At 68.1% G+C, this 55,654-nt stretch carries 54 protein-coding genes and 2 pseudogenes (1 of these 56 cut by a window edge); 30 read left to right on the top strand and 26 right to left on the bottom strand.

Annotation, left to right across the window (positions count from 1 at the left end; translation table 11 throughout):
• From FZ033_RS12500 to FZ033_RS12445, 12 genes are all read right to left on the bottom strand, one after another.
• Positions 1-30, bottom strand: partial view of an aldo/keto reductase gene (locus tag FZ033_RS12500; protein WP_149576451.1) — the start only. The gene continues 987 nt to the left of window position 1, outside the view; only the first 30 of its 1,017 coding nucleotides appear in the window; its start codon is at positions 28-30; its stop codon lies beyond the left edge, outside the window.
• Between the two features lie 360 nt (positions 31-390).
• Complete coding sequence (locus tag FZ033_RS12495) at positions 391-651, bottom strand: DUF302 domain-containing protein (protein ID WP_269149863.1); 261 nt, start codon at positions 649-651, stop codon at positions 391-393.
• Positions 651-1,367, bottom strand: coding sequence for a flavin reductase family protein (locus FZ033_RS12490; protein WP_149576450.1), 717 nt, complete (start codon positions 1,365-1,367; stop codon positions 651-653). The genes FZ033_RS12495 and FZ033_RS12490 overlap by 1 nt, the downstream gene beginning before the upstream one ends.
• Entirely contained in the window at positions 1,364-3,043 is a 1,680-nt protein-coding gene (locus FZ033_RS12485) for a class I adenylate-forming enzyme family protein (RefSeq protein WP_149576449.1), read from the bottom strand. The genes FZ033_RS12490 and FZ033_RS12485 overlap by 4 nt, the downstream gene beginning before the upstream one ends.
• Positions 3,033-3,815 carry an alpha/beta fold hydrolase gene (locus FZ033_RS12480; RefSeq protein ID WP_149576448.1) on the bottom strand — a complete coding sequence of 261 codons (783 nt, stop codon included), beginning with the start codon at positions 3,813-3,815 and terminating at the stop codon, positions 3,033-3,035. Before FZ033_RS12480 ends, FZ033_RS12485 begins: the two co-directional genes overlap by 11 nt.
• Positions 3,816-3,818: 3 nt before the next feature.
• Positions 3,819-4,850: a 3-keto-5-aminohexanoate cleavage protein gene (locus FZ033_RS12475; RefSeq protein ID WP_149576447.1), complete on the bottom strand. Its 1,032-nt coding sequence runs from the start codon at positions 4,848-4,850 to the stop codon at positions 3,819-3,821.
• Positions 4,851-4,872: 22 nt separating this feature from the next.
• A complete protein-coding gene (locus FZ033_RS12470; RefSeq protein WP_149576446.1) occupies positions 4,873-6,090 on the bottom strand; it encodes an ABC transporter substrate-binding protein in 1,218 nt (405 codons plus the stop codon).
• Positions 6,091-6,289: 199 nt separating this feature from the next.
• Complete coding sequence (locus FZ033_RS12465) at positions 6,290-6,718, bottom strand: nuclear transport factor 2 family protein (protein WP_149576445.1); 429 nt, start codon at positions 6,716-6,718, stop codon at positions 6,290-6,292.
• 24 nt (positions 6,719-6,742) lie between these two features.
• Positions 6,743-7,345: a TetR/AcrR family transcriptional regulator gene (locus FZ033_RS12460; protein ID WP_149576444.1), complete on the bottom strand. Its 603-nt coding sequence runs from the start codon at positions 7,343-7,345 to the stop codon at positions 6,743-6,745.
• 78 nt (positions 7,346-7,423) lie between these two features.
• Positions 7,424-7,882, bottom strand: a complete 459-nt coding sequence (locus FZ033_RS12455; protein WP_149576443.1) for a tautomerase family protein — start codon at positions 7,880-7,882, stop codon at positions 7,424-7,426.
• A 96-nt stretch (positions 7,883-7,978) separates the two neighbouring features.
• Positions 7,979-8,335 (bottom strand): Fic family protein, encoded by a 357-nt coding sequence (locus tag FZ033_RS12450; RefSeq protein WP_210247887.1) that lies wholly within the window; start codon positions 8,333-8,335, stop codon positions 7,979-7,981.
• 52 nt (positions 8,336-8,387) lie between these two features.
• Positions 8,388-9,263, bottom strand: a complete 876-nt coding sequence (locus FZ033_RS12445) for a sulfurtransferase (RefSeq protein ID WP_149576442.1) — start codon at positions 9,261-9,263, stop codon at positions 8,388-8,390.
• Positions 9,264-9,469: 206 nt separating this feature from the next.
• Between FZ033_RS12445 and FZ033_RS12440 the strand changes: the two genes are divergently transcribed.
• The gene (locus tag FZ033_RS12440; RefSeq protein ID WP_149576441.1) at positions 9,470-9,814 is read left to right on the top strand and encodes a hypothetical protein; all 345 of its coding nucleotides are present in this window, start codon (positions 9,470-9,472) and stop codon (positions 9,812-9,814) included.
• Between the two features lie 36 nt (positions 9,815-9,850).
• On the opposite strand, the gene FZ033_RS12435 is transcribed toward FZ033_RS12440, so the two are convergent.
• From FZ033_RS12435 to FZ033_RS12420, 4 genes are all read right to left on the bottom strand, one after another.
• A complete protein-coding gene (locus FZ033_RS12435; RefSeq protein WP_149576440.1) occupies positions 9,851-10,780 on the bottom strand; it encodes an NAD(P)-dependent oxidoreductase in 930 nt (309 codons plus the stop codon).
• A gap of 17 nt (positions 10,781-10,797) precedes the next feature.
• Entirely contained in the window at positions 10,798-11,664 is an 867-nt protein-coding gene (locus FZ033_RS12430) for an ABC transporter substrate-binding protein (RefSeq protein WP_149576439.1), read from the bottom strand.
• Positions 11,665-11,743: 79 nt separating this feature from the next.
• Entirely contained in the window at positions 11,744-12,610 is an 867-nt protein-coding gene (locus tag FZ033_RS12425; RefSeq protein ID WP_149576438.1) for a sulfurtransferase, read from the bottom strand.
• A 68-nt stretch (positions 12,611-12,678) separates the two neighbouring features.
• Positions 12,679-14,106, bottom strand: a complete 1,428-nt coding sequence (locus FZ033_RS12420) for an MFS transporter (RefSeq protein ID WP_149576437.1) — start codon at positions 14,104-14,106, stop codon at positions 12,679-12,681.
• Between the two features lie 291 nt (positions 14,107-14,397).
• On the opposite strand from FZ033_RS12420, the gene FZ033_RS12415 reads away from it, so the two are divergent.
• The 9 genes from FZ033_RS12415 (at position 14,398) to FZ033_RS12375 (ending at position 23,032) form a co-directional block, all read left to right on the top strand.
• Complete coding sequence (locus FZ033_RS12415; protein WP_149576436.1) at positions 14,398-15,360, top strand: TauD/TfdA dioxygenase family protein; 963 nt, start codon at positions 14,398-14,400, stop codon at positions 15,358-15,360.
• 58 nt (positions 15,361-15,418) lie between these two features.
• Positions 15,419-16,387 (top strand): ABC transporter substrate-binding protein, encoded by a 969-nt coding sequence (locus tag FZ033_RS12410; RefSeq protein ID WP_149576435.1) that lies wholly within the window; start codon positions 15,419-15,421, stop codon positions 16,385-16,387.
• Between the two features lie 50 nt (positions 16,388-16,437).
• Positions 16,438-17,283: an ABC transporter permease gene (locus FZ033_RS12405; protein WP_149576434.1), complete on the top strand. Its 846-nt coding sequence runs from the start codon at positions 16,438-16,440 to the stop codon at positions 17,281-17,283.
• The gene (locus tag FZ033_RS12400; protein WP_149576433.1) at positions 17,276-18,034 is read left to right on the top strand and encodes an ABC transporter ATP-binding protein; all 759 of its coding nucleotides are present in this window, start codon (positions 17,276-17,278) and stop codon (positions 18,032-18,034) included. The genes FZ033_RS12405 and FZ033_RS12400 overlap by 8 nt, the downstream gene beginning before the upstream one ends.
• A 118-nt stretch (positions 18,035-18,152) precedes the next feature.
• Positions 18,153-19,160 (top strand): ABC transporter substrate-binding protein, encoded by a 1,008-nt coding sequence (locus FZ033_RS12395; protein ID WP_188079453.1) that lies wholly within the window; start codon positions 18,153-18,155, stop codon positions 19,158-19,160.
• Positions 19,157-20,032 (top strand): ABC transporter permease, encoded by an 876-nt coding sequence (locus FZ033_RS12390; RefSeq protein WP_210247886.1) that lies wholly within the window; start codon positions 19,157-19,159, stop codon positions 20,030-20,032. Before FZ033_RS12395 ends, FZ033_RS12390 begins: the two co-directional genes overlap by 4 nt.
• An 8-nt stretch (positions 20,033-20,040) precedes the next feature.
• Positions 20,041-20,874 carry an ABC transporter ATP-binding protein gene (locus tag FZ033_RS12385; protein WP_149576431.1) on the top strand — a complete coding sequence of 278 codons (834 nt, stop codon included), beginning with the start codon at positions 20,041-20,043 and terminating at the stop codon, positions 20,872-20,874.
• Positions 20,871-21,653 carry a class II aldolase/adducin family protein gene (locus tag FZ033_RS12380; protein WP_149576430.1) on the top strand — a complete coding sequence of 261 codons (783 nt, stop codon included), beginning with the start codon at positions 20,871-20,873 and terminating at the stop codon, positions 21,651-21,653. Before FZ033_RS12385 ends, FZ033_RS12380 begins: the two co-directional genes overlap by 4 nt.
• Positions 21,654-21,670: 17 nt before the next feature.
• Positions 21,671-23,032: an LLM class flavin-dependent oxidoreductase gene (locus tag FZ033_RS12375; protein WP_149576429.1), complete on the top strand. Its 1,362-nt coding sequence runs from the start codon at positions 21,671-21,673 to the stop codon at positions 23,030-23,032.
• 401 nt (positions 23,033-23,433) lie between these two features.
• Here FZ033_RS12375 and FZ033_RS12370 read toward each other — a convergent pair.
• The 3 genes and pseudogenes from FZ033_RS12370 to pcaB all read right to left on the bottom strand — a co-directional run.
• Positions 23,434-23,571: pseudogene (locus FZ033_RS12370) on the bottom strand (IS5/IS1182 family transposase); the annotation flags it as partial.
• Between the two features lie 253 nt (positions 23,572-23,824).
• Entirely contained in the window at positions 23,825-25,207 is a 1,383-nt protein-coding gene (locus FZ033_RS12365) for a cation:dicarboxylate symporter family transporter (protein WP_149576427.1), read from the bottom strand.
• Between the two features lie 68 nt (positions 25,208-25,275).
• On the bottom strand, positions 25,276-26,622 hold the full coding sequence (gene pcaB / locus FZ033_RS12360; protein WP_149576426.1) for a 3-carboxy-cis,cis-muconate cycloisomerase: 1,347 nt from the start codon (positions 26,620-26,622) through the stop codon (positions 25,276-25,278).
• 132 nt (positions 26,623-26,754) lie between these two features.
• On the opposite strand from pcaB, the gene FZ033_RS12355 reads away from it, so the two are divergent.
• Positions 26,755-27,492: a GntR family transcriptional regulator gene (locus FZ033_RS12355; protein ID WP_149576425.1), complete on the top strand. Its 738-nt coding sequence runs from the start codon at positions 26,755-26,757 to the stop codon at positions 27,490-27,492.
• Between the two features lie 162 nt (positions 27,493-27,654).
• A pseudogene (locus FZ033_RS12350) lies at positions 27,655-28,088 on the top strand (TolC family protein); the annotation flags it as partial.
• Between the two features lie 148 nt (positions 28,089-28,236).
• Here FZ033_RS12350 and FZ033_RS12345 read toward each other — a convergent pair.
• Positions 28,237-29,115 carry an IclR family transcriptional regulator gene (locus FZ033_RS12345; RefSeq protein ID WP_149576424.1) on the bottom strand — a complete coding sequence of 293 codons (879 nt, stop codon included), beginning with the start codon at positions 29,113-29,115 and terminating at the stop codon, positions 28,237-28,239.
• A gap of 396 nt (positions 29,116-29,511) precedes the next feature.
• On the opposite strand from FZ033_RS12345, the gene FZ033_RS12340 reads away from it, so the two are divergent.
• The 10 genes from FZ033_RS12340 (at position 29,512) to FZ033_RS12295 (ending at position 41,191) form a co-directional block, all read left to right on the top strand.
• A complete protein-coding gene (locus tag FZ033_RS12340; protein ID WP_149576423.1) occupies positions 29,512-30,765 on the top strand; it encodes an ABC transporter substrate-binding protein in 1,254 nt (417 codons plus the stop codon).
• 93 nt (positions 30,766-30,858) lie between these two features.
• On the top strand, positions 30,859-31,728 hold the full coding sequence (locus FZ033_RS12335) for a branched-chain amino acid ABC transporter permease (protein WP_188079452.1): 870 nt from the start codon (positions 30,859-30,861) through the stop codon (positions 31,726-31,728).
• Positions 31,725-34,253, top strand: a complete 2,529-nt coding sequence (locus FZ033_RS12330) for a branched-chain amino acid ABC transporter ATP-binding protein/permease (RefSeq protein WP_149576421.1) — start codon at positions 31,725-31,727, stop codon at positions 34,251-34,253. The genes FZ033_RS12335 and FZ033_RS12330 overlap by 4 nt, the downstream gene beginning before the upstream one ends.
• Before the next feature lie 26 nt (positions 34,254-34,279).
• Positions 34,280-35,086 carry a shikimate dehydrogenase family protein gene (locus FZ033_RS12325; RefSeq protein WP_149576420.1) on the top strand — a complete coding sequence of 269 codons (807 nt, stop codon included), beginning with the start codon at positions 34,280-34,282 and terminating at the stop codon, positions 35,084-35,086.
• Positions 35,087-35,095: 9 nt separating this feature from the next.
• Positions 35,096-36,817, top strand: coding sequence for an FAD-dependent oxidoreductase (locus tag FZ033_RS12320; RefSeq protein WP_149576419.1), 1,722 nt, complete (start codon positions 35,096-35,098; stop codon positions 36,815-36,817).
• Positions 36,814-38,610 (top strand): FAD-dependent oxidoreductase, encoded by a 1,797-nt coding sequence (locus FZ033_RS12315; protein WP_149576418.1) that lies wholly within the window; start codon positions 36,814-36,816, stop codon positions 38,608-38,610. The genes FZ033_RS12320 and FZ033_RS12315 overlap by 4 nt, the downstream gene beginning before the upstream one ends.
• The gene (locus tag FZ033_RS12310; protein WP_149576417.1) at positions 38,600-39,211 is read left to right on the top strand and encodes an NIPSNAP family protein; all 612 of its coding nucleotides are present in this window, start codon (positions 38,600-38,602) and stop codon (positions 39,209-39,211) included. Before FZ033_RS12315 ends, FZ033_RS12310 begins: the two co-directional genes overlap by 11 nt.
• An 11-nt stretch (positions 39,212-39,222) precedes the next feature.
• Entirely contained in the window at positions 39,223-40,056 is an 834-nt protein-coding gene (locus FZ033_RS12305; RefSeq protein ID WP_149576416.1) for a sugar phosphate isomerase/epimerase family protein, read from the top strand.
• 32 nt (positions 40,057-40,088) lie between these two features.
• On the top strand, positions 40,089-40,238 hold the full coding sequence (locus FZ033_RS12300; protein WP_210247885.1) for a hypothetical protein: 150 nt from the start codon (positions 40,089-40,091) through the stop codon (positions 40,236-40,238).
• A 44-nt stretch (positions 40,239-40,282) separates the two neighbouring features.
• Positions 40,283-41,191 (top strand): NAD-dependent epimerase/dehydratase family protein, encoded by a 909-nt coding sequence (locus tag FZ033_RS12295; protein WP_149576415.1) that lies wholly within the window; start codon positions 40,283-40,285, stop codon positions 41,189-41,191.
• 11 nt (positions 41,192-41,202) lie between these two features.
• Here the strand turns inward: FZ033_RS12295 and FZ033_RS12290 are convergent, their stop codons facing one another.
• Positions 41,203-42,027 carry a helix-turn-helix domain-containing protein gene (locus FZ033_RS12290; RefSeq protein ID WP_232847460.1) on the bottom strand — a complete coding sequence of 275 codons (825 nt, stop codon included), beginning with the start codon at positions 42,025-42,027 and terminating at the stop codon, positions 41,203-41,205.
• Positions 42,028-42,353: 326 nt separating this feature from the next.
• On the opposite strand from FZ033_RS12290, the gene FZ033_RS12285 reads away from it, so the two are divergent.
• The 5 genes from FZ033_RS12285 (at position 42,354) to FZ033_RS12265 (ending at position 47,379) form a co-directional block, all read left to right on the top strand.
• Complete coding sequence (locus FZ033_RS12285) at positions 42,354-44,066, top strand: FAD-dependent oxidoreductase (protein WP_149576413.1); 1,713 nt, start codon at positions 42,354-42,356, stop codon at positions 44,064-44,066.
• A 43-nt stretch (positions 44,067-44,109) separates the two neighbouring features.
• The gene (locus FZ033_RS12280; protein ID WP_149576412.1) at positions 44,110-45,354 is read left to right on the top strand and encodes an ABC transporter substrate-binding protein; all 1,245 of its coding nucleotides are present in this window, start codon (positions 44,110-44,112) and stop codon (positions 45,352-45,354) included.
• A gap of 83 nt (positions 45,355-45,437) precedes the next feature.
• A complete protein-coding gene (locus FZ033_RS12275) occupies positions 45,438-45,794 on the top strand; it encodes an NIPSNAP family protein (RefSeq protein ID WP_149576411.1) in 357 nt (118 codons plus the stop codon).
• Positions 45,791-46,609, top strand: a complete 819-nt coding sequence (locus FZ033_RS12270; protein WP_149576410.1) for an SDR family NAD(P)-dependent oxidoreductase — start codon at positions 45,791-45,793, stop codon at positions 46,607-46,609. Before FZ033_RS12275 ends, FZ033_RS12270 begins: the two co-directional genes overlap by 4 nt.
• Positions 46,606-47,379: an SDR family NAD(P)-dependent oxidoreductase gene (locus FZ033_RS12265; RefSeq protein WP_149576409.1), complete on the top strand. Its 774-nt coding sequence runs from the start codon at positions 46,606-46,608 to the stop codon at positions 47,377-47,379. The genes FZ033_RS12270 and FZ033_RS12265 overlap by 4 nt, the downstream gene beginning before the upstream one ends.
• 57 nt (positions 47,380-47,436) lie before the next feature.
• Here the strand turns inward: FZ033_RS12265 and FZ033_RS12260 are convergent, their stop codons facing one another.
• From FZ033_RS12260 to pcaC, 4 genes are read right to left on the bottom strand one after another with little or no spacing between them, the layout of a single operon-like run.
• A complete protein-coding gene (locus tag FZ033_RS12260; RefSeq protein ID WP_149576408.1) occupies positions 47,437-48,804 on the bottom strand; it encodes an MFS transporter in 1,368 nt (455 codons plus the stop codon).
• 56 nt (positions 48,805-48,860) lie between these two features.
• Entirely contained in the window at positions 48,861-49,451 is a 591-nt protein-coding gene (gene pcaG, locus FZ033_RS12255; RefSeq protein ID WP_149576407.1) for a protocatechuate 3,4-dioxygenase subunit alpha, read from the bottom strand.
• The gene (gene pcaH, locus FZ033_RS12250; protein ID WP_149576406.1) at positions 49,451-50,176 is read right to left on the bottom strand and encodes a protocatechuate 3,4-dioxygenase subunit beta; all 726 of its coding nucleotides are present in this window, start codon (positions 50,174-50,176) and stop codon (positions 49,451-49,453) included. The genes pcaG and pcaH overlap by 1 nt, the downstream gene beginning before the upstream one ends.
• A complete protein-coding gene (pcaC, locus tag FZ033_RS12245; RefSeq protein ID WP_269149861.1) occupies positions 50,169-50,591 on the bottom strand; it encodes a 4-carboxymuconolactone decarboxylase in 423 nt (140 codons plus the stop codon). Before pcaC ends, pcaH begins: the two co-directional genes overlap by 8 nt.
• Before the next feature lie 176 nt (positions 50,592-50,767).
• Here pcaC and pcaQ point away from each other — a divergent pair, with 176 nt between their 5' ends.
• Together pcaQ and FZ033_RS12235 are read left to right on the top strand one after the other, a co-directional pair.
• On the top strand, positions 50,768-51,679 hold the full coding sequence (gene pcaQ / locus FZ033_RS12240; protein WP_188079451.1) for a pca operon transcription factor PcaQ: 912 nt from the start codon (positions 50,768-50,770) through the stop codon (positions 51,677-51,679).
• Between the two features lie 85 nt (positions 51,680-51,764).
• Entirely contained in the window at positions 51,765-52,826 is a 1,062-nt protein-coding gene (locus FZ033_RS12235; RefSeq protein ID WP_149576403.1) for a 3-carboxy-cis,cis-muconate cycloisomerase, read from the top strand.
• Positions 52,827-52,859: 33 nt separating this feature from the next.
• Here FZ033_RS12235 and pobA read toward each other — a convergent pair whose 3' ends face one another.
• Positions 52,860-54,032, bottom strand: a complete 1,173-nt coding sequence (gene pobA / locus FZ033_RS12230) for a 4-hydroxybenzoate 3-monooxygenase (RefSeq protein ID WP_149576402.1) — start codon at positions 54,030-54,032, stop codon at positions 52,860-52,862.
• 253 nt (positions 54,033-54,285) lie between these two features.
• On the opposite strand from pobA, the gene FZ033_RS12225 reads away from it, so the two are divergent.
• Complete coding sequence (locus FZ033_RS12225; RefSeq protein ID WP_188079450.1) at positions 54,286-55,182, top strand: helix-turn-helix domain-containing protein; 897 nt, start codon at positions 54,286-54,288, stop codon at positions 55,180-55,182.
• Positions 55,183-55,654: the final 472 nt, after the last annotated feature.

The raw sequence follows: 55,654 nt of genomic DNA, 5'->3' as shown, positions 1-55,654 counted from the left end.
GCCTGTACGGCCGAGAAGTCGGTATTTCATTCCTTAAACTCCTGAGAGGCCGAATATGTCGTGTGGTCCGGCGGGAAAGGGCTCCATTGCGGCAAATGCGGGCATATGCCTGTATTTAGGTGAAATAATCGGACCGCGTCTTCGGTTCAGAGCAAAGCGAGGATCCCATGGCGCTGTTCCAGGCGATGGCACCCCAATCGGTCCTCAATCCTTTTCTGGTTCCGCACCACGCCTCGGCTACCGCATCGGTCCGGTCTGCGCCGCGCTTCGTCGGCACGACGCAGGCCTCACGCCGATCGTCCTTGCCGCGTCGCCTTTCTCAATCCGGCGCAGGGGCAGGACGAAATCATGATTTGATGCATATACCCGTAACTCGGCGCCGTCTAGTCCTCAGTGGGCCGCCGTCACGAGAACATCGAATATCTTCCTGTCCAGAGACCCGGCAATTTCGGTCACCTCCCGATTTCCGTATTGGCCAAACAGGTCCGACGGGCGATCGTACTCGAACACGGCTGTGCCCGCCGCGGTTTCGTAGAGCATGATGCGCAGGGGCGCGTAGAGCCCGGCCGCCGCATTGCGGCTCGTCATCTGGGTGGCGATGAGCACGTTGCCGATCACGAACTGGGCCGCATTCTGCTTCTGGCCGAGGATCAGCCTTTCAAGGCATTGCCGGAGCCGGTCCAGCCGGGCTGGGCGATCTGCGACCAGTCGGCAGGCTTGCCATCGAGCCGGGCCATGCGACGCCCTTGCCGCGAGACCACGACCTCGGGTTCAACCGGGCAGGTGAAGATGTTCTCGACCAGCGTGTATTCGGCTGCCAGGCGTCCGACGGGATGGAGGCCCACCGTGTCGATACGGCCGCTATCGAGGTAGATGTCGTCGCGGACGTGGAAGCGCACCACCTCCCCGAACACCACGTGGTCACCGACCTCGCCGATGGGGATGATGCGGTCCAGCCGGCATTCCATGCTGACCGGCGCCTCGCGCACGCGGGGTGCCGACACTAGGTCGCAGGCACTCTTCGTCAGGCCGGCCAGCTCGAATTCGTCGGCCTCCGGCGGATGCTCCATGGAAGAGTGGTGCATGGCGTCCGCGAGCGGCAGGGTCACAAGATTGGTGACGAACCCGCCGGTCTCGCGGATATTGACGAGGGTGTCCTTCAGCGTGACCCGGTCCGATTTCGGCTGGATGGTCAGCGAAACCATGGGCGGCTTGCGGCAGACCGCAGTGAAGAACGAGAAGGGCGCCAGATTGGCGACGCCGTCCGCCGACACGGTGCTCACCCAGCCGATGGCGCGCGGCACGATCGAACCGATGAGGATCTTGTAGCAGGCGGTTGCATCCATGGATGCGGGATCAAGGATCATCGGCGGCTCTCCAAAGCGGTGTGCGCGATGCGGCGCACCTCTGCCTTCTGGTGCTTGCCGTTCTGGTTGCGCGGGATTGGGACCTCGCCGACGCTCCAGAAGTCCGGCACCTTGTAGTCGGCGATGCGGGCCTTCAGGAATGCGCGCAGGGCTTCGGCGTCGATCGTACCGTCGCACCGCTGCACCAGGGCGAACGTCTTCTCGCCGAGCACGGGGTCCGGCACCCCCACCACGGCGCAGTCGGCCACGCTTTCGTGGCTCATGAGAGCGTTCTCGACCTCGGCGCTGAATACCTTGAATCCCCCCCGGTTGATCATGTCCTTCAGCCGGTCGTGGACATAGACGAGGCCGTCCGGGTCGCGGGTTGCCACATCGCCGCTGCGCCAGTAGCCGTCGCGGAAGGCGAGGGCCGTGGCCTCCGCATTCTGCCAATAGCCGGGACTGACGTTCGCGCCGCGGATGAACAGCTCGCCGGAGCCGCCCGGCTGAACCTCCTGCCCATCCTCGCCCACCACGATCAGGTCGTCGCATTGCAGCGGCAGACCGACGCTGGCAGGCGCACGCAGGGTCCACTCGGCAGGCATGATGGTGCAGACGGCGCAGGTCTCTGTCGCGCCGTAGGCGTTGATCAGGCGCAGCGCCGGCGCAAGCTCCGCCATGCGGGATATGACCGCCGGCGGCATGACGGCTCCGCCATAGACACCATAGCGCCATGTAGAGAGGTCGTGGTCGGCGAAGCCCGGCTCCATGAGGCAGAGCTGGTACATAGCCGGCACCAGGACGGCGAAGGTGATGTGTTCCCGCGCGATCGTCTCCAGCACCGCCTTCGCCTTGAACTCCCGCATCATGACGATGGCGCCGCCGCAGGCGAGGGCCACCGACATCACTGGGCCGAAGCCGGCGATGTGGGTGCCGGGGACGACGAGCAGGCTCCGCTGCGGCCGGTCGATGCCGAGGGCGTAGAGATAATGCAGGCAGGTATGGACGAAGTTGAAGTGCGTGAGGCAGGCGCCCTTGGGCTTTCCAGTGGTGCCCGAGGTGTAGACGATCAGCATCACGTCATGCTGATGGAGTTCCGGCAGGGGGCTGGCGTCAGCATCGGCGAGGGATGCGAAGGCATCGGGATGACCTTCCGGCGCGTCCGCCAGCAGAAGGCGGCGAATGCTGGAGCCCGCGGGAAAGCGGTCCACCCATGCCTGACCCGTGACGGCGAGGATGGGCAACGCATTGCCCACGATATGCGCCACATCGACCGGGCCCAGCCGCGTGCCCAGCGGAACGGCAATGCCGCCGGCGCGGACGGTCGCCAGTATGGCGACGAGATATTCGAGGCGATTGTCCAGCATCACCGCGACGCGGTCGCCGGGAGCAAGTCCCTCGGCAATCAGGCCGAAGGCGCTCGCATCCACCAGCCTGTCCAGCTCGGCATAGGTGAGGCGGCGGTCGCCGCAGACGATGGCTTCGCCATAAGGGTTGCGCGCGACCGAGGCGCGGAACATGGCATCGTAATTCGCCGGCCTGTGGCGAAAGGCACGGACCGTGCGCCCGCCCGGGACCTCGACCAGCGCCGCCTCGTTCACCGATGATGGCACCTGCCAGCGGCCGTCGGCGTGGACGCCGAGCGGGGCGTCCGCTTCTCCGAAGGCGCCGGGCGCCGGAATGCCGTCAGGATGCATGGCCGGCCCCCGTCAGCTCTGGCGTGTTGAGGATCGCCGCGGCATAGGCCGGCGTTTCGAGGCTGGGATAGTGGCCGGCTCCGGGGATGGTCCCGATCGTGGCGCCGGAAAAGAGCGGCCTGATCCGCTCCGCGGCCACCTCGGCGGTGAGAACGGGGTCGAAGGCGCCCACGAAGATGCGCACGGCGCCGGCGAAATCGCCGATCTCCTGCGAGATGTCCTCGGTGGTCCAGGCGCGCAGATAGCCGGCGATGGCCTGCCTTGTGGCGCTCTCCTGAGAAAGGCCTGCCATCCAGGCCGCGAAGGCCGGACCTAGCCGGCCGCCGGTGACGGCGCTCGCGCATTGCCCCCGGACATCCGCACTATCGGCGGCAGCTCCGAAGAAGGCCGCGCCCTGTTCATCTAGCGGAAAGCCCGAGGCCGGCACGGAGCACAGCAGCGTCAGGCTGTCGATGCGCCCCGCCGCAAGGGGGGAGCCGGCAAGCAATTGGGCCGCCTGCCCGCCCATGGAGTTGCCGACGAGGTCGAAATGCTCCCAGCCGAGATGGTCGGCCAGCGCAAGCATGTCCTCTCCCATCTCGCGGACGGAGAAGGCGCCGTCGCGGTCCCGGGACCGGCCGTAGCCCCGGAAATCCGGGAATACGAAAGTCGCCGCCGTGCCATCGAGGAATGCCATCATGGGAGCGTAGGTCCGGTGATCGGCGAGCCATGTATGGGCCGCCATCACCTTGCGGGGGCCGCTGCCCACCGTCGTGTAGCCGAGGGGTTCCATGCCTCACTCCGCAGCGGCGCGGGCGGCGGGCGCCTTGGCCAGAGCGAGATACTCGCTCGCCGGCATCAGCTCGCGGCCAAGATTTTCGGCGATGTCCCGCATCATGCGGAACAGGCCGGCATTGCTCTCGATGAGATCGTCCCGGTGCGGCCACTTCCACACCGTGTCCTCCATGCCGACGCGGATGTGGAGCCCGAGAAGCAGGCCGAGCGTGGCGAGATGGCTGCTGGCCCGCCCGCCGGCGCAGACCATGATGACCGCGCCGGGGTCCACGTGGCGGATGAGGCGCACCTGCCGCATCAGGCACTCGATCATGCTTTCCGGGCCGTACATGGGGCTGCATCCCGGCAGTCCGGCGAGCACGAGCCAGGTCAGGGGACCGGAGACGAGGCCGCTGTCGATCAGCAGGCGCCGGGCGTTGTCGATGTCGCCGTCGGTATAGACCGCGATCTGCGGCGTCAGGCCCGCCTCCAGAACCAGCCGCGTCTTCTCGATGATCGCGTGGGGCGGCTTCACGAAGAGATTGTCGCCGAGGATCAGCGCCGTGGTGTTGACAGGCACCGCATCGATGAGGCCGAGCTCAAGCATCTTCTCGAGGCCGTCGCACTCCGCGTCATCCACTGCGACGAGGCAGGCATCGAATGCGAGGGTCGGGTGCGACGCCCTGAGATGGCGCAGTACATCGCCGAACAGCTGCGGATCCAGCACGTTGTAGCCCTTGGCATCGCGCGCATGGACGTGGATGACCTGTGCGCCCTCGGCGATGCAGGCCTCCGCCGAGGCGATGATCTCCTCGGGGGTGGTGGGCTGGTTGGGGTTCTGCGCCTTGGTGAAGAAGGCGCCGTTGATGGCGGCGGAAATGATCGCCTTCGGTGGAGCCGCCCAGCGGGGCATCGGATCGGCGCCGGATACATGGCTCTTCGCCGTGTCCATGATGTCCGGCAGGCCGTAGGGGCGCCAATAAGTGCGGATGCGCTCGCGCTCAACGTTCTTGGCGACGCGGTCCCAGTTCACGGTGTTGGTGTTCAAGGTCATGGCAGTCTGTCCTGTCTCGGGGTCACAGGGAGGCAAGGGGGCATCCGCCCTTGTCGAGCGGGCGGAAGGCGTCGGGGCCGGGCACGGTGCGCAGGACGCGGTAGAGATCCCATTCGCTCTTGCTCTCCGCGGGCGTCTTCACCTGCGCGAACAGCATGTCGTGGACCATACGACCGTCGACGCGCAGGCGACCGCCGCGGGCGAACATGTCGTCCACCGGCATCTCGCGCATCTTCTCGACTACCTTTGTGGTGTCGTCCGTGCCCGCCGCCGCGATTGCCTTCAAATAGTGCCGCACGGCCGAATAGGTGCCCGCCTGGAAGGAGGTGGGCATGGCCTTGCGTCGGTCATAGAATTTCTTCGACCAGGCGCGGGTAGCGTCGTCATAGTCCCAGTAGAAGCCCTCGGTGAGGTAGAGGCCCTGCGCCGCCTTCGTGCCCAGCGACTTGGCCTCGCTGAGGGTAATGAGGAGGGCGGCGAGGCGCTGCTTCCCATCCGCGCCGACGCCGAACTCGTTCGCCTGCGTCAAAGCATTCGCGAAGTCCTTGCCGGCATTGGCAAAGGCGATGATCTTCGCACCTGACTGCTGGGCCTGAAGTAGGAAGCTTGAAAAGTCCTGCGTGCCGAGGGGGTGCCGTGCGGCGCCAAGCACCTTGCCGCCGTTGGCTTCGATCAGCGCGGTGGCGTCGGCCTGGAGGGCATGGCCGAAGGTATAGTCCGCCGTGATGAAGTACCAGGTGTCTCCACCTTGTCGCACCAGCTCCCGGGCGGTGGAGTTGGCCAGCGCATAGGTGTCATACACCCAGTGCATCCCGGTGGGCGAGCAGGCCTTGGCGGTGAGGGCTGAGGTGGCGGCGCCGGTCGCCACGGAGATGCGGTTCTTGTCCCGCGCAATATCCTGCACAGCGAGCGCCACGGCGGAGGAGACCATTTCGAAGATGGCGCCGACACCGTCCACGTCGAACCAGCGGCGGGCGATGCCGGCGCCGATGTCCGCCTTGTTCTGGTGGTCAGCCTGGAGCAGCTCGACAGGACGCCCGAGGACGGTTCCCCCGACTTCCTCGATGGCCATCCGCGCGGCCTCTACCGCGCCGAGGCCCGCCGGGTCCGAGTAATTGCCGGACAAGTCGGTGAGAACGCCGATGCGAATGGGCTTCTTGTCCTGGGCGCGGGCAGTGCCGGCCGCTGCGAGCGCCAGCACGGCCGCACCGCCGCGAATGAAGGCGGAACGTGAAATCATGGCTTCCTCCCGAGTTCCTGTTTTTTATTCTGGCTGCTGCCGTCCGATCGCGCGGACGGCAGCGTTTGGGCGCAACTGTGCCGGTCTGCGTTCAGGTTGCCGGCAGGGCGCGCCTCCGCGTTCCGCGCCCGTGACGAAGCGCGGTGGCCTGGCGGCAGACGCAATGCCGCCTTGGGTTTTTGATCTCAGGCGGGGATGATCACGCCGACGCGCGCGAGGGGTGCTGCACCATCCCCTCCATCACGTCGCGGCCCTTGGCCGTGTCCGCATAGATGCGTCCGTAGACGATGCGCCCGTTCTCGACCTTGAAGAGCATGCAATGCTCGTTTTCCATGAAACGGCCGTTCTTGGCCTTTGCGCGGGCGACGACGGGCACCACCACGTGAGTACCTGCATCGAGGATCGCGTGGGCGTCATAGTTGAAATAATCGTAGTAATTTTCGTAGAGGTCGGCCCAGAATGCCCTGAACTCGTTGATCCCCGTGTACTTGCCGCCGTAGGGAAGGGAAGTAGGGAACTCGAAAACCACGTCCGGCGATAGAATTTCGATGAGTTTTCGCTTGTCGTTCGCCTCAAACCCGGTGAATGCCGCCCGGCACGCCTCGACGATCCCGCTGTTGTCGGTCATGGCTGTCCTCCCAATTGATTTTTTTCACACGAGAATGGTCTCGAAGATGATCTTGGTTGCTTCTTCCAGCGGCCTTACGCTCTGCGCAGCCTTCATGCGCAGCAGCGCTCCTTCCCAGCTGTTCAGGATGAAGTCGGCGAGGACCGCCGGGTCGGTCTTCGACTTGATGTCGCCGCGGCTCTGGGCTTCCCCGATGGTTGCGGCGAACTGGCCGCTCCAGATGTTGAAGTTCTCGGCGAGCCGCTGACGCATCCGTTCGCTGTGATCGGCGGTTTCCAGGCTGAGGTTGCCCATCATGCAACCCTTTTTGAACCCGAGCCCGATGAAGAAGCCGATACGCTCGTGGAAATATCCGCGGAGCCGATCGAGGGGTGGCAGGTCGGCCTTGTCGAAGAACTCCGCGATCTTCCCCCGGTGCCGCTCGAAGTACAGGTCGATGATTTCGGCGGCGAATGCCTCCTTGCTTTCGAACAGGTTATAGAACGAGCCCTTCGGCACCTCGGCAGCCTTCGCGATGACATCCACGCCCGTAGCGTTGAAGCCACGTGCATGAAATTCGGAAAGTCCCGCGGCCAGCAGCTTGGCGCGGGTTTCCGCTCCTCGCCGATTTGGTGCGCGATTGGCCATCTCTAACGTCCTTCCCGCCGGTTGGATGGCTTGAATGGGATTTCAAGCCGACCGGTCTAATTTATCACTTTTCCCGGCTCATTTCACAAAATCTTCGGGCGACACGGCGATCTGGCCGACGCTGGAAAGATAGCCTGATGGCGGGAAGGGATAACCGGCGATGCCCCAGTTGGCGCGAGGGTACTCCCTGAGGATGCACCACACGCGGCCGGCATTGTCCGGGTCGTTCGGCACGCCTTCCGTCTCCAGAACCAGCCGCGTGAGATCCCGCATGACGCCCTGCTTGGCGCGGTCGTCCATCAGGCCCTCGATGGTGTGGACGCGGAACCGGTAGCGCGGGCGGCCGGGCGGCATGCCGCCGATGAACACGTGGTGCGGCTCGAGTTCGTTCACGAAGGCCCAGGCGATGTTGCGCGCTTCGGGCGTATCCGGAATTTTCTCCCACCACATCAGCGTCTTCACCGCCCGGTGCATCATCGCCTCGAGCTTGTCGGCCGGCAGCGCGCCCTTGGGCAGGGACAGGTCGATCATCGGCATCGCATATCCTCCGGCCCGGCGTTCTCGCGCCGGTGCCCTAGCTTTGTCTTCCGGCATGAGCGAATGCCGGAACGGGATTAAATTTGACCAGTCGTCTTATATAGTCAAGCGCCTTCTTTCGCAGGCCGATCGAGGCGAGGACGGAGGGTGGACATGGAAACGCACGGGTTCGGCGGGAGTGTGCAGCAACAGGCGGGAGGATCGAAGTTCGCACAGCTCGCACACGACGAAGGACGTGCGCTTGTTGTCGTCCACGAAGGGATGGTTCTTGGCGATGCCAAAGGCATAGGCGGCGGCCAGGGCGGCCACGTCGGAGGCGGACACCCGTGCTCCGGCAGCGTCATCCTGCTGCATGTAGTGGTAGCGGTTCTTCGGGCCATCCAGGGCCGTCTCCAGGAGCCCCTCGTCACGCACGCCCCTGCCGCCCCCATGCTCCTGCGAGCTGCGCGTCATGAACGGCGCACACGACGGCCTTGGTGACCCAGCGCGGCTCGCCCTGGCGGCCTCAGGCTTCGCCGATTTCGAGAGGACGCGCGCGATCCGCAGTCCATTCGGCGAGCGATCCGTCATATTCCAGTGTCGTGCCATAGTCGATCACGGCCAGCGCGAGAGCCCCCAGGGCCGAGGCGACGCCGCCACCGCAATAGGTCACCACCAACTCTCCCGCCAGCGCGGTGCGTGCCTTGAACAGGCTGCGCAGCTCCGCCGGCGGCCGCAGGGTGTTGTCCGCCTCGCTCAGGAGCTCGACGAAGGGAAGATTGGCGCTGCCGGGAATATGCCCCGGCCGCGACCGGCCGGGCACCCGGCCGGAGAAATCATCCCTCTGGAGAAGGCAGACCAGCCGTCCCGTTCGCCGCCCCTCCATGATGTCGAGAACGTCCTGCGTGGTGGCGACTGTGCCGGCCGGAAGCGGCAGGGTGTAGGTCGACTTCACATAGGGGGAGAGGCCGAATTCCAACGGGCGGCCCTCGGCCCGATACTTTCGCAGCCCGCCATCAAGCACGCTCACGCGCTGATGCCCGTAGGAGCGGAGCACCCACCACAGACGCGCGGCCCATTGGTTCGACAGGTCGTCATAGATGACCACATGGGACGTGCGCGTGATCCCGAGCCGGCTGGCGGCGGCGGCCAATTGCGAGGCCGTGGGGCGGGTGAAGGGGAAGGGCGCGCCCGGATCGGAAAATTGGGTGAACAGATCCGCGAAGCGGGCGCCGGGGATGTGGCCCCGGCGTTCATAATCGTCGAGCCCGCTGCGGAACTCGGCCGGCGTGCCGTCGCGCGGCGGGTCGAGATACACGCTGGCATCCAGAACGATTAGATCGTCATCGCCCAGATGTTCCCCGAGCCATTGCGTGGAGACGAGAGGAAAGGTCTTGGGCATACTGGAAATCCGGTCCGGGTCGGGCGGCAGGCACGCTGGGAGACAGGATCGCGGACTTGCGTCCGCGGCGCCGCCGATATAAATTCTAAACTAAATTTATATATGAAATGCAAGAAATGCGTGGCGCTTCACTTCAATCTGTCGCCTCCGCCGCCGATAGCGAGGATCGCGCACAGGCCGCGGGGGGTGAACTCCCTCCGCCAGGAGTGGCGCCGTCCTCCGCCCGCTACGGGGCCGCGGTCAAGGACTTGGCGGTGAGCGAGGTGGAGCGGCGCAGGCTGCTCAATCCGCGTGACCGCACCATCTATCGCGAGGTGGCCGGCCAGTTTGGCGTCGGCGAGCAGTCCCTCCGCCTGTGGATGAAGAAGCGGGACGCCGAGCGGCTGGAAGCCGCCGAGCCTGCGGCCGGGTCGGGCGAGGTCATCTCGCCGGAGCAGATGCAGAGCGAGCTTCAGGCCCTGCGGCGACAGATCCAAAAGCTGCGGACCGAGAATGACGTGCTGAAGCGGGCCTTCGTGGTGTTCTCGTCCGAATGGGCTCGCGACAAATAGAGAGGCCCGGCCGTGGCCGAGCCGCGTCGGCATCCGTCACGGCGGATCGAGCAGCCCCTGCCCCTGCCCGCGCCGCTTCAGGTTCGCCGCCACCTTCTCCACCAGCGCCAGCCGCGCGCCGCTTCCGATAGCCGCCGTATGCGGCGACACCCGCACCCGCGGATGGCTGTAGAAGGGATGGCCGGCCGCAAGCGGCTCGGGCGTCGTGGTGTCGAGGGTCGCGCGCCCCACCCTGCCATCCGCCAGGGCGTCGAGCAGGGCGTCGTCGTCGATCAGGCTGCCGCGCGCCACATTGATGATGTGGATGCCCGGCTTTGCCGCCCGCAGGCTGTGCGCGTTCAGGATGTGCCGCGTCTGCGGCGTGGCCGGCGCGGCGAGCACGAGGTGGTCGCTCACCGCGAGAAGCTCCTCCACCGATCGGACGAAGGCGACACCGTGCTCCGCCGCCGGCGCGGAGCGGCGCAGGGCGTGGACGCGCATGCCCAGCCCCAGCGCCCGGCACGCCACCGCCCGGCCGATGGCGCCATAACCCAAAAGGCCCAGCGTCGTGCCCTCGATGGGCTCGAACGGGCGGGTGCGCCACGCCTGCGGATCGTCGATCCACACCGTGTGCAGGGCCTTCACCGCCTCGAAGATGGTGCCGATGACGAACTCGGCGATGGGCCCCGCCGCCACCCCGCGCGCCGTGCTCGCCGGGAGCGAATTGAGGAACCAGCGCGGATAATGGTCCGTCCCCGAGGAGACGAGCTGGATCCACTCCAGCCCGAACGGCCAGCCTTCCGGCGGGTCCGGCGGCTCCGGCAGATGGGGCAGGTCCCACACCCCGAACATGGGCGCGGCCACGAGGATCCGCGCCTCGGCGGGCAGCGCCGCCGGCGCGCCGCGGGGCACGGGCAGCACCTCGGCTCCGAGGCGGTCCGCGAGCACTTTGTTGAAGAAGGGCTCGAGCTGGCTGGCGATGAGCATGGCGCCTCTCCTGCGGGTCAGATCACCACCAGTTCGTCGAACGCACCGTGCTCGGGCGCGAGGTTCCAGCTGCGCATCCACTCGGTGGTGTAGGCGAAGCGCTTGGGATCCAGCGGCTTGGCGTGGGCATAATGGACGAAGTGGTCGGCGATCTCGTGGGGCGCGATGCGGTCGCGGATCTGGTCCACGATCAGGTGATGCTTGAAGCTGCCGAAATCGGCGCGGATGAGGTCCGCCGCGGCGTTGACGGCGGCGAGGTAGCCCTGGCGCTGCGCCGGCGTGAGGTCCGGCGAGATCACCTCCGCGCCGCGATAGAAGTTGGCCGAGATGATGTGCGCGCCCTCCTTCAGGGCGAGGCTGACATAGGGCTCCATGAGCGAGGCGGCCCGCAGCGTGCCGGCCTTCAACTGCTGATAGCGCAGGAAGGGCTCGCCCACGTGCTGCAGCACGATGTCCTCCCGTGGCAGCGTGCCTTCCAGGAACTGCAGCGCGGTGTAATGCGAGCCGGTGAACTCGTTGATGCCCACAGGCACGCCGGCAAGGTCCCGGGGCTCCTGGATGTCGAGATCGAACGTGAGGATCACCTGGGCCGCCACCGCCGGCCGCAGGGCATGCACGCGGCTGCCGCGCCCGCTGCGGTCCGAGCGGTCGAGCCCGGCCCATTCGCACAGGTTGTAGGCGTCCGCCCGGCCGCTCTCGTAGAGCGATTCCTTCTGGCGCTTGAACGCATCCTGGTTGGACGTGACGGGATCGTGCCGCGCCACGAACTCGACCTCGATGCCGTGGGCGCGGAACAGGCCGCGCTCCAGCGCGACGATGATGGGCAGGTCGAACACCGGGACATTGGGGGCAAGGCGGATAACCTCAATTGTCGCGTCGGACATGGCTGGCTCTCCAGTGCTGTGTGGGAAAGGGGACGCTCCCGGCGCCCGCGGCGGGGCCGCGGCCGGGCGAAGGCGCGGCTCAGGCCTCCAGAGGACGCTGGGGGTCCTTCGACCATTCCGACAGCGAGCCGTCGTAGACACGGACCCTGTCGTGCCCCAGCGCCTTCAGGACGAAGCCGTCGAGGGTGGCGGCAATGCCGCTGCCGCAATAGGCGATGACGTCGGTCTCAGGAGAGATGCCCTTGGCGGCGAACTCCGCCTTCAGCACCTCCAGCGGCTTGAGGCTGTTGTCCGCCGCCGCCACCAGCGACCCCGCCGGCAGGGAGATGCTGCCGGGAATCCGCCCGCTGCGCCCGTGGGGCCCGGTGACCGCGCCGCTGAAGTGATCCGGGCTGAGGGCGTTCACCAGCGTGGCGCCTCCCGCCTCCACCACGGCTGCGACCTCCGGCAGGTCGGCGAACAGGCGCTGCGCCACGGGCTCGAAGGCGGGCGCGGGCGGATAGGCCGGCTGTGTGCCGTTCGCCGTGGGCCGGCCCTCCTTGACCCACTTGGCGAGGCCGCCGTCCAGCACAGCCACGCGGCGGAAGCCGAGGTCATTCAGCAGCCACCACACCCGGGTCGCCCAGCCGTAGGTCGAGGTGGAATAGACCACCACCACGGCATCCGGCCCGATACCCACGCTGGCGAAGGCCGCGGCGGCGGCCTCCGGCGGGAGGCGGGTGAAGTCGAGCGCGGCCGAGGTGTCGGAGAGGTCGTTCTTCAGGTCGAGATAACGGGCGCCGGGAATGTGGGCCTTCTCGAACACCGCGCGGGCGGGCTCGGCCTGCGCTGCACCGGGGGCGAGGGCGGCGCCCGCCGTGGCGTCGAACAGGCGCAGCTCCGGGTCAGCAAGGTGCTCGGCGAGCCATTGGGTGGAGACGAGGAGAGAGGGGGCGGGCTCGGTCATGATGTCTTTTCCCTAAGAGAGTGCCGGGATGCGGCGGAGAAGGTGCCCTCGCGCGACGCGCAGCCTCGTTACGCGCGGCCCGCCGGCGAGCCGGAGGCCCGGCGGTGCCCGCTGAGTTCATGCCCGGCACCGGGATGCAGGCGGAGGGCCACCGGCACGGCAGCCAGCACCAGGACCGCGAGCAGGAGGAAGGCGGCCGCATAGTCGCCGCCGCCGGGATGCGGGCGCTGTGCTGCCCAGGCGGAGAGGTTCACCACGGTGACGGACAGGGAGATGCCGATCATCACCGCGAACTGCTGGAAGGTGGTGTTGAGCGAGGTCGCTGGCGCCACCGAGCGGCGTGGCAGGTCGGCATAGGCGATGGCCGCCAGCGCATTGAGCTGGATGGCGCGGAAGAAGCCGCCCACCGAGGCGAGAAGGGCGATGAGCGCCACGCTCCAGGACGCCTGGAACGCCGCGCACAGGGCCAGCGCGAGGCCGCACAGCACGCCGTTCCAGATGATCACGCTGCGAAAGCCGAAATGCGCCAGGATCCGGGCGGTGAATGTCTTGGTGACGAAGGCGACGAGGCCGCTCGCCAGCAGCACCACGCCGCTCTCGATGGCAGTGAAGCCGAGGCCGAGCTGGAGCTGCAGCGGCAGCAGGAACGGCAGCGCGCCATAGCCCACGCGTACCAGGCAGCCACCCCAGAAGGAGACGCTGAAGGTCGGCACCTTCAGCAGCGCGAAATCCAGCAGTGGGGGATGCCCGCCGCCGCGCACGCGCCGCACATAGGCCGTGCCGGAGACGACCGCCACAGCGACAAGGCCGGCATACACGGCGGGTGAAATGCCGTGGTGACGCACCAGCCACAGCAAGCTCGCCCCGGCCACCAGCAGCAGCGCCAGCCATATCCACTGGCGCAGGTCGAAGGCCGGTGGCGCCTCGTCGGTCACCTGGGGCATGACGCGCGCGGCGAACAGATAGCCGGCGAGGCCGAGGGGCAGGTTGAGGAAGAAGATCCACCGCCAGTCGGAATAGGTGGCGATGACGCCGCCCAGCAGTGGGCCGACGAGCGGACCCAGCATGGCCGGCGTGATCATCCAGGCGAGCGCGGCCACGAGGTCGGCCTTGCTGGTGGCGTGGATGATGGCCATACGCCCCACCGGCATCATCAGGGCCGCGCTCGCGCCCTGCAGCACGCGGGCCGCCACCAGCGCGGGAAGGGATTGCGCGAAGCCGCACAGGGCCGAGCTCACGGCGAACAGGATGAGCGAGGCCTGGAACACCGTGCGGGTGCCAAAGCGGGCGGCGAGCAGGCCGCTCAGGGGAATGATGGCGACGTTGGCCAGCAGATAGACCGTCATGGTCAGGTCGAGGTTCAGCGGGCTGACCCCGAAGGCCACGGCGATCTGCGGCAGGGCGGGAGCGATGATGGTCGAGTCCAGCTGGTCCATGAAATAGGCCAGCCCCACCAGGACGGAGAGGGGACGATAGCTGGTGGTCCGGGGCGGCATGGCAGGGGGTCTTCGGCCGTTGCGACGTATTTTATTTAGTCCATCAATTTAATAAAATAAAGATTGAACTTAGAATTTTAAGTGGGTAGCGTCGAGATGTGCCGACGCTGCACCCCTCGGGGGGCCGTCGGCACCGCCTCGGAAGCATGGGACCACGTCCTGACCCGCCCACAGGGCGCCGCCATTTCGCCCGGCCCCGCGCCAGCGGGCCTGCCGACCTTCGGGCCGGCGACCTGGCCGCGCGCATGCTCCGAAGCGCAACAAAAATCGAACGCCGTTTTGGAGCGACACATGACTGCTCTGCCGCAAGCTTCCGCCGGGTCCGACATCCAGGCCGCACGGGTTCTGCACATCCCCGAGGAGCGGCTCGACAGCGCCCAGGCCAAGATCCTGTCCATCGCCGATTACCGGGGCGAGCGGGAAGCCCTCGACGCCGTGGTGGTCGAGCCCTATTCGCCGGTGGTTGGCGCCCACGTGCGCGGCCTCGACTTCAGCGCCTCCGCGCCGGAACTGGATGCGGCGCTCGCCCAGTTTCTCCATGACCGCCTGGTGCGCTACGGCTTCCTGTTCTTTGCGCCGGGCACGGTTCAGGCCGAGGATTTCGGCCGCCTCGTCAGCCTGTTCGGCCAGGCCCGCTACGCCGGCACGCCCTACACCCCCGCCCCGGCGGAGAACACCAACGTCAACACCATCGATTCCTCGGTGAAGAAGACGCGCATGAACCTGATCTGGCACATCGACCAGGCGTTCGTGCCCGAGCCACCGCGCTTCACCGCCCTGTTCGGCAAGGCCGCGCCGCCCACCGGCGGCGACACCCTGTTCGCCAACGCCACCGCTGCCTACGACCTGCTGGACCCTGATTTCGCGCGCTACCTCGAAACCTTGACGGCGGTGCACGACGTGGAGACGCAGGGCTTCCTGACCCTCGCCTACCAGGACCCCGGCGCGCTCGCCGCCCAGCGCGCCAAGTATCCGCCCATCGAGGCGCCGGTGATCCGCGTGCACCCCGACACCGGCCGCAAGCAGATCTTCGTCAGCGAGCTGTACACCCAGCGCATCCTGGGCGTTCCCCGCACGGTGAGCGACCACCTGCTCCAGATCCTGTTCGACTACGTCAAGTCTCCAGACGTGCAGACCCGCGTCGCCTGGCAGGAAGGCGCGGCGGTGATCTGGGACAACCGTGTGGTCCAGCATCGCGGCGTCGCCGATTACGGCGACGGCCTGCGCGTGCTCCATCGCGCCATCGTCCAGTAAACCCGCCCGACAGGCCGCCCCAGCCCCCGAGTGCCCGGCCCCGGGCGGAGACGTGAAGATGAACAGAAGAGAAAACCTGAAGCTGCTCGCGGGCGCCGCGTCCGCCGCGCTGCTGCCGGCGGGGCGGGTGTCCGCTGCCGCCGCGCCGGTGCGCATCACCCTGCCCTCGCCCGGGAGCGCCGGCTCGGTGTGGCAGCCGCTGGTGTCGCGGCTCGGCATCGCCGAGGCGCTGGGGCTGAACCTGGAATGGATCGTCGCCGACCCCGGCAAGATGCAGACGCAGTTGACCGCTGGCGCGCTGGACGTGGGCGTCTACGGCTCGGTGGGGCTCAGCACCATCGTCAACAAGGGCAGCGACATCGTGCTGTTCGGCCCGGCGCTGGACAACAACACCCGCTGGGTGGTGCGCGGCGACAGCCCCTACAAAACCCCCAAGGACCTCGCCGGCAAGACGGTGGCCTCCACCCCCGAGACCAGCGAAACCTACCAGCAGGCCAAGATCACTGCCTCCCTCGCCGGTCTTGACTTCAACGACCTCAGGATTGTGTTCGGCTCACCTCTCGCAAACCTCGCCTTGTTCGAGCGCGGCGACGTGGAGGCCATCCTCACCCTGGAGCCCACCGCCACGCGCCTCGTCGCCCGCGGCGCCCGCGACCTCGCCCGGGTGGCGGACGAATGGGAGCGCGGCACCGGCCTCAAGGGCGCGCCCATCCTCGTCGGCCTCGCCGCAAGCCGCACCTGGCTCGACGCCAACCGCGAGACCGCCTCGAAGGTCTCCAGGCTGTTCGTGAAGGTCAACTCCGCCATCCGCGAGAACCCGCGGCTGCTGGTGGACGTGGCCCGCGACATCGGCATCAAGCCGGATGAGACCGAAGCCCTCGCGCTGCTGCCCGGACGGGCGCAGGGCTCCTATGCCACGGCGTGGGACGAGGAGGTGTTCAAGGTCATCGACAAGCAGATCGAAGTCGCGGTGAAACTCGGCCTGCTGAAGCAGGCGCCCGCCGGCAAGATCTACGTGAAGGTCTGAAGGCGGGCCCGGCCGGCTTCGGCCCGCCGGGCATGCGTGAAAGAGGAACCATGTCAGTCGTGGATAAAGCCGATGCAGCCGCCCGCGCCCGCCTGCGGGGGCAGCGCCCCGCCGCCCGGTGGGCGCCGGCGCTGCGCACCGCTGCGGGCGAGGCGCTACCCTTCATCGCCTCCTTCGTGCTGCTCGCGGCGGCGTGGGAGGCGATGGCCCTGTGGCTGCACTCGCCGCTGGTGCCGGACCTCTCCGCCATCCTGCGCGAATTCCTGGTCATCGGCGAGAGCGGCAAGGCGTTCCGGGAGATCTGGGTCACCTTCTACCGCATGGGGCTCGGCTTCCTGCTCGCGGTGGTGCTGGCGTTTCCCATCGGCATCGCCTCGGCGGTGTCGCGCAAGGCGGAGCGCTTCTTCGAGCCCGGGGTCATTCTCGGCCTCACCGTGCCCGGACTGGTATGGGCGCTTTTGTGCGTGATCTGGTTCGGGGTGAGCATCGTGTCCCCGGTGATCGCGGTGGCGCTGGGGGTGCTGCCCTCCATGGTCATCACGGTGCAGCAGGGCGTGCGCTCGCTCTCCGCCGACATCGTGGAGATGACGCGCGTGTTCCGGCTGAAGCGCACCACCGTGCTGCGGCGGATCTGGATTCCCCTGCTCTACGCCTCCACCATCTCCGGCGCGCGGGTGGGCTTTTCCATCGCCTGGAAGGTCATCGTGCTGGTGGAGATCTTCGGCATGTCGAACGGGGTGGGCTACCAGCTCAATTCCCAGTTCAGCCTGCAGAGCGTGGAGGGCGTGATCGCCTGGACCCTCGCTTTCTGGCTCGCAATGATGGCGGTGGAATACCTCGTGTTCCGGCCGATCGAAAAGAACGCCAGCCACTGGAAGAAATCGGCCTATGAGTAGCGACATCGTCATCGAGGGGCTGGGCAAGGCCTATGCCCCGCGCGGCGGGCGGCGCCCCGCCGTGATCTTCGATGGTCTCGACATGCGGGTCGAGGCCGGCCAGTTGGTGGCGCTCGTGGGTCCCTCGGGCTGCGGCAAGTCCACCCTGCTCAACCTCATCGCCGGGCTCGACGCGCCGGACGCAGGCGCCATCCGCTTCGACGGACGGGCCCGCGACAGCCGCCTCGCCATGGTGTTCCAGCAGCCGCGCCTGGTGGACTGGCTGACGGCGGAGGAGAACATCGCCCTCGCCTTCGAGCGCGAGGGCAGCCGGCCGCCCGGCGACGCCCGCGAGACGGTGCGCGCCCTCTTGCGCAAGGTGGGCCTTGTGGACCACGCCGGCGCCTATCCGCAGTTCCTCTCCGGCGGCCAGCGCCAGCGCGTGGCCATCGCACGCGCCTTCGCCGTGGACCCCGACATCCTGCTGCTGGACGAGCCCTTCAGCGCGCTCGACGAGCTGACCGCCCGCCGCCTGCGCCTTTTGCTGCAGAGCCTGTGGGGCGAGGCGGACGGCCCGCGGCCCACCGGGGTTCTGGTGACCCACAACATGCTGGAGGCGGCCCTGCTCGCCGACCGCATCTTCGTGCTCAACGGCCATCCCGGCCGCTTCGCCGCCGTGATGGACATCGACCTGCCGCACCCGCGCGACCCGGAGGACCCGGCCTTGTTCGCCATCCACCGGCAGGTGCTGCACGCCCTCGGCGAGGCCTGACACGGCCTCGCCGACCCGCGCAATCCCCATGAAACGGACCGGCCGGACCTCCCGGCCGGGCGGACCAACGCGGCCGGAGCCGGACGGCTGCCGCGCCCACAGCCGAGGACCCAAGCCCATGCCCCACGATGGACTGCGACGGCGCACCCTCCTCACAGCCGGCTTCGCCGCGCTCGGGCTCGCCGCGCTTTCCGGCCGCGCCCGGGCCGAGGCGGGAAAGCCCTTTTCCATCAACCTGATGGCGCCGAACAAGGGCAGCACCTCCGCCATCTATCCCGCCCTCATGGCCTCCGACCTCGTGGACCTGTCGGGGCTCGACATCTCCTGGGTCGGCACCGCGCCGGGCCAGATGCAGGTGCAACTGCTTTCGGGGGCGCTGAACGTGGGTGGCTACGGCGCGCTCGGCGTGGCGGAAGCCCAGCTGAAGGGCGCGGACGTGACCCTGTTCGCCCCGCTCAGCCTCAACCACGGCAGCTTCATCGTCCCCGCCGGCAGCCCGGCCCGCAAGCTGGAGGACCTGAAAGGCAAGCGCATTGCCACCGTGCCGGTGAACACCGACACCTTCCGCCAGGCGGAGGTGGCGGCCGCCCTTTATGGCCTGAACCTGCGCAAGGATTTCCAGGTGAGCCACAGCCCCGGCCTCGCCAGCCTCGCCCTGTTCGAGCGCGGCGACGTGGACGCCATCCTCGCCATCGAGCCCAACTCCACCCGCCTCGTGGCCCGCGGCGCGCGGGAGATCGCCCGCGTGGAGGACCTGTGGAACGCCGCCACCGGCAACAAGGAGCCGCTGTTCCTGGTGGGCTGGGCGGCGCGCAGGTCGTGGATCGACGCCAATCCGGAGGTGGCCGCCAAGGTCGCGAGGGCCTACCTCCACATCAACCGCGTGCTGCGCAAGGATCCCTCCATCCTCAAGCGGCCCGAGCTCTACACCGCCCTCGGCCTGCGCGAGGAGGAGACCGACGCCATCGCGCTCCTGCCCGAGCGCATCGCCCGCGTGACCCCGGTGGAGTGGAACCAGACGGTGTTCGACAATATCGGCCAGCAGATCGACCTGGCGCTGAAGTACGGCACGCTGGACTCCCGTCCGACCGAGCCGCTCTACACCGTGCTGCCGGGCGTATCATGAGCATGGAGGCCTCCTCCGGCGGCCGCCTCGCGCCCGGCGCGGCCGAGGCACCGCGTGCGGCGCCCTCCCGCGCCGGAACCCTGTTCCACCCCGGAACGTGGCGGCGCGCGGCGAGCCGCGTCGCGCCGGTGGCCCTGCCCCTGCTGCTGCTCGGCCTTACGGCCGGCGCATGGGAGGCCATGGCGGTGGCGCTCCACTCTCCGCTCGTGCCGCACCTGCCGGAGATCGGCAAGGAGCTGGCGCGCATCTTCAGGGGCGGGCACTTTTTCGGCGAGATGGCGGTGACGTTGCTGCGGGTGGGGGCGGGCTTCACCATCGCCTTCGCCGTCGCGGTGGCCGCCGGCATCGCCATGGGCCGGCAGAAGGCGGTGGCGCATTTCCTGGAGCCGGCGATCATCGTCGGGCTCACGGTGCCGGGGCTGGTGTGGGCGCTCCTGTGCATCATCTGGTTCGGCATCGGGCTCACCGGCGCGGCGGTGGCGGTGGCGCTCTCCATCGCCCCGGCGCTGCTGCTCAACATCCTGCAGGGCGTGCGCGCGGTGGATGCCGAGCTGCTGGAGGTGGCCGCCATGCTGCGCCTGCCGCTGCGCACGCGCCTCGCCTGCCTGTGGCTGCCGAGCCTGATGCCCGCGCTGCTGGGCGGTGCGCGGCTCGGCCTGTCGCTGGCGTGGAAGGTGGTGGTGCTGGTGGAGCTCTTCGGCCTGTCGAGCGGCATCGGCTACCAGCTCAACAGCGAGTTCGGTGCCCAGAACGTGGCTGGCGTCATCGCCTGGACCCTGGGCTTCGCCGCAGTGATGGGCGTGCTCGAATATGGCGTGCTCGCCCAGCTGGAGCATCACCTGATGCGCTGGCGCCGCACGGCGCAGGTGTGAGGCCGGCCATGGACAGCGCGCCTCGCGGGTTGCCACTTCTCATCAGCCGGCTGGATAAGGACTATGCGGGCAAGGCCGGGCCCCGGCCGGTGCTCCGCGGCATCGACCTTCAGGTGGAGGCCGGCGCCTTCATCACGCTCATCGGCCCCTCGGGCTGCGGCAAGTCCACCATCCTGCGCCTCGTGGCCGGGCTCGACCGCGACTATTCCGGTTCCATCCGCGTCGGCGAAGCGCCGATCCGCGGCCCGGACCTGTCGCGGGGCATGCTGTTCCAGGAGCACCGGCTGTTCCCCTGGCTCACCGTGCGCCAGAACGTGGCGCTCGGTGCCTTCCACTCCGGGCTTGCGCCGGCGGCGCTCGACGCCCTTGTCCGCGAGTTGCTGGAGCGGGTGGGTCTCGCCCATGCCGCCGACCTGTTCCCAAGCCAGCTGTCGGGCGGCATGGCGCAGCGCGCCTCCATCGCCCGGACCCTCGCCGGGCAGCCGCGCCTGCTGCTGCTTGACGAGCCGTTCAGCGCGCTGGATGCCTTCAATCGCCTCGCGCTCCAGCTGGAGCTGGAGCGGCTGTGGCAGCGCACCGGCATCACCATGATCCTGGTCAGCCACGACATCGAGGAAGCCGCCTACCTCTCCGACCACATCGTGGTGCTGGAGGCCGATCCCGGCCGCATCCGCACCGTGGTGGAGAACCCCTTGCCGCGCCCGCGCGACCGCGTCTCGCCGGCCTTCAACGCCATCAAGGCGCGCCTGTTCGAGGCGCTCCACGTGGACACCGGCGCACCGTCCGCCGTCCCCACCGACCCCGTGCCCACCGATCCCGCGCCCGAGGAGGCCATCCCATGACCGCTGCCGTCGAAGCCTTGAGGACCCCATCCGTCCGCGACCAGGTGAGCGCGGAGGAGTGGCAGGCCCGCCTCGACCTTGCCGCCTGCTACCGGCTCGCCGCCCGGTGGGGGTGGACCGACCACATCTACACCCACTTCTCCGCCCGCGTGCCCGGCACGGAGGAGCACTTCCTCATCAACGCCTTCGGCCTCACCTTTCCGGAGGTGACGGCATCCAACCTGGTGAAGGTGGACCTTGCCGGCACCGTGCTGCTGGACATCACCGGCCGCGGCCACAACCAGGCCGGCTATGTCATCCACAGCGCGGTCCACGCGGCCCGGCCGGACCTGAAGGCCGTGCTCCACACCCACACCACCACCGGGGCCGCAGTCTCCGCCCAGCGCGATGGCCTGCTGATGATCTCGCAGCACGCCGCCCGCTATTACGGCCGCATCGCCTATCACGACTACGAGGGCTTCGCCCTGAACCTCGACGAGCAGCATCGCCTGGTGCGTGATCTCGGCGACAGGCGGGTGATGATCCTGCGCAACCACGGCCTGCTGGCCGCCGGGCGCAGCGTGGGCGAGGCGCTGCAGGAGCTCTATTTCCTCGAACGCGCCTGCGCCATCCAGATCGCCGCCCTCGCCGGCGGCGCGCCCCTGGTGGTGCCGGATGAAGCCGCGCTGAGGCAGGCATCCGAGACCTACGCGCGCGCCTCCGGCGGCAGCTACACCACCCGCAACTGGGAGGCGTTCGTGCGCGAGCTGGACGCCGTCGACACCTCCTATCGCCAATAGCCGAAAGGACCGCAGCCATGGGCCACGACGCGGGCAGAAGGCAGATCAGGCTGGGCCTGTTCGTGCTCCATGCGGGCTATCACCTCGCCGGCTGGCGCCATCCCGATGCGCGCTCCGGCGGCGCGGATTTCGGCTTCATGCGCGAGACCGCGCTGATCGCCGAGCGCGGGCTGTTCGACTTGTTCTTCCTGCCGGACACACCCACCGCCTCGCGCGGGGCCTCGCCCTCGGCGGCGGCGCGGCTGGAGCCGCTGACGCTGCTCAGCGCCCTCGCCGCGGTGACGACCGACATCGGCCTCGTCGCCACCGCCTCGACCACCTACAACGAGCCGTTCAACCTCGCCCGCCAGATCGCCTCTCTCGACCACCTCAGCGGCGGGCGGGCGGCGTGGAACATCGTCACCACCCTCTCGGCGGAGGTGGCCGCGAGCTTCGGCCGCGCCGGCCACCTGCCCCACGCCCAGCGCTACGCCCGGGCCGCCGAATTCATCGACGTCGCCAAGGGCCTGTGGGACAGCTGGGACGATGACGCCTTCGTGCGCGACAAGGCGAGCGGGGTCTATTTCGACAAGGCCAAGCTGCATTATCTCGACCACGAGGGCGCGCACTTTTCCGTCCGCGGCCCCCTGTCCCTCGCCCGGCCGCCGCAGGGCCATCCGCTGCTGGTGCTGGCGGGCGCCTCCGATGAGGGGCAGGCGCTGGCGGCGCAGGTGGCGGACATCGTCTTCAGCGCCCAGAATGACCGCGCCGAGGCGCAGGCCTTCTATGCCGGGGTGAAGCGCCGGGCCGCCGCGGCGGGGCGCGACGCCTCCCGCCTGCTGGTGTTTCCCGGCGTGCTGCCCATCCTCGGCGCCACCGAGGCGCAGTCGCGGGCGAAATTCGACCACCTGCAGAGCCTCGTGGACATGGAGCAGGCACTGCCGCTGCTGTCCTTCTTCCTTGGGCACGACGTGTCCGGCCTGCCGCTGGATGAGCCGCTGCCCGAGCTGAGCACGTCGGACGCCATGAAGAGCCGCACCGAGCTCCTCACCGGCCTCGCGCGCAACGAAAAGCTCACCGTGCGCGAGCTGGCGCGGATCGTCGCCGCCGGGCGCGGCCACCTGGTGGTGGTGGGCAGCCCCGTGCAGGTGGCCGACACGCTGGAGCGCTGGTTCCTCGACGGCGCCGCCGACGGCTTCAACGTCATGGTGCCCTATCTGCCGGGCGGTCTCGAGGACTTCGTCGACGGCGTGGTGCCGATCCTCCAGGCACGGGGCCTCTACAAGACCGCCTACGCCCCCGGTACACTGCGCGACCGCCTCGGCCTCCCCCGCCCCCCGAGCCGATACGCCACCCCGTCGAGCCCCCCGCAGCCTGTTCCCATCCCCGCCGAGCGGTAGCGCGCCGCCAAGACGGATGGGGTGCCAGGGGCGGATGTTGCGGTCCTGACCGGAATCGGATCTTCATAAAAGATGGCGGTGAGCAGTGCGTGGCCGGCCGTACCACCAAAGTGGCCACGGGAGATATCCGGAGGTGATGCGCGCCGGTTCCGGTACCGGCTCAGGCTCGGAACTCACTCATCAGAGCCAGAAGATGAGGGCCGCGGCGATGCGGCGCCAGTCCTTGAGCCTGGCGAAGAGGTTTTCGACCTTGTGCCGCTGCCGGCAGAGAGCCTTGTCGTAGGCGAAGGGCTCGTTCCCCTTTGCAACAAGGGCATCCCGGAACGAGGCGCAGTCGTAGCCGCGATCGGCGATCAGGTTTCGGGCCGATCCGCTGCGATGATCTGCAGCTGCACCTTGGGAAAGCGAGCGAGGAAGGCCGGGATGCCGGCGAGGTCCACAAGCCGGTGGAGAGCCCGCACGAGGCAGCCAGCGGGAACGTGGCGTTCGAGGCTGAACGCGTAAAAAAGCGCCCGCTGCATCACCGTCCGCTCACCCATCGCCGGCCGGCCCTCCCATCACAAGGACGACTGAATCGGGACGTCGTCCCGGCAGCAACGCCGACTTTTTCAACGGAATCGGCGCGAAGCTGAATGCCGACTTAGCGCCATTGCCCGGTGGCGAGTTGGCGGCGAAAGGCAGCCCCTCTGTCAGGGCTCGCCCGTCTGCCACGGACGCGATGGTCGTTCGCCATCGCGTCCGTGCGTTGTGATGCTTCAACTCGACGCTTGAGGCCGAGCGGCGCGGCTGGGATCAGGTGGTGGCCATTGCCGGCCGCTCCCCCTCGGCAGGAGCCGCAAGCTCGAACTCGGAGACGATCGCGCGTTCCGCTGCCTGCGGATCACGGTTGGCGAGGGCAGCCTTGGCGGGATCGAACTCGCCGCAAAGCTTGGCGGTGACGATGGTGGCGACGCAGTTGCCGACCACGTTGCAGGTGGCCACCGCCATGGACATGAAGCGGTAGACGCCGAACAGGAGCGCCAGCCCTTCCACGGGGATGAAGCCCGAGGCCGTTACGGTGGCCGCGAACACCACGAAGGTGCCTCCGGACACCGTCGCCGCGCCCTTGGAGGTGAGCAGCATGATGGCCATCAGCGTGCCGAGCTGCGTCCAGGTGATGTCGATGCCGTAGGCATGGCTCAGGAACACGACGCCCATGCCCATGTAGATGGAGGTGCCGTCGAGGTTGAAGGCGTAGCCCGTGGGCATCACCAGGCCGACCGCCTGCCGCGAGGCGCCATAGCCGGGCAGCTTCTCCAGCAGCTTCGGCAGGACGCTCTCCGAGGAGGCGGTGCCCAGCACCACGATGATCTCGTCCTTGATGTAGCGCAGAAGCCCGAAAAGGTTGATGCGGAAGATCAGGCAGATCGCCCCGAGCACGATGGCGATGAAGCCGATGATGGTGAGGTAGAAGCTCAGCACCAGCCAGGCGAGGGCGATGAGCACGTCGGTCCCGTTCGCTCCCACCGCATAGGCCACCGCGCCGAACGTGCCCACGGGGGCGAGCTTCATGATGAGGTGGATGAACTCGAAGAAGGCGTTGGAGATGGAGGCGAGCCCGCTCTCGATGGGCGCGCGCTTGTCCGGCTTCAGCGAGAGCAATGCCGCGCCGAAGATGATGGCGATGACCAGGACCTGGAGCAGTTCGCCCTTCGCGAAAGCGCCGACGAAATTGTCGGGGAAGACGTTGAGCAGGAACTGGTCGAAGGTGGTGTGGGATTGGGAGGCGAGCTTCGCCGCGTTCGCCGCTCCCTTTTCCGCCTGCTGGGAAGCAGCGACATGGCCCATGCCGCGGCCGACATTGAAGAGATAGGCCGCGGCAAGGCCATAGACGATGGCGATGGTGGAGACGATTTCGAAATAGATGGTGGCGGTGAGCCCCACCTTGCCCACGCGCTTGAAATCCCCCGCAGCGGCGATGCCGGCCACGACGGTGAGGAACACGAGCGGGGCCACTGCAGTCTTGATGAGACGCAGGAAGATATCGCCGAGAAGCTTCAGCGACGCGCCGAATTCCGGCCAGATGAGCCCGACCACGACGCCGAGGACCATGGAGACGCCGACCTGGAAGCCAAGCCCCTTCCACATGGGCTTCTTCTTTGGCGGCGAGGCCGACGAATGCGAAATGCTGGACATGGAGCATCCTCCCTCTGGATGACCTGCCGGGCTCCCGCCGGCAGGCCCCGTTGCATTTTTGTGTTGTGTCAGGCGCGGCCGGCCACGACGCGGTCGGTCATCTCGGCGGAGAGGCCGAGATAGTTCACCGGGTCGCAGGCATGGTCGACCGCCTCGGGGCTTCCGAGGGCGGCGACCACGTCCGGGTTCGCCTTGAGCACATCGGCCAGCTTCTTCGCGCCTTCGATGGCGACACGGCAGGCTTCGTAGACAACGTCATGGGCATGCTGGCGGCCCAGCTTCGGGGCGGCGGCCATCATCACGGCCTCCGCGACGATCAGGCCGCCGGTCAGATCGAGATTGGCGCGCATGCGCGCCTCGTGGACCACCAGCCCGTCCAGCATGTAGCGGGCGTTCGCCAGGGCGGATGCGGTCAGGATGAAGCTCTCGGGGATTGCGATCCATTCGAGGTGCCAGGGGCCGGTGGCCCGCTCGAAGTCGTGGATCATGCCGTCGAGAGCGGTGGCCACCTGCTGGCGCACCGATTTCGCCGCGGCAAGGATCAGCTCGCAGGAGATGGGATTGCGCTTCTGCGGCATGGTGGAGGAGGCGCCGCGGCCGTGGACGAAGGGTTCGGAGACCTCGCCGAACTCGGTCGCCATCATCAGCATCACGTCGGTGGCGATCTTGGCGAGCGATCCGGTGACGAGGCCGAGATAGCAGATCACCTCGGCGATGCCGTCGCGCGCCACATGCCAGGTGATGGGCGGCTGGGCGAGGCCCAGCTCCGCGCAATAGGCCGCCTGCACATCGAGCCCGCCCTCGCCGATGGAGGCGAGGGTTCCGGCCGCGCCGGAGAACTCGCCGAACAGCACGCGCTCGCGGATACCGGCAAGGCGCGCGGCGTGGCGGTCGATGGAGGAAAGCCAGACCGCCACCTTGTAGCCGAACGTGACTGGCAGGGCCTGCTGGAGATGGGTGCGGCCGGCCATGGGCGTGTCGCGGTGCCGCTTGGCGAGGCGGGCGAGGATGTCCTGCAGGGCCTTGATATCGGCTTCGACGAGATCGAGTGCGGCGCGGATCTGGAGCACGTTGGCCGTGTCCATGATGTCCTGCGTGGTCGCGCCCCAGTGCACGAAGCCTCCCGCATCGCCGGCCGCCTCGGCGAGCTGGTGCACCAGCGGCAGGATGGGATAGCCGACGATCTCGGTCTCGCGGCGCAGGCGTTCAAAGTCGATCTCGATGCTGCGGCAGGCGGCATCGATCTTCTCTCCCGCGGCGGCGGGGATCAGCCCCAGCTTCGCCTCGGCGCGGGCCAGCGCCGCTTCCGCCTCGAGATAACGGTCGACAAGGGCCTCGTCGGTGAAGACCGCGCGCATGGCGGGGGTACCGAACATGTCGCGGAACAGGAGTGAATCGAAAACGGTGCTGGACATGTGACCTCCCAGGTCATGGGGACTTGATTTGATTTTGTACGAACAAAACACATTGTCCGTACAAATATCAAGCGTTTTGTTCGGACAATGGCGCGTGCTATCCATTTTCGAGTTGCCAGGGAGAGCCGAGCGTTGAGCAAGAGGTATGCGGAGGTCGCCCGCCAACTGGTTGGAGAGATCGGCCAGGGGGTGCATCCGGTGGGCTCAACCCTGCCGAGTGAGCCGGCCCTGGCCCTGGCCCTGGGGGTCAGCCGCTCCACCGTGCGCGCCGCCCTCGACGAACTTCAGAAGCTCGGAATGGTCTCCCGCCGCCCCAGCCTTGGCACGCGGGTGGAAGCGGCGGAGCCTCAGCGGGCAGGCCAGGGCTTCTCGCAGACCCTCGGCTCGGTCGAGGCGATCTCGCAGTACGCCGCCGACACCAGGCGCGAAGGTCTCACCCTCGCCGACATGGTGGCCGATCGGGAAAAGGCCAAGCGCCTCGGCCTCCAGCCGGGTTCTCGCTGGCTGCGCATTTCCTACTGTCGTGTCGACCGGAAGGATCCCGAGGCCCCGCCCATCTGCTGGACCGACGTCTATGTGGATGCGCAATACGCCGACCACGTGCGCGCCCGCATGGCAACGCATGTGGGCGCGGTTTCCGAACTGGTGGAGGAAGCGGCCGGCCGCCGCATCGCCGAGGTGGAGCAGACGTTGCGCGCCTCAGGCGTGCCCGAGCGGATGGCCGCGGCGCTCCAGGCACCGGTGAACGGCCATGCGCTGGAAATCACGCGCTCCTATTTCCTGGGTGCCGGCGAACTGGCGCTTCTTTCCGTCAGCATCCACCCGGGCGACCGCTTCGCCTATGTCTCCCGGCTGGTCCGGGCGGAATGACGGCGGCGAGGTTGGGCGTATGATGCCGATCACACGTGATGACACATCGTTGGAAAGTGTGGCCTCGCGCGCAATGGCTCCCATTGCGGCGGCATCGCAGCCCTCTCCGGAAACACCTGCAGGCCGGCGACAGCCGACTGTAACGCTCCAAGATAAGCGACGCAGGGCCAGAGCGGCAGCAGCAGCCCCTACAACCTCTACAATGCGACCGTAAGCGTGTCCTATGCGCTGGACGGGGCGGCACCCGCCGGCAAGTGGAAGCCATCGAGGCCCAGGCGGACGACCAGCGCTACCAGCTGGAGGCGACCTATCTCAGCCTCACCGCCAACGTCGTCACCTCCGCCATCGCCGATGCCTCCCCGCTCGCCCAGATCGAGGCCACCAACGACATCATCAAGTCGGAGCAGGAGCAGCTCACGCTGATCCAGCGCCAGTTCGAGCTGGGCGCGGTGGCGCAGTCCGACGTGCTGTCGCAGCAGTCGAACCTTGCCCAGACGCAGGCCACCCTGCCGCCGCTGCAGAAGCAGCTCGCCCAGCAGCGCAACCAGCTGATGGCCTATCTCGGACGCCTGCCCGGCGAGGATCGCGGCGAGCATCGGCACGCTGTTCACGCTCTACGTGGTGCCGGCGGCTTACGTGTTCATCGGCCAAAGTCATCGCCGCGCGACCGAAAAAGCCCAGAGACCGAAGCAAGTACGTGCTCTTGCTAAGGCGATTTCGGAGGGGTGAGCACCCCCTCCCCGCTCAGGCTTCGCCCGGTCCCGCAAAGAAACTCGACCGCTCACTCCCACGCCGCGCGGCAAGGCCGGGAGAGGCGCTCACCGCCATGGACAGTTCGCGCGCCGCCTCCATCAGCAGCGTCCCGAGCCCCAGCATGCGCGCCTCGGTGAGGCGCACATTGGGACCGGCAATCACCACCGTTCCCGTCACTTCGCCGGTGGCGATACTGCGCACGGGGGCGGCACAGGCATTCATCCACGGCGTATAGGTCTGCACGGTCACGGCGAAGCCGCGCTTGCGGGCGACGCGCAGATATTTCAGCAGCGCGGTCCGGGTCTCCGGTGCCCGCGGGCCGAAGTCGCGACGCGCCCCATAGCCCTGAGTCTCCACCAGAGCGATCGCCTCCTCTTCCGGCAGGCACGACAGCCAGGCGTGGCCCGAGGCCGAGCAGGACAGGCGACCCACCTGCCCCATGTCCGGGTCATAGCGCAGCCCGAAGGGCGAGCCTTGGGATTTCGCCACCCAGATCAATTCGCGACCGTCGATCATGGCGAGGCGCACCAGCTCCCCGGACTCGTGAGCGAGACGGTCGAGAATGGGCTGGGCAAAGTCGGTGATGCCGCTGGCGGCGAGGAAGGTGAAGGCCAGCGAGGTCAACTTGGCCGTGAGCAGATAGGCGCCGAGCTGACGCTCCTGGCGCACGTATCCATGCTCCACAAGGCTGGTCAGGATGCGATGGGTGGCGCTGCGCGGAATGTGGAGATGGTCGGCCACCTCGTAGAGCGGCAGGCCGTGAGCATGGACCGCCAGCAGCTCCAGCACCGCAAGGGTGCGCTCCAGAAGGCCGCTGGGGCCGGCCTCGGCATCGCTCTCGACAGGGCTTTGCGGGAGTTTCTTGTCCATGGCCTCGTCACGCTGTCCATTCTGCACGGTGACCGGCCGGCCGCCTTTGGTGGGATCCGCACCCACGCCAGAGGGCAGCGACGTCCTGGCAGAAGGGGCCATTGCACCGGGCATTGCTGCCTCCACTGATAGGTCTGGCGCCGATCGACTGCAACCGGCGCCTTTGCCCCTTCCGCGCGCGGCGGCCGGGCACCGGCAGACGGCGCAGCCTTTCACAGGAGCGGAGCCGCGGTCAATAAAACTGGAATCCAGTTCCAAAATTAAAATTGGAATCCAATTCCAGTCGTGCTACCGAATGAGCCGTCCAGTGACGGGCTCCATGGCGAGCCCGCGGACCACCACCAAAAAATCCGCAAAGCGGACATTCCGGGAAAAACGCCTTCCAGGGAGGACAGGATGGGCGACGAAACGAGTCCGCGCTCCGGCGCATTCGCCATCAATCGACGCAACCTGCTGCTCGGCGCGACCGCCGGTGCCGTCGCCATGCCGTGGGTCGGCCGCGCCCATGCAGCCGAGCCGATCCGCATCGGCATGCTCTACGGCAAGACCGGTCCTATCGTCGGCCAATCCGAGCATCTCGCCCAGGGCAGCTTCCTTGCGCTGGAGCAGCGCGGCGGAACCCTGCTTGGGCGGCCGACGGAGATTGTCTGGCTCGATGAGCCCAATCCGCAGGGCGCCCAGCAGAATGCCGAGCGCCTGGTCGGCGAGCACAAGGTGGCGGGCCTTGTCGGCGGGGCGCTCTCGTCCCACGCCTTCGCCATCTCGGCGGTGGCCAAGAAGGCAAAAGTGCCCTTCATCGCCACCAATGCGGCGGCCGACGCCCTGACCGGCGCATCCTGCAATCGCTACACCTTCCGCACCCAGGCCCCGGTGGAGGTGCAGGCACGGGTGCTGGCCCCTCAGGCCGCCGCCATCGGCAAGAAATGGTACCTGCTGACGGCCGCCTATGCCTTCGGCCAGGACATCAAGCGCTTCTTCGGCCAGTACGCCAAAGAGATCGGCGGAACCATCGTGGGTGCCGATGACGTGCCCGTGGGCACGCAGGACTTCTCCTCCTTCATCCTGAAGATTCGCGCCGCCAAGCCCGACGTCGTCATCGGCGGCATCGCCGGCAGCGACCTCATGGGTTTCCTGAAGCAATGGAACGAACTGGGCATGCGTGGTCGCATCCCGTTCGCGGAAATTGCGGTGGGCAACACCGACCTGTGGGGCGTGGGGCCCGAGGCCGCCGACGGCCTCTACACGAGCACCTGGTACTATAAGAACCCCGCCAATCCGCCAGATGAACAGGCCATGACGGCGGCATACGAGAAGAAATACAATCGCCCTCCAGCTGACAAAGCCTGGATGGGATGGTTCGGCACCAACATCCTTCTCGACTCCATCGAGGCCGCGGGCTCCACGGATTCGACGGCGGTCGTCAACGCCCTCGAGCGCTGGCAGACCCGACGCGGCGGGACGCGCGAAATCTCCTTCCGGCCCTTCGACCACCAGCTGACGAGCACCGTGGTCGTGCTCGGCGTGAAGCCCAAGATTACCGACAAGTGGGACTTCTTCGACGTCAAGGCGGAGGTGCCGAAGACCGAGGCCGAGGCGGACGCCCTCTACGGCCCCGAGACCGCCTCGGCCTGCAAGATGGACAGCATCTGAGCATCCGCTGCTTCGCGGCGCACGAAGTCCTGGACGCGGCCCCACACGGGACCGCGACCGGTCGCGCGCGACTGCCCCCACGAGGACATGGTAATGCTCGACATGATCTTATCACAGGCCGTAAATGGCCTGGTACTTGGATTTCTCTACGTTCTGATTGCTGTCGGCCTGTCGATCATCTTCGGCATGCTGGGCATCGTGAACTTTGCGCACGGCGCCTTCTTCGCCATCGGCGCCTATCTTGCTCTGGTGCTGACGCAACAGTTCGGATGGGGCGCGGCGCTGCTCGCACCGCTGCTCACCGGCCTCATCGGCATGGTCGTGGAGATGGTTCTGATCCGGCGGCTCTATGACAAGGAGCCCCTCATCAGCCTGATCCTCACCTTCGCCCTGGCCCTGCTGGTGGAGGCGCTGCTGCGGCTCATCTTCGGCGGCGCACCCCAGCCCTTCAGTCCGCCGAGGCCGCTGGCCGGCTTCGTGGAATGGGGCGCGATCCTGATCACCACCTACCGCGTTGCGGTTTTGTGCGTGACCATCGCAGCGCTGGTCGCCTTCTGGGCGTTCCTAGCCTACACGCCGTTCGGCCGCATCATCCGGGCCGGCTCGCGCGATCCCGAGATGGTGGGCCTGCTCGGCATAAACCTGCCCATCGTGCTTTCGGGCGTGTTCGGCATCGGCTGCCTGCTCGCCGGCCTCGCCGGCATGCTGGCCGGGCCACTCTGGACCGTGAGCCCCGCCATCGGCGCGGCGGCGATCATGCCGGCCTTCGTCATCGTCACCATCGGCGGCCTCGGTTCCTACCGCGGCGCCATCGTCGCCGGCCTCATGGTGGGCCTCGTCACCGCCCTGACAGTTCAATTCTATCCCGATTGGTCCGGCGTCGCGATGTACGTGCTCATGGCCGTCGTCCTCATCGCGCGCCCTCGCGGCCTCTTCGGCGAGAAGTGGGAGCGCTTCGAATGACCCTCCGCGCCGTACTCCTCCATCCCGTCCTGTGGACCGCCCTGGTGCTGGGCGCGCTCAGCGCGTTGTGGCTCGCCCTCGGCGCCCCGATCCAGCTCGTCACCCAGATCGCCATCTACGCGCTCTACGGCGCCGGGGTGAACCTGCTGATCGGTTATACCGGCCTTGTGCCCTTCGGCGCATCGGTCTTCTTCGGCTGTACAAGTTATGCCGCGGCCTATTTCATCCTCGGGCTCGGCGGCAACGAGATCGGCGCGCTGGGGCTGTCGATGGTGTTCGCCGCCCTGCTGGGCCTTGGCATCGGCGCCGTCATCCTGAGGCGCAAGGGGCTCTATTTTTCCCTTTTGACGCTCGCCTGCTCGCAGATCGCGTTCGAAGTCGCCTTCAAATGGACCTCCGTCACCGGCGGCGAGAACGGCATCCAGGGCGTTCCGCGACCGCTCATGGAGAGCCCGCTGACCTTCCATGTCTTCGTGGTGACGACCGTGGTCGGGGTGATGTGGCTGCTGTGGCGGCTCGCCCACGCTCCGTTCGGACGCGTGCTCCAGGCAGTGCGCGACAATGACGTGCGGGCGGCGAGCCTCGGCTATGACGTCTACCGGGTGCGGCTCGTGGGCTTCATCCTGTGCGCGGTCGTGGTCGGCTATGCCGGCGCGCTGCTGACCTTCCTGCTGCAGGGCGTCTATGCCAACAATCTCGGCTGGCAGCATGCGGGCGACAGCCTGCTGATGACGGTGCTCGGCGGCGTGCACCACTTCCTCGGGCCGCTGTGGGGCGCCATCACCTTCATCGTGCTCGAAAACCGCCTCTCCGCCATCACCGAGAACTGGTGGCTGATCTTTGCCCCGCTGCTCATTGCCTTCGCGCTGTTCTCCCCGGAAGGGATCCAGGGCCTCGTCCAGCGGCTGTTCCGCTGCGAGCGCTGGACCCTGACACGCAATACCATCCCACAGCGCCCGGGGCTGATCGTGCCTTATTCCAGCGCGTTGCAGGCGCTCGACTCGCGCAAGCCGATCCTCGAGACGCGAGGGCTCAACAAGAGCTTCGGCAGCCTCGTCACGGCCAGGAGCATCGACTTCACCGTCTATCCCAACACGCTGCACACCATCATCGGGCCGAACGGCGCCGGCAAGACCACCTTCTTCAACATGCTCACGGGCGTGCTGCCACCGACGGCCGGACAGGTCCTGTTCGAGGGAGCCGACGTCACCCGCCTGCCGCTTCACGCCCGCGCGAGGCTGGGCATGGGGCGCTCGTTCCAGATCCTGTCGATCTTCCCGCACCTTACCGTGTTCGAGAACGTGCGCATCGCGGTACAGGCGCAGCGGCGCGGAGCGCGGGGCCTGTTCGTGGACGCCCATCGCCTGGATGCGATCAACGCCCGGGCCTGGTCGCTGCTCGACGCCGTCGGCCTGGCCGACAAGGCGGCCGCGCGCAGCGCCGATCTGCCCCACGGCGCCAAGCGTCTGCTGGAGATCGCCGTCACGCTCTCCATCGACTCCAAGCTGCTGCTCCTGGACGAACCGCTGGCCGGTCTCGCCGAGGCGGACCGCGTGGTGGTGGCCGATCTCATCAAGCGATTGTCGCGCAGCCATGCGGTGCTGCTCATCGAGCACGACATCGACCGGGTCCTTGCCATCTCCGATCGCATCTCGGTGCTGCACCAGGGCCGCATCGTCGCCGACGGACCGCCGCTGGAGGTGGCCGCCCATCCGGAGGTGATCGCCGCCTATCTCGGCGCAGCCAAGGACGGCGAACGCGCGGCCCCTCCGGCAGTGGAGCGCCAAGCCCATGCCGCAGCGCCGATCCTCCTCGAGGCCAAAGGCATGGTCGCCGGCTACAACGGCTCCAGCGTCCTCACCGGCATCGATCTCGTGGTGCATGAGGGCGAGGCGGTGGCGCTGCTCGGCCGCAACGGCGTGGGCAAGACCACCACCTTGCGCGCCCTCACCGGCAGCCTGCCCCTCGCGGCCGGCGAGTTGAAGCTGAAGGGCGAGGCGCTGACCGGCCTGCGCCCCTACGAGATCAACCGCCGCGGCATCTCCCTGGTGCCAGAAGGCCGGCGCCTGTTCCCCAACCTGACGGTGGTGGAAAATCTCCAGCTGGCGGCCCGGCCCGGCGGCATCAGCCTGGACGAGGTGTTCGAGCTGTTCCCGCGGCTCAAGACCCGCCAGTCGGCGCGGGCAGAGAACCTCTCCGGCGGCGAGCGCCAGATGGTGGCCATTGCCCGCGCCCTGGTGATGCCGTCCAAGCTGATCCTGCTCGACGAGCCGTTCGAGGGCCTCGCGCCCGCCGTGGTCAACGAGGTCATGGAAGCCCTCGTGAAGCTGCGCGGCAAGGTGGCCATGGTGATCGTCGAGCACCACACCGAAACCGTCCTGCCCATCGTCGACCGCGCCTATGTCCTGGTGAACGGACAGGTGGCCTTCGCCGGTGACGCCGGGCGGCTGGAAGCCGATCACGCCTTGCAGGCCCGCCTCCTCGGCGTGGTGCAGGGCGAAGACCTCATCGCCGCGGCCAGCTGACGCGCGCCCTCTCCACGGAGCCCCCCATGAACATCGACCTGTCCGGCGCAACCCGCCTCTACATCATCGTCGGCGATCCGATCGCCCAGGTGAAATCCCCCGCCGGCATGACGGCAGCCTTTCTCTCCCGCAATCATGACGGCATCCTTGTGCCGGTGCAGGTGGGAACCGGGGATCTCGGCGACCTGCTCGCCGTCTCGGGCAAGCTGAAAAATCTCGGCGGCGTCGTCGTCACCGTGCCCCACAAGTTCGGCTGCTTTTCCCACTGCGCCGAAGCCTCCGACCGCGCCGCCTTCATCGGCTCGGTGAACATCATGCGCCAGCGGCCCGAGGGTGGCTGGTACGGCGACATCGTGGACGGCCTCGGCTTCGTCGGCGCCGCGGTCAATGCGGGCTTCGATCCTGCCGGCAAGCGGGCGCTGCTGGTGGGGGCGGGCGGCGCGGGCTCCGCCATCGCTCTCGCCCTGATCGATGCGGGCGTCGCCGAGCTCGCCATCCATGACGCCGACGGGGCGCGACGCGATGCCATCGTCGCCCGCCTCAACACGCTCGGCAAGGGCCGGGCGGTGGTGGGCTCCACCGATCCCGCCGGCTTCGACCTCGTCGCCAATGCCACGCCCATGGGCATGAAGGAGGGCGATCCGCTGCCCGTGGATGTGACGAGGCTCGCGCCTGCCACCCATGTGGGCTGTGTCATCACCCAGCCGGCGGTATCGCCGCTGATCGCCGCCGCCCGCGCCGCCGGCTGCCCCACCTCCACCGGCACCGAAATGTACTTCGCCCTGCAGGAAAAGATGGTGGATTTTCTGCTGCACACCGACTCCAACGCTTGAGCCGGCGCCATGATCACCACCCTGGACGCCCTCCCCCCAAACGACGTCTATGACCTCGTCGTCGTCGGCTCCGGAGCCGGCGGCATGGCGACGGCGCTGTTCGCCGCCATCGCCGATCTGAAGGTGCTGCTGGTGGAGCGCACCGAATACATCGGCGGCACCACCGCCTTGTCCGCGGCCACCACCTGGATCCCCATGAACCGGCACTCCACCGAGGTGGCCGCGGACGACAGCCTCGAGAACGCCGAGCGCTTCCTGGACGGCGTGGTGGGCAACCGTTCCCCGGCGGTGCTGCGGCGCGCCTTCCTGGAGAGCGGACCCGAGGCCATCGCCACCCTCGAAGACCAATCGCAGGTGCGCTTTCGCCCCTACGCCACCCATCCGGACTATGAGCAGGACCATGAGGGCGCCACCTTGCGCGGGCGGGCACTGGAGCCGGTGCCCTTTGACGGTCGCAGCCTCGGTGCGGACCTCGCGCGCATCCGGCCGCCAATCCCGGAATTCACCATCCTCGGCGGCATGATGATCGACCGCACCGACATCGGGCACCTGCTGGGACTGACGAAGTCCTGGCGTTCGTTCCGGCATGCCGCCGCGATCCTCGCCTGGTACGGCCGGGACCGGCTGGCGCAGAGGCGCGGCAGCCGGCTGGTGATGGGAAATGCCCTGGTCGGGCGCATGCTCGCCTCTCTCAAGGCGCGCAACGTCCCCATTCTGCTGGAAGCCACCGTCCGCGACGTCGACGCGGGGCGCGGTGGCGTTGAAGGCGTCACGGTGGCGCAGAACGGTACGGAGCGGCTAATCCGCGTCCGTCGTGGGATGGTGATCGCGGCGGGCGGCTTCAACCGCCACCCCACCCGCCGGGCCGAGCTTCTGCCCCGGCCGACACCCGCCTACAGCCCTGCCGCGCCCGGACATACCGGCTCCATGCAGGACCTCGCCATGAAGCTCGGGGCCCGCTTCGGCACGGGGGGCGACCAGCCGGCCTTCTGGGCGCCCGTCTCGGTGCGCAGCCGCGCCGATGGCTCCACCGCCGTCTTCCCCCATTTCGTGATGGACCGCTCCAAGCCCGGCACCGTGTGCGTGGATCAGACGGGGCGGCGCTTCGTGAACGAATCCACCTCCTACCACCAGTTCGGCAAGGCCATGTTCGCGGCGAACCGGGATCGGCCGACCATCCCCTGCTTCATCATCACCGATGCGGTGGGCCTGAGGAGATTTGGCCTCGGCATGGTGCGCATGGGCACGCGCAACCTGAAGCCCTTCCTCGACGACGGCTATCTGGTGGAGGCACCCACCATCGCCGCCCTCGCGGCGAAGCTGAACATGGATGCCGGTGTATTGGAAGAAACCGTCGGCGCCATGAACGCCTACTCCAAGACCGGAGTTGATACGCAGTTCGGCCGCGGCACCACCGCCTATCACCGGATCAACGGCGATGCGGCGCACGGCCCCAATCCGACCCTCGGCCCGATCAAAGCCGCGCCCTTCTACGCCGTGCGGCTTTATCCCGGCGACATCGGTGCCGCCACCGGCCTCGTTATCGACGAATGGGCGCGGGTGCTGAAGGAGGACGGCACTCCGGTTCCCGGCCTCTATGCCTGCGGCAACGAGGCCCAGTCCATCATGGGCGGCACCTATCCCGGCCCCGGCATCACCATCGGCCCTGCCATCACCTTCGCCTATCGCGCCGTGCGCCATGCCTGCGAAGCCGGGGAGCAGCGGCCATGAACCAGCATCCCGGCCCCATTGCGCCCTCCGGCGCCGCACACCAAAACGCGACGCGAACCTGCGACCTCGTGGTGGTGGGCTCGGGAGCGGGCGGCCTCGCCACCGCCGTCACCGCCGCCTTCCTCGGCCTCGAGGTGGTCGTGGTGGAGAAGGATGGCAAGATCGGCGGCACCACCGCCTGGTCGGGCGGATGGATGTGGATCCCGCGCAATCCGCTGGCGGTGGAGGCCGGGATCGTCGAGGACATCGAGGCACCGCGTACCTATCTGAAGGCCGAACTGGGCAACGCCTATGACGAGGCCCTCGCCACCATGCTGCTGGAGCAGGGTCCGCGCATGGTGGATTTCTTCCGCCGCAACACCAGCCTCGCCTTCGTGGACGGCAACGCCGTTCCCGATTTTCACGACACCTCGCCCGGCTCGGCCAAGGGCGGGCGCTCGCTGTGCGCGGCGCCGTTCGACGGACGGTTGCTCGGCGCGCGCATTTCCGATCTGCGCGCCCCCCTCGACCTCATCTCCCCATTCGGCATGGGCATCGCCGCAGGGCGCGACATGCACCATTTCCTGGAGGCCACGCGCAACCCCTCCTCCTTCTCCCATGCCGCCGGGCGCATCCTGCGCCATTTCATCGACGTGGCGCGCCACGGCCGCGGCATGAAGCTGGTCAACGGCAACGCCCTCATCGCCCGCCTGCTGAAATCGGCCGACGATCTCGGCGTCACCATCCTCGCCTCCTCTCCAGCCCATGAAATGCTGGTGGAAGGCGGCCGGGTCTGCGGCATCGTCGCCGGCTCCGGAGCCACGGTGCAGGAGATCCACGCGCGGCGCGGCGTGGTGCTGGCGAGCGGCGGCTTTCCCCATGACCTCGCCCGCAAGGCGGCGCTGTTTCCCCACGCACCGACCGGCCGCGAGCACTGGTCGGCGGCGCCGCAGACCAATGGCGGCGACGGCATTCGTCTGGGGGAGGCCGCGGGGGGCCGCCTGCGTACGGACCTCTCCGACGCCGGCGCCTGGGCACCGGTGTCGCAGGTTCCTCAGGCCGATGGCACCCCGGCGTCCTATCCCCACCTCGTCGAACGCGCCAAGCCCGGCCTCATCATGGTGCGGCGGGATGGGCGGCGCTTCGCCAACGAAGCCGATTCCTATCACGACGTGATGCGCGCGCTGCTGGCGGCGACGCCCACCGGCGCGCCCGTGGAAGCCTGGATGATCTGCGACCATCCCTTCCAGCGCCACTACGGCCTCGGCCGCACCCGGCCCCGGCCATTCCCGCTGCGCCCCTGGCTCGCCAACGGATATCTGAAGCGCGGCAACAGCTTCGCCGAGCTGGCCCGTGCCTGCGGCATCGATGCCGACGGGCTCGAACAGACCCTCACCGAGTACAATCACGCCGCCGCGCGCGGCGAGGACCCCGCCTTCGGCCGCGGCTCCAGCCTCTACAACCGGGTGCAGGGGGATGCGGCGCACACGCCCAATCCCTGCGTCGCACCCATCGCCCACGGACCGTTCTATGCGGTGAAGGTGGTGGCCGGCAGCCTCGGCACCTTCGCCGGCCTCGCCACCGATGCCCATGCCCGGGTGCTGGACGGTTCGGGCACGCCCATCGCCGGCCTCTATGCGGTGGGCAATGACATGTCGAGCGTGATGGGCGGGCGCTATCCGGCGGGCGGCATCACCCTCGGCCCAGCCATGACCTTCGGCTTCGTCGCCGCGCACCACGCCAGCGGCACCCCCCTTCCTTCCGACACCATCGACAGCGGACAGCGTCCGCCCGGAGAGTCCCATGCGCTATGAACTGTTGTCCCTCACCATCCGCTTCGGCACCGTGCCTGCGGTGACCGCCGGCATCGAGGCCCATGCGAAGACGCCGGGCGCCGGCACGCTGCTCGGCTGCTTCGTCAGCGAGATCGGGGACCTCAACCGCGTCATCGTGTTCCGCAGCTTTGCCGACGACGACGCGATGCAGGCCGACCGCGCCCGCATCCACGCCGCCACCGACCCCTTCGGCGCGGGCGATGCCATCGTGGAGATGGAATTCACGGGCTATGCGCCCTATTCCTTCTCGCCGCCGGTGGTGCCGGGCAAATACGGCCCGGTCTACGAGATCCGCACCTATCGCGTGAAGCACGGCTGCCTGCCGGCGGTGGAGCGCGTCTGGGGTCCAGCGATCCCGGGGCGCGTGGCCCTCTCGCCCCTCACCATCGCCATGTATGCGCTGGAGGGCACGCCCCGCATCACCCATATCTGGCCCTATGCCAGCCTCGACGACCGCGCCGAGAAGCGCGCCCGCTCCGTCGCCGAGGGCGTATGGCCGCCGCCCGGCGGGCCGGCACTTCTCACCGGCGACATGCGCTCGGTCATCGCCTTGCCCACCGCCATCTCGCCGCTCGCCTGAGGAGGTCGGCCGTGGAGCCCGTCTATTCGCTGGCCTATCTCACGAGCGCGCCCCTCGACGCGCCGGATGCGGTCTTGCTCGCCCATCGCCTCGGCTATGGCGCGGTGGGCCTCAGGGCGCTGCCGGCCGCGCCGGGCGGCGCGGTCAACCCGTTGCTCCACGATGCTGCCGCGGAGCGGGAAACGCGGGCGCGCCTGGCCGATACCGGCGTCACCCTCTTCGACATGGAGATCGTGCGGATCGCCCCCGATTTCCGCGTGGAGGACGTGGCGGCCTTCCTCGATCTGTGCGGGCGGCTTTCGGCCCGCGCGGTGCTGGTGGCGGGCGATGATCCGGACGAAGCGCGCCTCGTCCAGTCCTATGCCGCCTTCTGCGCCGCGGCTCAGCCCTATGGGCTGACGGCAGACCTCGAATTCATGCCGTGGACGATGGTGCCGGACGCGAAGACCGCCCTGCGCATCGTCACGGCCGCAGGAGCGCCCAACGGCGGCATACTGGTGGATGCGCTGCACACTGCCCGCTCGGCGACGACACTCGCCGATCTTGCCGCCATTCCGCGCCATCTGCTGCACTATGCCCAGATGTGCGACGCACCGGCCGACATTCCGACCACCGCCGAGGCCCTCATCCACACCGCCCGCGCCGAGCGTCTGCTGCCGGGCGACGGCGGCATCGACCTCGCCGACATGTTCTCCGTGCTGCCGCGTGATCTCCCCATCAGCCTGGAACTGCCCAACGTGACCGAGAAGCCGCGCCTCGGCATCGAGGAATGGGCGCGCCTCGCGCTGGAGCGCGCACGGCGGGTCGTCCACGCGATCGAACATCGCCGGCCGGTCGCCGTCTGAGCAGAACGCAACCATCAGAAAGCAACGCCGCGATGGCACAGGAGAACGGGGACTGGCTGGGCCTCAAGACCTTGGTCTTCCTCGCCGGTGCCCGGGTCTCCCACGTCAACGGCGAGGAGATCGTTGTGGATGGCGGCCTCCGCCGCTCCCTCATGGGCCACATCCCGAGGCCGGGATACTGAGGCGCCACCCGGGGCGTCCCGCGATCGAGCACAGGGGTCAAGCCATGAAGGTCCTCGTCACCGGAGGCACCGGATTCATCGCCGCCTGGATCATCCGCCGCCTGCTCCGGCGGAGCATCGCCGTGCGCGTCCTCGACATTGCCAGCGATAGCGCCGCCGTGCGCGATATCCTCGGCGACCTCACCCGCGAGGTGGATTGGCGCAAGGCCGACATTCGCGACGCAGACGCCGTACATGCGGCCGTGCGGGGCTGCGGCGGGATCGTGCACATGGCCGGCATCCTTACGCCCGCCTGCCGGGCGGATCCGGTGAAGGGCGCCCAGATCAACCTCATCGGCACCCTCAACGCCTTCGAGGCCGCCAGGCGCGAGGGCGTGCCGCGCCTCGTCTATGCGAGTTCGGCGGGCGTGTTCGGGCCGCGGGACGGACACATCCCTTGTCCCACCACCCACTACGGCGCCTTCAAGCTCGCCTGCGAAGGCAGCGCCCGGGCCTATTGGGACGACCATCACATCGCCAGCATCGGCTTCCGGCCCTTCATCGTCTACGGGCCGGGCCGCGGCGAGGAAGGCGCCAGCGCCGGGCCGACGCTCGCCTGCCGCGCGGCCGCGCAGGGCACGCCCTATGTGATCCCCTATGTGGGCACCGCCGGCATGATCTATGTGGACGACGTGGCGGCGGCCTTCGAGCAAGCCTTGTCCGCCCCGATGGAGGGCGCGCACGCCTTCAATCTGGCCGGGCGCCCGGCTACCATCGACGAGGTGATCGCCGCCATCCGGCGCGAGGTGCCCGATGCGCACATCACCGCCGCCGGCTCCCCCATGCCCATTGCCGGGGAACTGGCGCCGGATCACCTCGCCGACGTGCTGCCGGACCTGCCGGAAACGTCCCTCGACACGGGCATTGCCGCCACCATCGCCTATTACCGAACGCGGGCCGCGGCGCGGGCGTGAGCGTCTGCGTCCTATCGCGGTGCGGCACGGAACGCTGCCGGTGAGCGCCCCGCATGGCGGGTGAAGAAGCGGCTGAAATAAGCCGGATCCTGAAAGCCGACGGCATGGCCCACCTCGCCGACGCTCATGCTCGTGTAGAGCAGGTTGCGCTTGGCCTCGATCATCAGGCGATCGTGCATGAGCTTCAGCGCGCTCTTGCCCGCCACCGCCCGGCAGGCGGCATTCAGGCGGGCATAGGTGATGTTGAGCCCGTCGGCATAAAAGGTGAGCGGCTGGGCCTGCCGGAAATGCTCTTCGATGAGCCGGCGATAGCGCACCACGATATCGGCATCGCGGCGCATCAGCGGTCCTCCAGCCGGCGCACCGCCATCCTTCAGCCGGGCCAGCGCGACCAGCACCCGCAGAAAGTGTGCGCCGATGGCCGCCCGCCGCCCCGGCGCCGCGCCGATGAATTCCCGCTCCAGCCACTGGAAGGCATCCAGGAGGCCGTAGCCGTCGCCATCCGGCCCCTGGGCTGAATAGAGGCCCACGGTGGCGGGTACATCGGCAAAGGCCGGATCCGTCCGCGCCATCGCCATCACGTAGGAAGCGGCGATGGTGAGGGCGAAGCCGTCCGAGCCCGGTTCAAAGCGGATTTCGTGAACCGCCGTCGGGGGGATGACCACCACCGTGGGCGGGTCGAGCTGCCACTCGTCATCCTCCACGCGGATGCGCCCGCCGCCCTCGGTCACGAACAGGAACTGGACGTGCTCGGGATGGGCATGTGGACGGATCGTCCAATCATGCACGCTCGAGCGGATACGGATGGCTTCCACGTGGAGGAAGTCGAGATCCACGTCTGCCAAGGCTTCGTCGTATAGAAAGAAGCTCGGGATCACATTTCGTCGTGTCATTCGCAAGTGCAGCATTGTTGTGACATGACCTGGAGGATGCTGTGGCCTTACGAAAAGTACAACAGGATTTTGCTTTCATCCATTGTCGGCCGGTTTCGGCGGGCCTATCCATGGCACATCAACGAGCCGTCGAAGAGCTGGGCAAGCCAGCCGCGGAGTGAGCGACGCCAGTGCGTCGGCGCCGCGGTGCCATGCGATCACACAACGCCTTTTGCGCACAGGAAGCGCGGACTTCACACGCCCGGCGCGTGTCGAGGAGGAGCCTTTTCATGTCTTTGAGCGAACACGCCCCGCTCGTGTGCGACGTGCTGGTCATCGGGTCCGGAGCCGGCGGCCTCTCCACGGCGGTCACTGCGAGGAAGCACGGCCTCGACGTCGTCGTGGTGGAGAAGGAGGAGCATTTCGGCGGCACCACCGCCTTTTCGGGCGGTGTGCTGTGGATCCCCGGAAATCCCCATGCTGCGGCGCAGGGCGTCACCGACACGCGAGAGGCCGCCCGGCTCTATCTGAAGACCGAGACCGGCAACTTCTACCGCGAGGACGCGATCGAATGCTTTCTCGACAACGGCCCGCGCATGCTCGAATTCTTCGAGCGCGAGACCGAAGTGAAGTTCGTCGCCTCCGCCTATCCCGACTACCACCCGGACCTGCCGGGCGGGGTGGACATCGGCCGCTCCGTCGTGGCCGCGCCCTATGATGCGCGTGGCCTTGGAACGGAGATGAACCGGCTCAAGCCGCCGCTCGCGACCATCACCTTCATCGGCATGATGTTCAATTCGTCCAACAATGAATTGAAGCATTTCTTCAACGCCACGCGCTCCCTCACTTCCGCGGTCTATGTGGCGAAGCGCCTTGCCAGCCACCTGAAGGACCTTCTGTTGTACCGGCGCGGTGTTCAGGTCACGAGCGGCAACGCGCTGGCGGCCCGCCTCGCCAGGTCGGCCTTCGACTGCGGCGTTCCGATCCGCACCGGCACGGCCGCAAAGCAGCTGATCGTCGAGGATGGCGCGGTGACCGGCGCCGTCGTGAAGGACGCCGTAGGCACCCAGCGCATCACCGCGCGACGCGGCGTGGTGCTGGCCTGCGGCGGCTTCCCCCATGACGAGGCGCGTCTTGCGGGCATCTATCCCCACCGCCGGCGTGGCGGCGCGCATGTCTCGCCCACGCCTGAGGGCAATACCGGCGATGGCATCCGCCTCGCGGAAACCGTGGGCGGGCAGTTCGAGGCGCGCTTTCCCGATGCGGCGGCCTGGATGCCGGTGTCGAAAGTGCCCCTGGGCAACGGACGCTTCGGTGTCTTCCCCCACCTCGTGGACCGCTACAAGCCCGGCGTCATCGCGGTGAACCGGCACGGCCGCCGCTTCACCAACGAGGCCAATTCCTACCACGACGTGGGCGCCGCCATGATCGCCGACAGCGAGGGCCAGGGCGAGACCGTCGCCTGGCTGGTCTGCGACCATGCCACCATCCGCAAGTACGGCCTCGGCTTTGCCAAGCCCGCTCCGGTGCCGACCTCGCTCTATACCCGCACCGGCTATCTGCTGAAGGGCCGCACGCTGGCCGACCTCGCCCGCGCGGCCGGCATCGATGCCGCCGCCCTGGAAGCGACAGTGCGCACCTACAATGTGGGCGCCGAAAAGGGAGAGGACCCGGCATTCCACCGCGGTTCCACCGCCTTCAACCGCTATCTCGGCGACCCGGACCACAAGCCCAACCCCACGGTGGCGCCCATTGGTCAGGGGCCGTTCTATGCGGTGAAGATCGTCATGGGCGATCTCGGCACCTTCGACGGGCTTTCCACCGATCCCCTCGGCCGGGTGCTGGACACAAACGCGGCTCCCATCGCCGGCCTCTACGCCGTGGGCAACGATGCGGCGAGCATCATGGGCGGCAATTATCCCGGCGCCGGCATCACGCTCGGGCCCATCATGACGTCGGGCTATGTCACCGGGCGGCACCTGGCCGGCGCCTCCGCCTACTGACGAAAAACAAAGACAAAACAATGAACTATAAGGGAAAAATGCCATGGCCATGGATCGCAGGAGCTTTCTCGGCACAAGCCTTGCCGTCACCGCGTTCGGGCTCGGTCCGGCGGGGAGGGCGCGAGCCGCCGACGACACCATCCGCATCGGCCACATCACCGACATGTCCGGCATCTATCGCGACGTGGAGGGGCCGACCAGCGTCGCCTGCACCCGGCAGGCCATAGAGGAGTTCACCGCCGCCAATCCGGGCATCCGGGTCGAGCTGGTGGTCGCCGACCACCAGAACAAGCCGGACGTGGGCCTCACCATCATCCGCAAATGGTTCGACGAGGACGGCATCGACGTCATCACCAACGTGGGCAACAGCGCCATCGCGCTGGGCTCGCGCGGTATCCTGCAGGAGCGCGACAAGGTCTCCATCGTCACCTCCGCCGGCAGTTCCGACCTCACCGGCAAGAGCTGCAGCCCCAATCTCCTGCACTGGAGCTGGGACAGCTGGTGCCTCGCCCATTCCACCGCCACGGCGCTGGTGAAGACCGGCGGCACGAGATGGTTCTTCGTCACCGCCGACTATGCCTTCGGCAATGCCGCGCAGGCGGATGCCACCCGCTTCATAGAGGCCTCCGGCGGCAAGGTCGCGGGCGCGGTGAAATATCCCTACGGCTCGACCGCGGATTTCTCCTCGTTCCTGCTGCAAGCCCAGGCCTCCGGCGCCAATGTGGTGGCCTTCTGCAATTCCGGCACCGAGCTGATCACCTGCCTGAAGCAGGCGCAGGAATTCGGCCTCGACGCCGGCGGCAAGGTGCGCCTCGCCGCCACCGTGGGATACATCACCGACGTCATCGCCATGGGCCTGCCGGTGGCCCATGGCCTTTCCCTCACCGAGACCTTCTACTGGGACCTCAACGACCGCACCCGCGCTTTCATGAAGCGCATCGCCCCGAAGCTGCCGGCGGGCGTGTTCCCCAACATGAGCCAGGCCGGGGATTATTCCGGCGTCACCCATTATCTCAAGGCGGTGAAGGCGCTGGGCGTCGCCCGCGCCAAGGCTTCGGGGCGGGACACCATCGCCGTGATGAAGCAGATGCCCACGGACGACGACTGTTTCGGCCCCGGCCGCGTGCGTGAGGACGGGCGCAAGATCCACCCCGCCTATCTGTTCTCCGTGAAGGCTCCCGCCGAGAGCAAGGCCCCCGGCGACATCTACAAGCTCGTCTCCACCATCCCGGCCGAAGAGGCCTTCCGGCCTGTGGCCGAAGGCGGCTGCCCCTTCGTGAAGACCTGAATACGCCCGGCCCCCTGGGCTCCGTGACGTGCATCCCCGGGGGCCTGAACCTCTCCGGGATGCGAAACACATCAAGGATTGTCATGACCGGATACCGTATCGCGGACTTGCGCATCTACACCATCAAGCCCCGCGGCCTCGGCGAATTCATCGAGATCTTCGACACCCTCGCCATGCCGGTGCAATTGCGCCACCTGGGGCCGCCCATCGCCTTTTTCGCCAGCGACATCGGCGCGCAGAACCAGGTGGTGCACCTGTGGGGCTACGACAGCCTCGCCGACTATGACCGCCGCCGCATCGCGCGGGATGCCGATCCCGACTGGCCGGCTTATCTTTCGGCCTCCGGCCACCTGCTGGTGGCGCAGGAGAACCGCTTCATCACGAAAATCGACCTCGCCTCGGTGACCCGCTTCCTCGACAACGAAGGAGCGGCCCAATGAGCGCGCCCGACACCGGCTGGCTTGGCCTTCGAGGCAGCACATGCGTCGTCACCGGTGCCGGCGGCGGCATCGGACGCGCCGTGGCGCTCGCCTTCGCGCAGGCCGGCGCGAACCTTGCCCTCGCCGACAGGAATCCGGAGACCTGCGCCGAGACCAAGGCCGCGGTGGAGAAGCTTGGCGGGTGGGCGCTGGCGCTTCAATGCGACATCTCCGAGGAGGCCAGCATCGCCTCGGCTGCTGCGGCGACGCTGGCGGCGTTCGGGGGGGCCGACATCCTCGTCAACAATGCCGGCATCCTGCGGCCCGGTGGCATCGACACGGTCGCCACGGCGGACTGGGAGCACATGCTGAAGGTGAACCTCACCGGCTATTTCCTCACTACCCGCGCCTTTGGCGCGGCCATGCTGGAGAAGGGCGCGGGCGCCATCGTGCACATCTCGTCCATCGCCGCCAGCGAGCCCCAGCCGTTCAGCGGCGCCTACAGCCCAGGCAAGGCTGCGGTGTCCATGCTGTCGCGGCAGATCGCCTTCGAATGGGGGCCGCGCGGCGTGCGTTCCAACGTGGTCAGCCCGGGCCTCGTGCGCACGCCCCTGAGCGAGCCCTTCTACACCGCGCCGGGTATCGCCGAGAAGCGTGAGGCCATGGTGCCGGTGCGCCGTATCGGTCATCCCTCGGACATCGCCGACGTCGCCGTGTTCCTGGCGAGCGGGCGGGCGTCCTATGTCAACGGTCAGGAGATCGTGGTGGACGGCGGCCTGTCGCAGACCCTGATGAGCCTCGTGCCGCGTCCCGGCTTCGGGGAGGCTGCGCCATGAGCCCGTCCGCATTGATCACCGGCGCGGCCGACGGTATCGGCTGGGCCATTGCACGCACCTTGGCTGCCGGAGGGTGGCGCCTCGCCCTGGTCGATCTCGACGATGGCGCCACCGCCGCGCGGGCGGCGGAACTGGGCTCGAGCCATCTCGCGATCCGCGCCGACGTGTCGGTGGAGGAGGACGTGACCGAGGCGATGCGGCGGGTGGTCGCCGCCTTCGGAGGCCTCGACGCGGTGGTGAACAACGCCGGCATCGCCGACACCCACCTGCCCACGGTGGAACAGGACGCCGCGCGCTTCCGCAAGATCCTCGACGTGGACCTCACCGGAGTGTTCCTGGTCTCGCGGGAAGCCGCGCGGGTGATGTTGCCCCGGCGCAGCGGCAGCATCGTCAACCTCAGCTCCATCGCCGGCATTACCGGCCTGCCCCGTCGCAATGCCTATGGCGCGGCCAAGGCAGGCGTGGTCGCCCTGACGCGGAGCATGGCCTGCGAGTTCGGGCCGACCGGCATCCGGGTCAATGCGGTGGCGCCCGGCTATGTGGAGACCGCCCTCGTGAAGGCCCTGGAGCGCGACGGCAGGATCGACCTCGGCCGCATCCGCCGGCGCATTCCGCTGGGCTTCCTGGCGCAGCCGGACGACATCGCGCAGGCGGTGGCGTTCCTCGTCTCTCCCGCGGCACGCTATGTGACCGGCACCGTGCTCTCGGTCGATGGCGGATGGCAGGCCTTCGGCGACGCAGGCGATGCCTTTCCATCACCGGCAGGCTGAGACGATGCGCGCCCGGGCGGCGCCTGGAAGATGGTCGCGCCGGTGCGCTCGCGGGGCTCAATGGCCGAGCGAGGGCACCGGGCCAGCCGAGGCATCGGGCTTCGGCCCCAGCCACGCCTTGGTGAGGATCGCGAGGGTGGCGATCAGGGCAGGTACCGCCATCACCAGGAACACCGCCGCGGTGCCGAACTGCTGCCGTCCAAGCTCGGCCACCAGGAACGAGCCGGCAATGCCGCCGAACCGTCCGATGCCGAGCATCCAGGCCACCCCGGTGGCCCGGCCCCGGGTCGGATAGAATATGGCGGCCAGCGCGGGCAGAGAGGATTGCGCGGTGTTCATGACGGTTCCGGCAATGAAGACCGCCGCTGTGAGCGGGCCGATCTGGCCGACCACCTGGCCGATGGCATAGACCGCCAGCGCCGTGAGCAGGAAGCCGGCGGCCACCACCAGATCGGCATGGAAGCGATCCATGAGCCAGCCGGCAAGGATGGCGCCGAGGCCACCCAGCGGGAACAAGGCCGAAATGAGCGTCGCCTGGGTGGGACTGATGCCGCTGTCGCGCAGGATGATCGGCATCCAGTTGATGAGGCCGTAGAAGATGACCAGGCCCATGAAATAGGCGATCCACAGGCACAGCGTGCCGAGGATATAGGGCGCGGAAAACACCACGGTGATGCCGCGCCGGCCGGCTTCCGCAGTGCCCTCGCCTTCATCGAGCACGAAGCGGGTCGCCCCCTTCGCGGCCGCGGAAATGCGCTGAAGAATGCGGCCGATCTTCTCCGCCGGGGCACCATGCTGGGCAAGGTGACGTACCGATTCCGGCAGCAGGACGACCATCACCGCCACAAGCACAAGCGGGGCGACGCCGCCGAGTTCCAGCACGCTGCGCCAGCCGAAGTGCGGGATCATCCAGGCTGCGACGAAGCCGCCGGCCGCCGCGCCCAGGGGGAAGCCACAGAACATGGCATTGGTGACGAGTGCACGGCGCTTGGCCGGACAGTATTCGCTGACAAGCGTCACGGCATTCGGCATGGCGGCACCGAGGCCCAGACCGGTGACGAAACGCCAGATCACCAGCGCATCAAGGCTGCCTGCGGTGGCGGCGACGAGGCTGGCGACGCCCATCACGCCCGCCGCCGCGAGCAGCACCAGCTTGCGGCCGAAGCGGTCGGCCAGGGGGCCGGAGCACAAGGCTCCGCCGGCGAGGCCGAACAGGGCGGCGCTGAGCACCGGGGCGAGATCTGCCTTCGCGATGTTCCATTCGCCCAGGAGCGAGGGGGCAATATAACCGATGGCGGCAGTATCGAAGCCGTCCAGCAGGACGATCGCGAAGCACAGGGCGAAGATCAGCCACTGGAAGCCGGAGATCGGCTGTTCATCAAGAAATCGGCGGACGTCGATCGTCCGCTCCGCTGGCGTGGTCATGGTTTCCTCCCGCGCCGGTCCACCGCAACACGCGGCGGCCGGTTTGGCGTTTTTGGTTACATGTCGAAGAAGACGGTCTCGTTCTCGCCCTGCAGGCGGATGTCGAAGCGGTAGGTAGCGACACCGTCCGCGTCGCCGCGCAGGCCCACCAGGGTGGCGCGCCGCCCCACCTGCTCGATGGATTTCAGCACCGGATCGCCGGCGTTCGCCTCAGCCTCATCGGAGAAATACATGCGGGTGTGCAGGTGGATATTGATGCCGCGTGCGAAGATGAGCAGCGAGACGTGGGGCGCCTGGGGGCGCCCGTCGCGCCAGGGCAGCACGCCGGGCCGGATGGTGTCGAAGCTCCATTCCCCGGTGGCGAAGTCAGCTGCGGCGCGGCCGAAGCCCAGGAAGTCCGGATTGTCGTGCCGCCCGTCGCCGTCCGCCTGCCACAGTTCCACCAGCGCGTCCTTCACCGGGTGGCCCGAGCCGTCCCACACCTTGCCGATGATGCGGATCCGCCCGCCCGGCACGCTGCCGGAGGCAAGGATGGACAGGTTCTCCTGCGTGCGGACAGGCAGGCCCGCCACCGCCGGCAGGGTGCCTATATGCACGTAGGGACCGCCGGTCTGCGACGGCGTTTCCTTAAGGTATTCGACCGGCATCAGTGCCCCTCCCTCTTGTTCTCGAAGAACGTCTGCCGGCGCCCGCGCAGCACGATGTCGAAGCGGTAGGCCAGCGCGTCGAAGGGCATCTGCTGGCCCAGGTCGAGGCGGGCGACTAGCCGCTCGACGGCGGCCTTGTCGGGAATGGTATTGATGATGGGGCACAGCGGGATCAGCGGATCGCCCTCGAAATAGAGCTGGGAAATCAGCCGCTGAACGAAGGCTTCGCCGAAGATGGAAAAATGGATGTGCGCCGGCCGCCAGTCGGAGCCGTTGTTGCGCCACGGATAGGGACCGGGGCGCACGGTGCGGAAGGCATAGCGGCCCTCGGAATCGGTCAGGCAGCGACCGACGCCGCCGAAGTTCGGATCGAGCGGGGCGAGATAGCTGTCGTTCTTGTGCCGGTAGCGCCCGCCGGCATTGGCCTGCCACACCTCGATGAGGGTGTCTGGCACCGGACGGCCGCTTTCGTCGAGCACCCGGCCGTGCACCACGATGCGCTCGCCGATGGCCTCGCCGTCCTTGGAAAAATTGCGGATGAGGTCATTGTCGAGGGGATCGAGGCCGGACCGCGGAAAAATGGGGCCGGCCTTCTCGCCGATGCCCTGCTCCAGCGACACCAGCGCGAAGCGCGGCGAGCGCAACACACTCGTCTTGTAGCCGGGGGTGAAGGCCGGCGGATGCCAGTTTCGGTCCCGGCGCATGAAATCGCCCGTCTCAACCATGGTTTTCTCCCTGTGGGTCGCCGTCGGTACGCGCTTCCGCGTAGACTTCCTTGGCGATCTTGTAGGCCCGGTTCGCCGCAGGCACGCCGGCATAGACCGCCACATGCATGAGCGTTTCGGCGACGTCCTCGGCGCTCGCGCCGGTATTGCGGGTGGCGCGCACGTGCATGGCCACTTCCTCGTCATGCCCCAGCGCCGCCAGAAGCGCGATGGTGATCATGGACCGCTCGCGCCTGGTGAGCCCCGGCCGCGACCAGACCGAACCCCAGGCGCCTTCGGTGATGAAGGTCTGGAACCCCTCGTCGAACGGCGTGGTGCGAGCGGATGCCGCGTCCACATAGGTGTCGCCGAGCACGGAACGGCGGGTTGCCATTCCGGCAGTCCAGCGCGGGGAACGGTCGGTGGGAATTGACACGGGACGGCCTCTTCTGGGCGCGGGGCCTACCGGGATAAACTTGGACTAAACGTGCATGCACACGCTCGATCCACCCGGCGGCTCCCGTTTGGGATCGCCGCGAGAATTTCATGTGCCTGATGATATGAAAAATGATATTTTTCTATCCATCCATACAATCTGGATATGTATCGACCATGATCGACGGACGCATGAAGCTGCGCCACATTGCCTGCTTCCTCGAGGTGGCGGCGCGATCCGGGTTCGGCCGCGCGGCCGACGCGCTCAGCCTCACCCAGCCGGCGGTCTCGCGGGCCATCGCGGAACTGGAGGACATCCTCGGCGCGCCGCTGTTCGAGCGCGGCCGCGGCGGCGCCGTGCTGACGCCGCAGGGCACCGCTTTCCGCGCCCATGCGGGAGCGGCCTTCGCTGAACTGGGACGCGGCATCGACACGCTGCGGCGGCCAGCCGCCGGCGACGTGGTACTCAGGGTCGGCGCGCTGCCCACAGTGGCGGCGCGGATCATGCCTGGGGCGGTCCGACGGGCGAAGGAGACGGGCCTCGATGCCACCATCAACATCGAGGCCGGGCCCAACGGCTGGCTTCTCGACCTGCTCAACGAGGGCCGGCTCGATCTGGTGGTGGGCCGCCTTGCCGAGCCCAAGGCCATGATGGGGCTCGCCTTTGAGCACCTGTATTCCGAGCCCATCGTCTTCGTGGCGCGGCGCGGCCACCCGGCAGACACCGGCCACCCGGTGGGACTCGTGGAGCTTGCTCGCCATCCCTTCATCATGCCGGGACAAGGCTCCATCATTCGTCCGGAGATCGACCGGCTATTCCTTATGGAAGGTCTGGCCGGCCCCGCCGACCGTATTGAGACCACCGACGCGAGCTTCTCGCGGGCTTATGTCGGTACCAGTGACGCGGTATGGGTCATCTCCCACGGGGTGGTGGCCGGCGATCTCGACGCCGGCACATTGGTGCGGCTGCCCCTGTCCATGTCCATATCCGGCGGGCCGGTGGGCCTCACCACGCGAGCGGGGCAGGCCCCCCTGCCGCAGGCGGCGATCTTCCTCGAAGCCCTACGCGAGGTTGCCCGCGCGCTGTGAGCCGGACCACACAACAGGCTTGACGCCACCGCGCGCCGCAGTCGAGCTTGCGGCCCGTTTCGTTCCCAAGGAAGGCCGCAGGTCCATGAGCGTGTCCGTGTTCGAGCATCCCTTCCTGCGTCCGCTCCTTGGCGATGAGGCCATCGCCGCGGCCTTCACCGCCGAAGCCGACATCGCCGCCATGCTCCGCTTCGAAGCGGCGCTGGCCGAGGCGGAGGCGGACGCCGGCGTCATTCCGCACGAGGCGGCCGCTGCCATCGCGCAGGCGGCACGCAGCCTCGCCGTCTCTCCCGCGGATCTGGCGGCCGCCGTGGCCCGCGACGGCGTGGTGATCCCGGAGCTGGTGCGCTGGCTGCGCACGGCGGTGGGCGAGCCCCATGCGGGCTTCGTGCACAAGGGCTCGACCAGCCAGGACGTGATCGACACCAGCCTGTTCCTGCGCCTGAAGGCGGCGTCCGACATCCTGCTGGCGCGCCTCGACGCGCTTATCGGCAGCTTCGATCGCCTCGCCTCCACTGCGGGCGGCCTGGAGCTGACGGGCCATACGCGCATGCAGCGGGCACGGCCCATCACCCTCGCCCACAAGATTGCCACCTGGCGCGAGCCCCTCGCGCGGCAACGGGCCCGTTTTTCGGCAGTGGCAGATGATCTGTTCCGGGTGCAACTGGGTGGTGCGGTGGGCAACCGGGCCGAGCTGGGCGAAGCGGCCGGGCGCGTGGCCGACGGCCTCGCGGCCCGGCTCGGCCTAGGCGCCGCGCCGCGTGCCACCCATGCCGAACGGGACGCCGTCGCCGCCTATGGTCATTGGTGCGCGCTGCTGGCCGGCTCGCTTGGCAAGTTCGGCGCCGACATCACCCTCATGGCCCAGAACGAGGTGGGCGAGGTGACCATCGCCGGCGGCGGCGGCTCCTCCGCGATGCCGGAGAAGAACAATCCCGTGAGCGCCGAGATCCTGGTGACCCTGGCGCGCTTCGCCGCCACGCTCCAGGGCGGCCTCGACCAGGCCCTGGTGCACGAGAACGAGCGCTCCGGCGCCGCCTGGACCCTGGAGTGGATGATCCTGCCCCAGCTCGTGACGACCGCGGGCGCCGCCACCCGCACCGCCTTCACGCTCATCGAAGCGCTGCGCTTTCCCGCACGGTCCTGACGACGCGACGGCGGCCGGGGGCGGCAACGGGCTTCAGAACGGCAGGCCCACGTAGTTCTCCGCCACCGTGGTCGCCGCGGCCTCCGAGCCGGCGATATAGTCGAGCTCGGCAAGCTGCATGCGGGCCACGAAGTCCCCGGATTCGGGGAAGAGGTGCAGCATGGAGGTCATCCACCAGGAGAAGCGCTCCGCCTTCCAGATTCGCCTAAGCGCCCGCTCCGAATAGGCGTCGATGCCGGCGTCCGATTTGTCCCGGTAATGCTCGATCAGCCCGGCCGCCAGGTAATGCACGTCGCTCGCCGCCAGATTGAGGCCCTTGGCCCCCGTCGGCGGCACGATGTGGCCGGCGTCGCCGGCGAGGAACAGACGTCCGAAGCGCAACGGTTCCGCCACGAAGGAGCGCAGCGGGGCGATGCTCTTTTCCACCGATGGCCCGGGGACCACGCGCGCGGCCACCTCCTCCGGCAGACGGCGGCGGAACTCGTCATAGAATCGTTCGTCAGACCAGTCCTCGACCTGGTCGGAGAGCGGCACCTGGATGTAAGAGCGGCTGCGCGTGTGGGACCGCATGGACGCCAGCGCAAAGCCGCGCTCGTGGCGGGCATAGACGAGTTCTTCCGAGGCTGGCGGCACGTCGGCGAGCAGTCCCAGCCAGCCGAAGGCGTAGACCCGCTCGAATTGGGCGATGGCCGTTTCCGGGACGGAACGGCGCGCGATGCCGTGAAAACCGTCGCAGCCGGCGATGAAATCGCAGGCGATCTCGTGGGTGGCGCCGCCCTTGCTGTAGGTCACGCGCGGGCGGAGGCCGTCGAAATCGTGCAGGGCCACGTCCTGCGCCTCGTAGACAGTCGGAACGCCCAGGGCGGCGCGGGCCTCCATCAGGTCGCGCGTGATTTCCGTCTGGCCATAGACCACCACCGACTTGCCGCCGGACAGGCCGCGAAGGTCAATGCGATGGGTGCGGCCAGCGAAGGCGAGGTGGAAGCCGTCATGCACGAGGCCTTCCCGGTCCAGCCGCTCGGCGCATCCCGCCTGCCGCATGAGGTCCACAAGGCCGCTCTCCAGCACGCCGGCGCGGATGCGCGAGAGCACGTAATCGGCGCTCTTCGCCTCCAGGATCACCGCGTCGACGCCCGCCTTTGCCAGAAGCTGGCCGAGGAGAAGGCCCGAAGGGCCGGCGCCGATGATGCACACTTGATGTCGCACGTCTGTTTCCTCCCAGGGACACTCCGCGCGGCGCGCCTTCGACGCGCCGCAGTGGTCCGGCGTTGGCTTTTTTCAGGTTGGGCAATGGACGGAGCGGGACCGCGGCCTCCGGCCCGGAAGGCGGTCCCCGCACCTCGGTCTCGCACCAAGCCGCGTGAGGTGTCGGCACTGGCGAGAATGGAGCGCGGACGGCTTGCGCGGAATGGAAGCTTCGCGCACTCTCTTGGATAAATCGAACCCATCGGACGTGCCAATGAGAAGCGCCGCGCCCCCGGTGCCCGCCTACGCCCTCTACGGCGAGGGCGCGGATGGCTTTCCCGACGAACTGCACGTGGAGACCATCACGGCACGCAGCGCCAAGCATGACTGGCGCATCCGCTCGCACCGCCACGGCGACCTCTACCAGTTCTTCTTCATCGGGGCGGGAGGCGGTGCGGCTGTCATTGACGGAACCGTGCACGCCCTCGGCCCCGGTGCGGCCATCGCCTTGCCGCCGCTGGTGGTCCACGCCTTCGATTTCGCCCCGCACACCGACGGCTATGTGGCGAGCGTGCCCGCCGCCGTGCTCGACCATTGGTCATCTCCCAAGACCCAGTGGCGGAGCCTGTTCAAGGCCCCGCTGGTGCTGGCGGTCACGCCGGCGCAGGCGACGCAGTTGCGGACCACGCTCGAACTCGCGCTTGTCGAATCCGGTGAACACGGCGCCAGCCGACGCGAGGCGCTTACCGCCTTTGCAGGCCTGATCCTGGTGTGGTTCCACCGAACTTTGGCTGCGGGGCAGCAGGAAGGCGGCGACCTGGCATTCGCCGGCATCCAGCTTGTGGAGCGCTTCACCGCCCAGGTAGAGGAAGACTTTCGCCACCATCCAAGCCTCACCGATCGCGCCCGGCGGCTCGGGGTGAGCGTGCCCCACTTGAGCCGCGTTTGCCGGCGCGTGACCGGCCGTTCGGCCCTGGGCATCGTGCAGGAGCGCCTCGCTCTCGAAGCGCGAAGGCATCTCGCCTACACGTCCATGACAGTGGCAGAGATCGCTTTCGGCCTGGGCTTCGAGGATCCTGCCTATTTCACCCGCTTCTTCACCCGGCACCTGGGCGTGAGCCCGCGGGCATACCGGGCGGATCCATCGCGGACCCGCTCTGGAACGGTGTGAACTTGAGCCGGCGCGCGCTGCAGATCGCGCTGGCCGGCGGCGGCCTCGCCTTCGTCGTCACAGAAGCAGCCGGCATCGCCGCCGCTTTGTGGCCGCAGGCTTGGCGCGGCCTCTTCAGCTCCGAGCCGGACATGATCGCCGCCGGCAGCGCCTCTCTTCGGATTGTCGGCCCGGCCTATAGCTTCTTCGGCCTCGGCATGGCGCTGTACTTCGCATCCCAGGGCTCCGGCCGGCTCATGTGGCCCCTGGCCAGCGGGTTCCTGCGCGGCGCGCTCGCCCTCGGTGGCGGCTGGGCCGCGCTGTGGCTGACCGGATCCCTTACGGCCCTGTTCGCGTCGCTCGCGCTCGTGGTCTATGGATTAACCATACTGTGGTGGTACGCTCGGGTGCTTGGTTTCGCTAGCGCTCACGCGCCACCCGCCTGCCTTCCCCTTGGCGAGAGATTGGTACGGATGGCTTCCCACGCATCCGG

It is taken from the genome of Xanthobacter oligotrophicus (genome assembly GCF_008364685.1).
Classification (GTDB): Bacteria; Pseudomonadota; Alphaproteobacteria; order Rhizobiales; family Xanthobacteraceae; genus Xanthobacter; species Xanthobacter oligotrophicus.
The sequence above is the reverse complement of the archived record's forward strand: the minus strand, read 5'-3'. Positions and strand labels throughout refer to the sequence as shown.

Excerpts from the sequence above, each read along its gene's own strand:
- FZ033_RS12490 (WP_149576450.1), bottom strand. The coding sequence starts at position 1,367 with ATGATCCTTGATCCCGCATCCATGGATGCAACCGCCTGCTACAAGATC.
- FZ033_RS12485 (WP_149576449.1), bottom strand. The coding sequence starts at position 3,043 with ATGCATCCTGACGGCATTCCGGCGCCCGGCGCCTTCGGAGAAGCGGAC.
- FZ033_RS12480 (WP_149576448.1), bottom strand. The coding sequence starts at position 3,815 with ATGGAACCCCTCGGCTACACGACGGTGGGCAGCGGCCCCCGCAAGGTG.
- FZ033_RS12475 (WP_149576447.1), bottom strand. The coding sequence starts at position 4,850 with ATGACCTTGAACACCAACACCGTGAACTGGGACCGCGTCGCCAAGAAC.
- FZ033_RS12470 (WP_149576446.1), bottom strand. The coding sequence starts at position 6,090 with ATGATTTCACGTTCCGCCTTCATTCGCGGCGGTGCGGCCGTGCTGGCG.
- FZ033_RS12465 (WP_149576445.1), bottom strand. The coding sequence starts at position 6,718 with ATGACCGACAACAGCGGGATCGTCGAGGCGTGCCGGGCGGCATTCACC.
- FZ033_RS12460 (WP_149576444.1), bottom strand. The coding sequence starts at position 7,345 with ATGGCCAATCGCGCACCAAATCGGCGAGGAGCGGAAACCCGCGCCAAG.
- FZ033_RS12455 (WP_149576443.1), bottom strand. The coding sequence starts at position 7,882 with ATGCCGATGATCGACCTGTCCCTGCCCAAGGGCGCGCTGCCGGCCGAC.
- FZ033_RS12450 (WP_210247887.1), bottom strand. The coding sequence starts at position 8,335 with ATGACGCGCAGCTCGCAGGAGCATGGGGGCGGCAGGGGCGTGCGTGAC.
- FZ033_RS12445 (WP_149576442.1), bottom strand. The coding sequence starts at position 9,263 with ATGCCCAAGACCTTTCCTCTCGTCTCCACGCAATGGCTCGGGGAACAT.
- FZ033_RS12435 (WP_149576440.1), bottom strand. The coding sequence starts at position 10,780 with ATGCTCATCGCCAGCCAGCTCGAGCCCTTCTTCAACAAAGTGCTCGCG.
- FZ033_RS12430 (WP_149576439.1), bottom strand. The coding sequence starts at position 11,664 with ATGTCCGACGCGACAATTGAGGTTATCCGCCTTGCCCCCAATGTCCCG.
- FZ033_RS12425 (WP_149576438.1), bottom strand. The coding sequence starts at position 12,610 with ATGACCGAGCCCGCCCCCTCTCTCCTCGTCTCCACCCAATGGCTCGCC.
- FZ033_RS12420 (WP_149576437.1), bottom strand. The coding sequence starts at position 14,106 with ATGCCGCCCCGGACCACCAGCTATCGTCCCCTCTCCGTCCTGGTGGGG.
- FZ033_RS12415 (WP_149576436.1), top strand. The coding sequence starts at position 14,398 with ATGACTGCTCTGCCGCAAGCTTCCGCCGGGTCCGACATCCAGGCCGCA.
- FZ033_RS12410 (WP_149576435.1), top strand. The coding sequence starts at position 15,419 with ATGAACAGAAGAGAAAACCTGAAGCTGCTCGCGGGCGCCGCGTCCGCC.
- FZ033_RS12405 (WP_149576434.1), top strand. The coding sequence starts at position 16,438 with ATGTCAGTCGTGGATAAAGCCGATGCAGCCGCCCGCGCCCGCCTGCGG.
- FZ033_RS12400 (WP_149576433.1), top strand. The coding sequence starts at position 17,276 with ATGAGTAGCGACATCGTCATCGAGGGGCTGGGCAAGGCCTATGCCCCG.
- FZ033_RS12395 (WP_188079453.1), top strand. The coding sequence starts at position 18,153 with ATGCCCCACGATGGACTGCGACGGCGCACCCTCCTCACAGCCGGCTTC.
- FZ033_RS12390 (WP_210247886.1), top strand. The coding sequence starts at position 19,157 with ATGAGCATGGAGGCCTCCTCCGGCGGCCGCCTCGCGCCCGGCGCGGCC.
- FZ033_RS12385 (WP_149576431.1), top strand. The coding sequence starts at position 20,041 with ATGGACAGCGCGCCTCGCGGGTTGCCACTTCTCATCAGCCGGCTGGAT.
- FZ033_RS12380 (WP_149576430.1), top strand. The coding sequence starts at position 20,871 with ATGACCGCTGCCGTCGAAGCCTTGAGGACCCCATCCGTCCGCGACCAG.
- FZ033_RS12375 (WP_149576429.1), top strand. The coding sequence starts at position 21,671 with ATGGGCCACGACGCGGGCAGAAGGCAGATCAGGCTGGGCCTGTTCGTG.
- FZ033_RS12365 (WP_149576427.1), bottom strand. The coding sequence starts at position 25,207 with ATGTCCAGCATTTCGCATTCGTCGGCCTCGCCGCCAAAGAAGAAGCCC.
- pcaB (WP_149576426.1), bottom strand. The coding sequence starts at position 26,622 with ATGTCCAGCACCGTTTTCGATTCACTCCTGTTCCGCGACATGTTCGGT.
- FZ033_RS12345 (WP_149576424.1), bottom strand. The coding sequence starts at position 29,115 with ATGGACAAGAAACTCCCGCAAAGCCCTGTCGAGAGCGATGCCGAGGCC.
- FZ033_RS12340 (WP_149576423.1), top strand. The coding sequence starts at position 29,512 with ATGGGCGACGAAACGAGTCCGCGCTCCGGCGCATTCGCCATCAATCGA.
- FZ033_RS12335 (WP_188079452.1), top strand. The coding sequence starts at position 30,859 with ATGCTCGACATGATCTTATCACAGGCCGTAAATGGCCTGGTACTTGGA.
- FZ033_RS12330 (WP_149576421.1), top strand. The coding sequence starts at position 31,725 with ATGACCCTCCGCGCCGTACTCCTCCATCCCGTCCTGTGGACCGCCCTG.
- FZ033_RS12325 (WP_149576420.1), top strand. The coding sequence starts at position 34,280 with ATGAACATCGACCTGTCCGGCGCAACCCGCCTCTACATCATCGTCGGC.
- FZ033_RS12320 (WP_149576419.1), top strand. The coding sequence starts at position 35,096 with ATGATCACCACCCTGGACGCCCTCCCCCCAAACGACGTCTATGACCTC.
- FZ033_RS12315 (WP_149576418.1), top strand. The coding sequence starts at position 36,814 with ATGAACCAGCATCCCGGCCCCATTGCGCCCTCCGGCGCCGCACACCAA.
- FZ033_RS12310 (WP_149576417.1), top strand. The coding sequence starts at position 38,600 with ATGCGCTATGAACTGTTGTCCCTCACCATCCGCTTCGGCACCGTGCCT.
- FZ033_RS12300 (WP_210247885.1), top strand. The coding sequence starts at position 40,089 with ATGGCACAGGAGAACGGGGACTGGCTGGGCCTCAAGACCTTGGTCTTC.
- FZ033_RS12295 (WP_149576415.1), top strand. The coding sequence starts at position 40,283 with ATGAAGGTCCTCGTCACCGGAGGCACCGGATTCATCGCCGCCTGGATC.
- FZ033_RS12285 (WP_149576413.1), top strand. The coding sequence starts at position 42,354 with ATGTCTTTGAGCGAACACGCCCCGCTCGTGTGCGACGTGCTGGTCATC.
- FZ033_RS12280 (WP_149576412.1), top strand. The coding sequence starts at position 44,110 with ATGGCCATGGATCGCAGGAGCTTTCTCGGCACAAGCCTTGCCGTCACC.
- FZ033_RS12275 (WP_149576411.1), top strand. The coding sequence starts at position 45,438 with ATGACCGGATACCGTATCGCGGACTTGCGCATCTACACCATCAAGCCC.
- FZ033_RS12270 (WP_149576410.1), top strand. The coding sequence starts at position 45,791 with ATGAGCGCGCCCGACACCGGCTGGCTTGGCCTTCGAGGCAGCACATGC.
- FZ033_RS12265 (WP_149576409.1), top strand. The coding sequence starts at position 46,606 with ATGAGCCCGTCCGCATTGATCACCGGCGCGGCCGACGGTATCGGCTGG.
- FZ033_RS12260 (WP_149576408.1), bottom strand. The coding sequence starts at position 48,804 with ATGACCACGCCAGCGGAGCGGACGATCGACGTCCGCCGATTTCTTGAT.
- pcaG (WP_149576407.1), bottom strand. The coding sequence starts at position 49,451 with ATGCCGGTCGAATACCTTAAGGAAACGCCGTCGCAGACCGGCGGTCCC.
- pcaH (WP_149576406.1), bottom strand. The coding sequence starts at position 50,176 with ATGGTTGAGACGGGCGATTTCATGCGCCGGGACCGAAACTGGCATCCG.
- pcaQ (WP_188079451.1), top strand. The coding sequence starts at position 50,768 with ATGATCGACGGACGCATGAAGCTGCGCCACATTGCCTGCTTCCTCGAG.
- FZ033_RS12235 (WP_149576403.1), top strand. The coding sequence starts at position 51,765 with ATGAGCGTGTCCGTGTTCGAGCATCCCTTCCTGCGTCCGCTCCTTGGC.
- FZ033_RS12225 (WP_188079450.1), top strand. The coding sequence starts at position 54,286 with ATGAGAAGCGCCGCGCCCCCGGTGCCCGCCTACGCCCTCTACGGCGAG.